Below are 55,044 nucleotides of genomic sequence, written 5' to 3' on the forward strand. Positions count from 1 at the left end.
GGTCCGATCGATCATTGCCCGTGGGTTCTCTGTGCCCCGTCAAAACCGTGTCGGACCTGCGTCCGGCCGATTCGTGGACCGGGGTCGCGTCCGTCCGGCGGCCGTGACGGTCGATGCGGGAAACGCTTTTTTCGCCGCGTAACCGAGTTCGTGCTATGGACCCGCTCGAGGGGGAAACGTCGTCGGTATCGATCGAGTACGAGCCGGTCAGCGTCAAGGACGTGCTCGTCGAGATGAAGGACACGGCGGAGCTGCTCATCGACCTCTCGTACTCGGCGGTCCTCCACCGCAACGCCGACCTCGCGCGGGAAGTGCTTCGCTTAGAAGAGCGGATGGACGTGCTCAAGCTCCGGGCGCGGATGAGCCTCATGATGGCCGTCCGCAAGCCGGCCGATGCGGAGGAGCTGGCACCCGTCCTCGGGATCGTCGCCGCCGCGGACGAGATCAGCGACGCGGCCGGCGACATCGCCAAGATCGTCTTGGAGGAGATGGGGCTGCCCGAGGCGATGCGCGCGGCGCTGCCCGAAGCGGCGGAGACGCTGGTTCGGGGCGTCGTCGATCCCGACTCCGTCTACGCGGATCGCACCCTCCAGGACATCGACCTCGAGTCCGAGACGGGCGTCCGCGTCATCGCCTTGCGCCGGGGAGACGAGTGGCTGCTCAACCCCGGTCCGAACACGACCGTCAAGAGCGATGACGTCGCGCTGCTGCGCGGTCCGGATCCGTCGATCGGCGACGTCTGCGAGGTGCTGACCGGTGACGTCTACGAGTCGCCGTCGGTCGACGACCCCGGAATCCCCGACTTAGAGCGGGCGGTCGACACCATCATCCACATGAAGAACCTCTCGGAGCTGGCGGTCGACCTGGCCTACAGCAGCGTGCTGTTCGACAGCGCCGAGTTAGCGGAGGAGGTGCGCAACCTCGAGGTCGAGGTCGACGCCATGCAGTCGCGGTTCGAGGCTTGGACGCTCCGAGCGGCCGCGGACGCGGACGACCCCGTCGTGTTGCGCGGGCTGATCCGACTGGGAACCAGTACGGAGGCCATCAGCGACGCGGCGATCAACATCAGCGAGGGCGTGCTCCGGGATATCGACGTCCACCCGGTCGTTCAGCTGGCGGTCCAGGAGAGCGACGAGATCATCACGCGGGTCGAAGTCGCGCCCGGAAGCGACCTCGACGGAATCGCGGTGACCGGCGGCGTTCCGGACGTCGAGTCGACCATGTCGGTGATCGCGATTCGACGGCCCGGCGAGGGCTGGCTGCTCGTGACCGACGCCGACGCCGAGCTACAGGGCGGGGACGTCCTCATCTCGAAGGGGACGCGGACGTCCGCGGCGGCGTTCGAGGAACTCGCGCAGGTCCAGCCCTGATCGGGCCGTCGACTCAGCCGGCGTACTCGAGCAGCACGGTCACGAGCTCGAGGTAGATGAGGGCCCCGAGGATGGCGATCACCGCGGCCAGCGCGAACGGGACGAGCGTCTCGCTCCCTTTTCGAATCGGCATCGTCCGGAGGAAGCCGATCATCGACCCGCCCTCCGTTCGCGGCGTTCACGTTGTGCGTGAGCGTCTCGGTGCGGTGGGAAACGGGCGTTTCGGTCCGTTCGTCGCCGGGATTCTCGAGGGGGTCGTGGGGCAGAGTCCATACAAATCGGCCCCACGGTCGGACACTTGAAGCTCAGTCAGACGCTCGACTGACGGTCTGACGCGTAGCTGACGCTGACCCGACGTCGGGTCCGTGGCGCGTCCGATCGTCCGCCGCTCGAAGTCGATCGACGTCACCGCTCGAGATCGACCGAGACGGACGTCTCCGCTCGAGTCCGTTGGAGCGCCCCCGAGGGCCGCGGCCATGCCCATACAGGGGCCTATTGCAAGGCCGCTCGAGCCCGTATAGGGGGACGAACCATGAACGCAGCGCTGAAGCCGCTCGACGAGCAGGTGATCGTGATCACCGGCGCGTCCTCGGGGATCGGACTGACGACCGCGCGGATGGCCGCCGACCGGGGCGCCAGCGTCGTCGTCGCCGCCCGGAGCGAAGACGCCCTCCGGCGGTTGACCGCGGAGATCCAGGCCGACGGCGGCGAGGCGACCTCCGTCGTCGCCGACGTCAGCGACCGCGAGGACGTCCGCGAGATCCGGCGGGTCGCCGAGGACACGTACGGCGGCTTCGACACCTGGGTCAACGGCGCGGCCGTCTCCATCTACGGCGAACTCGACGAGGTCCCGATCGAGGAGATGCGCGAGCAGTTCGACGTCAACGTCTGGGGGCTGCTCTACGGCTCGCTCGAGGCCGCCGACCACTTCAAATCCCGCGGGCGGGAGGGTTCGATCGTCAACGTCGGTAGCATCGTCTCCGAGCGCGCCGTCCTCCTACAGGGGAGCTACTCGGCCTCGAAACACGCCGTCAAGGGCTTCACCGAGACGTTCCGGATGGAACTCGAGCGCGAGGACGCGCCCGTCTCGGTGACGCTGATCAAGCCGAGCGCGATCGACACGCCGTTTCCCGACCACGCGAAGAATCACATGGACGAGGAAGCGACGCTGCCGGCGCCGGTCTACGCGCCGGAGACGGTCGCCCGGGCCATCCTCCACGCCGCGGAGAACCCCCAGCACGAGGTGACGGTCGGCGCCGGCGGCAAGGGGATGACCGTCCTCGGACAGCACGCCGCGCGCCTGCTGGACAAGATTATGGAGGTCGTCTTCTACCGCCAGCAGCGCACCGGCGATCCGCCCCGTCCCGACGCCCCGGACGGTCTCGAGGAGCCGACCGGCAGCCTCGATCAACGCGGCGGCTACGAGGGTCACGTCGCCGAGACGAGCCTCTACACGAGCCTCCGTCAGCGGCGGGAACTCCCCGGCTCGAGCGCGCTCGGGGCCGGGCTCGTCGCGGGGGCCGTCTACGCGGGGTACAGACTACTGCGCGACGGTCGCGACTCGAGCGGCGACGTCGCGGCGCCGGAGCCGGAATCGAAAGCGGATGCTGAGGAGCGTCGCCTCGAGATGCCGCGTCTCTGATCGTTCCGTCGATCCCGTTCTGCGGACGCGTCTCGAATCGCTCGAGCCGGACGCATATCGCTACGTCGTACGCGGTGTCACTGTGTCGGTACGACGACCTCCCGAGACGCCAGCGGCCGCAGCGACTCTGCAGTCGATACGCGTGTGCAGGCTCAACCGTTCACCGTCGGATACCCGAACGTCGGCCATGGTCGTCGTCACGCTCTTCGTCGTTAGTCTGCTGACCGGCGGACTGGGAATCTACGTCGGCGCGCGGCTGGTCGTCGGAGAAGAGGAACCCCTGCACGCGATCCTGACGGGACTGCTCGGGGCGGTCGTCTGGGTGGTCGGCGGCGTCCTCCTCGGCTGGATCCCCCTGCTCGGCCAACTGCTCGTGCTGGCGGTCTACGCGTGGATGGTCGACCGCCGGTATCCGGGCGGCTGGCGTAACGCCGTCTCGATCGCCCTCATCGCCTGGCTCGTCACCCTGGTCGTGCTGACCGTCCTCGCCTCCCTCGGGTTCGCGACCTACGAGGCGATCGGCGTCCCGTTCGCGTGACCGACCGTCGTTCTCGAGCCGATCACAGCGGTCCGACGTCCACGATCATCCACGCGAGACCGATCGCCGCGAGCGAGAGCGCGAGGTTGCCGGCCGCGTTGGCGACGGCGAGGCGCCGGTCGCCGCGCTCGTACAATCCGACGGTCTCGACCGAAAACGACGAAAAGGTCGTGAACGCGCCGCAGATCCCGGTCCCGACCAGTCGGAGCGTCGACTCGCTGGCGCCCGCGAAGAGGGCGAGCGCGAAGCCGAAACTCCCGAGCACGTTCACGGCCAGCGTGGGCCACGGAAACCGTTCGCTGGCTAGTCGTAGCGACACCCAGTGGCGGAGCACGGCACCGACCGCGCCGCCGACCCCCACGATCAGCGCCGGCTCGAGGGTCACGCCGTCTCACCGCCCGTTCCGGGTTCGAAGACCGCTCCGAGTCGACGCGCGACGGTTCGCCCCGCGAGGACGCCCGCGAAGCCGAACCCGTAGTTGCCGGCGACGATGGCGGCGAGGACGACGGGGTCGGCCGCCAGCGCGGTCTGGATCGCGAACGTGCTGTAGGTCGTCAGCGACGAGAGCAAGCCGGTGGAGAGAAAGAGTCGCGACCGCCGTCCCAGGAGTCCCGCGTACTCGGCTTCGTAGACGATGAACCCGAGCGCGGCACTGCCGAGGGCGTTGACCGCAAGTATCGCCCGAACGTCGGAGCCCAGCCCCATCGCCAAAAAGCGGAGGATCGCCCCGGCGAACGCTCCGACGGCGATCAACGCGAGCGTCTCGAGGCGAACGAGCGGGTGAGTGGCTGTCATGGGGTGGGTGATCGCGACGTGCGATCGGCAGATCGTTCGGATCGATCGGCTGCAGCGGGGTTCTCGCGGGATCGGCATCAGAATTTCGAAACGACCCCTCGAGCGCTCGGGTCGGCGGCGCGTCGCTCCCGCCGTCGACGGAAGGAAAAGAGCCAAGGTTAGACTGGCTCTAGACCGAGCCATGGCCACCGACGGCGCCGAGAGCGGGCAACGGGGCTTTACGCGTGCGGCGGTAGTCAACGTCCTCGGGAACGCGGTGAAGATCGTCGTCGAAGGAGCCGCGGGGTGGCTCTTCGGTAGCGTCGCCCTGCTGGCCGACGCGGCCCACTCGATCGCCGATCTGATCGCGAGCCTCGTCGTGCTCATTTGGGGTCGCAGTTCCTACGACGAACCCGACGACACCCATCCGCACGGCCACGACCGGATCGAACCCCTGACGGCGCTGTTCGTTGGGGCCATTATCGCCCTCCTCGGGCTGAACCTGCTCTACGAGTCCGCACAGGGAATCCTCCACGGCGTCGAGGTCGAGTTCAGCCCGCTCCTGCTCGGGGCGCTCGCGTTCTCGATCGCGGATATGTACCTCGTCTACCGCTACACGACGGTGATCAACGAGGCGCTGAACTCGACCGCACTCAAGGCCCTGGCGGTCGACTGCCTCAACGACATCTACACCTCCTTCGCCGCCGTCGTGGGCGTCGTCGGCGTCCTGCTGGGCCAGCCGCTGCTCGATCCGATCGCCGGCGGCTTCGTCAGCCTACTGGTCGTCTACCAGGGCGTCGAGATCGGCCGCGAGAACGTCGACTACCTCATCGGCGCCGCGGCGAGCCCGGAGCAACGGGCGGAGATCGTCGACGCCCTCCGCAGCCACCCCGACGTTCAGGGCGTCCACGACCTGACCGTCTTCTACGACGGCACCGTTCTCGAGGTTGAGGTCCACGTCGAGGTCGACGGCGACATGCCCTTCCGGCAGGCCCACGACGTCGAGTCGGAGCTGGTCGACCGAGTGCGCGACCTCGAGGACGTCGGGGACGCCCACGTCCACCTCGATCCGTCGGGAATCGGGGAGTGGAAGGAGCGACTCGACGAGCACTGATCGGTCAATCGCAGCCGCTGCAACGATTTATCCACCGATCGCACCGCTAAGTGTGATCGGGTGTGCACTGACGCTCAGTGGCGACTATCGTTTCAGAACCGTCCCGCGGCGGAGTCGGCCGCGTCCGAATCGATCGCGTCTCGATCGTTCGGTTTCGTCTCGGTCGGTTCCCGATCGGTGGGGTCCGTCTCCGTCGCTGACTGCTGTCCACGTCTCCCGCCGACGACGGGAGCCCCTTCGGCGTCGGCTGCCCGCTGCGAGCCGCCGGCCGCCGCCGGCCGCCGCCGGATCCGAATCGGTTCGACGCCGATTCGGGGGCTCGGCGGCTCGCTCGTCGCCGGCCCGCGACAGCGTCACGGCGAAGACGCTCCCGTCGGGCCCGGTCTCCGCGAGATCGACGTGCCCGCCGTACCGCGTCGCCAGAATCCGAACGAGGTACAATCCCAGCCCGTGGTTGTCGGATCGCCGGTCGAACAGCGTTTCGCGAACGGGCGTCGGAATACCGGGCCCGTTGTCCGCGATCCGGACGGTAACGGTTTCGTCCGTCGTCGCGACCGTCACCTCGACGCGAGGGGGCTCGCTGTCGTTGTGTTCGACGGCGTTCTCGAGGAGGTTCGCGAAGATCCATCCGATCCCCTCGTTCCCCTCGACGCGCACGTCGGCCGGAACCAACGCCTCGACCTCGACGTCGTCGAACCGCCGTTCCAGGTCCGTCACCTCGTCGGCCAGGACGTTCTCGAGCGTGACGACGGTGCCGCCCGCCGACGGCTGCGTCGCGTTCAACATCGCGCGGATATCGTCGATCACGTCGGTCAGTTCCTCGCTCTCGCGGTCGATCGCCTCGAGGGACGCGCGCGTCGAATCGTCGGCGTCCTCGAGGAGGAGCGTCGCGTGACCGCCGATGATCTGGGTACTGTTGAGCACCTCGTGGCGCAGCAGATCGCTGAGATACGTGAGGAGTTCGCGGTCCTCCTCGCGTTGCTCGGCGCGGGCCACCGCGGCCGTCGCCTCGACTTCCCGCTGGATCGCTCGCGCTTCGACGTAGCCGACGAGGAAGCCGGTCCCGGCCCCCGCGTTCAGCGAGAACTGCGCCCAGGCGACGTTGCCGACGAGACCGTTCCAGGGGAAAAACGCCATGACGAAGACGTTGACGGCCAGAAAGCCGATCCCGCCGCCGAAGCACCACTGAAGGACTCGTCCGTATCGATCGGCACCGATACCGCTCCGAGCGAGCCGGACGCCGGCCCAGACGAGCGCGAGCGCGGGGAGGCAGACGGTGACGAACCCGACGACGACGGCTGTCAGGGTGAGCAGCGAACGGAACCAGAGACACCACGCGACGAACACGCCGGCAGACAGGAGTCCGAGGCCGCTGACCGTCCAGGGGAACACCCGCGCCGGCCGTTCGCCCCGTCGGCGCCTCGTCGCGCCGCTCATGATCCCCTCACCGACGAACCACCCGCGGGCCGTGACGGCATCTGCGCTAACCAACTCAGGCCGATGTAATGTCTGTAACGGCTCGGTGGTCGGTCCGTTCGCGGGGACGGGGGCCAGCTTTTATCTCGGACGCTGACGGGCTATCAGTATGACCACGGAGATCGGTACGGTACACGAGGTGACGGCTGGCGACTGTGCGGACTGTTACTATATCGACACGGGAATGTACGATACCCCGGAGTACGGCGCCGTCTACATCGTCGACGACGATCGGCCCGCCGTCGTCGAGACCGGGCTCGGAACGAACCACGAACTGATCCTCGAGGCGCTTGCCGAACTCGGCATCGACCGCGAGGAACTCGCGGCCATCGCGGTGACCCACATCCACCTCGATCACGCCGGCGGCGCGGGCTACCTCGCCGAGGCGTGTCCGAACGCGGACGTCTACGTCCCGTCGCCGGGCGCGGGGCTGCTCGTCGATCCGACGCGGCTGGTCGAGGGGACGAAAGCCGCCGTCGGCGACCAGTGGGAGTTCTACGTCGAACCGAAGCCGATCGTCAAGGACCGAATCGTCGAGCTCGAGGACGGCGACGTCGTCGACCTCGGGACCCACGAACTACGCGTCCACGAGGCGCCGGGCCACGCCTTCCACCAGGTCGTTTTCGAGGACCCCGCGAACGACGCCGTCTTCACGGGTGACGCCGCGGGTATCTGGGTCCCCGAGACCGAGGAAATCCGGGAGACCTCGCCGCCCTCGGACTTCCACCTGGAGCAGTGCCTCGAGGACGTCGAGACCCTGAAAGCGATCGATCCGGACGTCCTCCTCTACACCCATTTCGGCCCCCGAGAGGTCGGCGACGACGCCGCGGACGCGCTCGAGGCGTACGCGACCGTCCTCGAGGAGTGGGTCGCGACCGTCGCGGAGAAACGCGCGGAACTCGAAGACGACGCGGCCGTGATCGATTATTTCGCCGGCTCCGAGGAGATGGCCGACGTCTGGGGGGAGCGCAAGGCCGGCGCCGAGGCCGCGATGAACGCGCGCGGCGTCCTCGGCTACCTCGACGAACGCGACTGAACGGACTCGCGTCCGTCGACGGCCGCGGAGCGACCCAACCCGCCGCGAGTTTCCGCTGCAGTCGGTCGATCGGACCGTACAGGCACTCTCAGCCCGATTTGGAGGCCGAAGCGTGCCCAGAGGCAACTGATCACAGTTTTACCACGTTTTATCGCGCGGGAGGTACTGTCACGCGTATATGGACTGGCGGGACGCGGAACGAGAGTACGAGGACGAGACGATCCGGGAGACGACGCTCGGACGGATGTTCGAACGCTCGGCCGAGCGAAACGCGAATCGACCGGCCCAGCGGTACAAGGGCGGCATCTACGATCGATCACTGACCGATTCGGTGATCCGGTCCGCGACTCCCGGCGAGTTTCGTCCGCTCTCCTACGCCGAGATGCGCGATATCGTGCGCAAGCTCTCGGCGGGCTTTCACGACCTCGGTGTCGACGCCGGCGACCGCGTGGGCCTGTTCGCGAACACCCGGATGGAGTGGGCCCAGTGTGACTTCGCCCTGCTCAGCGCGGGCGCCGCCGTCACGACCGTCTACACGAGTTCCTCGCCGAGACAGGTCGAGTACTTACTCGACGACCCAGACGCCGACGCCGTCGTCGTCGAGAACGCGGCCCTCCTCGAGCGGGTCCTCGAAGTCGAGGACGAACTCGACCTCGAGTTCGTCGTCTCGATCGACGAGCTCGACGGCTACGACGACCGCGACGACATCTACACCTTAGACGAGGTCTACGACCGCGGCGCGGAGACGTTCGACCTCGAGGCCTACGAGAAGCGACTCGACGCGGTCGAACTGGACGATCTGGCGAGTCTGATCTACACCAGCGGGACCACGGGCCAGCCCAAGGGCGTCCAGCTCACCCACTGGAACTTCCGGTCGAACGTCAACGCGATCCGCAAGCGGTTCGCGCGCCGACCGGACCGGGACGACGACGTACCGACGTTAGACGAGGAGTCCCTGGCGATGTCGTACCTGCCGCTGGCCCACGTCTTCGAGCGGACGGCGGGTCACTTCGTGCTGTTCGCCAGCGGCTCCTGTATCGCCTACGCGGAGAGTCCGGACACGCTCCAGGAAGACTTCAGCGCCGTCGGGCCGACGACGGCCACGAGCGTCCCCCGCGTCTACGAGAAGATCTACGACGGCATCCGCGAGCAGGCCAGCGAGTCCGGCGCGAAACGGAAGATCTTCGAGTGGGCGACCGACGTCGGCGTCGCGTACCAGCGGGCCGACTCGCCCGGGCCGATTCTCCGGGCCAAGCAGGCGCTCGCCGACAAACTCGTTTTTTCGACGGTCCGCGAGGCGCTCGGCGGTGAGATCGATCTGCTGATCAGCGGCGGCGGCAGCCTCTCGCCGGAGCTCTGCCAGCTCTACCACGCCATGGGGTTGCCCATCTTCGAGGGGTACGGACTGACCGAGACCGCGCCGGTCGTCTCGACGAACCCGCCGGACGCCACGAAGATCGGCACCATCGGGCCGGCGCTGTCCAACGTCGATCTGCGAGTCGACGAGACCGTCGCCGACCAGGAGGCGTTCGACGGTGACCCCGGCGAGGTCGGCGAACTCCTCGTTGCGGGGCCGAACGTCACCGAGGGCTACTGGAACAAGCCCGGCGCGACCCAGGGCGCGTTCACGGAGGACGACGACGGCGAGCGGTGGTTCCGCACCGGCGACATCGTCCACCTCCGGCCCGACGGCTACCTCGAGTTCCGCGATCGACTCAAGCAGCTCATCGTCCTCTCGACGGGGAAGAACGTCGCGCCTGGGCCGATCGAGGACGCCTTCGCGGCCAGCGAGGTCGTCGAGCAGGCGATGGTCGTCGGCGACGGCGAGAAGTTCATCGGCGCTCTGCTGGTCCCCAACACGGCCCACGTCCGTGAGTGGGCCGACGAGGAGGGGATCGACCTGCCCGACGACCCCGAAGCGATGTGCGACGACGAGCGCGTCCGCGAGCACGTCCAGGAGGAAGTCGACCGCGTCAATCAGCAGTTCGAGAAACACGAGACGATCAAGCGGTTCGAACTCGTTCCCCAGGAGTTCACCGAGGAAAACGACATGCTGACGCCGACGATGAAGAAGAAACGGCGAGTCATCCTCGAGCGGTTCGAGGACCGCGTCGACCGGATCTACGCGGACGACTGATCGGCCGTGCCGCATCGAAGTTCGTCGACGTCGACCGCCTCGTCGGATCGACGTCAACGACCGATATCCGACGGCGTCGCGCGGTTCTCACAGGAGTTAACCGCATGGAACGACTCGAGTCGACACGAATGGACGTGCCAGCGACATCCCGACTGCTCACGGACCGACAGTCGCGACTATGACGGCGGCAGAAGGCGGTAATCTACTGGTACTGATCGCCACGATCGTCGGTCTCGGCGTCATCTCGCAACTGCTGTCCGCCCGGTTTCGGGTCCCGAGCGTCCTCTTTCTCATCATCTCCGGTGTCGCCATCGGTCCGGAGGGGCTCGGCCTGTTGACGCTCGACTCCTTTGGCGAAAGCGGGCTCTCGACGATCGTCGGGCTGAGCGTCGCTATCATCGTGTTCGAGGGCGCGTTTCACCTCAAGGCAACCAAGATCAAGGAGGCACCGTCGGCCGTCCTGCGGCTGACCACGGTCGGCGCGGCGATCGCCTTCCTCGGCACCGCCGCCGCGGTTCGGTTCTTCCTCGAGGCCAACTGGGACATCGCGCTGTTAATCGGCGCGCTGCTGATTGCGACGGGGCCGACGGTGATCACGCCGATTTTGAAAGTGGTTCCCGTCCGCGACCGAGTCGCCGCCACCCTCGAGACCGAGGGGATCGTCAACGACGTGACGGCGGCGATCCTCGCGGTTGTGCTGTTCAAGGCGATGACCGTCCGGGAACTGACCGCCGACATCTACCTACAGTTGTTCGCCGAACGACTCGGAACGGGACTGCTCGTCGGCGTCGTCGTCGCCGCGATCGTCTGGGCGGTGCTCCAGTACGTCGACATCTCGCCGGACGACGCGCCGCGGAACGCGCGGCTGCTGACACTGGCGGGCGCGATCGTCGCCTTCGGCACGGCCGACTACGTGTTCGCGGAGGCCGGCGTCGCAGCGGCCGCGACGGCGGGACTGATCCTCGGCAACGCCAACCTCCCCTACGAGGAGGAGATCGAGGCGTTCAAGGGCGACGTGACGCTGCTCGTCCTCTCGTTCGTCTTCATCACGCTCGCGGCCCTGCTCGAGTTCGACCAGCTGTTCGCGCTCGGACTCGGCGGTGTGGCCGTCGTCGTGGCCGTCATGCTCGTCCTGCGGCCGCTGCTGGTCTTCCTCTCGACGCGCGGCGACCGATTCACCTTCGAGGAGACGGTGTTCATGAGCGCCGTCGGCCCGCGCGGGATCATTCCGGCGTCGGTCGCGACGCTGTTCGCCATCCGATTGCAGACCGAGGCGCCGCCGACGAACGCGGCCGGTGCGGACCTGCTCGTCGGCACGGTCTTCCTCGTCATCCTCGTGACGGTCGTCCTCGAGGGCGGATTCGCCAGACAGATCGCGGAGAAACTCGACGTAATTCCAATGCGTGTACTCATCATCGGCGGCGGCCGCGTCGGTCGCTCGCTGGCAGAACGACTCGAAGCGCGCGGCGAAAACGTGGTCATCATCGAGGCGGATCTCGCTACCCTCGAGGCTCTTCGCAACGAGGGGTTCACCGCCCGTCGGGGTGACGGGACCGACGTCGACATGTTACGCGAGGCGGGCGCCGAGAACGCCAAGACCGTCGTCGCGGCGACCGGCGACGACGACGCGAACCTGCTCGTGGCACAGCTCGCGAAGTCGAACTTCGACGTCGAGAACGTGATCGCCCGGGCGAACAACCCGTCGAACGCGTCGGCGTTCGAGGACCTGGGCGTCCAGACCATCTCGGCGGCCGAGTCGACCGCGTGGGCGATCGACAACCAGATAGAGCGGCCGGCGCTCTCGAACTGGATGTCCGAACTCGGCCGCTCCGGCGACGTCCAGGAGATCGAGATCACCGACGACGCCCTCGTCGGCGAGCGGATCGTCGACATCGGCGACGACCTCCCCAACGGCGTCCTCATCGCGCTCGTGAGCCGGAACGGCACCAGCGAGGTGCCCACGCCCGACGTCGAACTGCAGCGGGGCGATCACATCACGCTCATCGGTCGCAACGAGGCGGTAAGCGAGGCGATCGAGCGGTACGGCAAGCCGGTGTAGACGGCCGTCCGGCGATCGTCAGCCGGCGTCCGGTACGCGAACCGAGACGGTCAGAGCACGACCGTCACGACGCCGAAGAGGATGAGCACGCCCGTGATATCGCAGACGTTCGTGACGATGGGGATCGTCGTGTCGTCGGGGTCGTAGCCGAATCGATAGGACAGGTACACCGAGACCGTACTGACGAGGACGACCCAGACCGCCAGCAGCATTCCGCTGACGATCGTGATCACCAGCAGCGTTCCGAGTCCGAGGTTCCCGCCGAGGACGTTGCCGATCCCCCACGCGGCGAACCCCAGCATGACGAAGACGGTCGCCGCCAGCCCGATCACGGCGCCGACGTTCGCCCGGATGTCGGGGTTGGTCGGCGAAAACTCGAGCGTCCCGAGGTGTAACTGGGTCGACAGCCGCGCGCACATGATCGATCCCAGGTTGCCCGCCGTGCCGATCATCACCGGGACGAGGACGAGCAGCGACGGATACGACAGCAACTGCTCCTCGAACGACTCGAGGACGGTCCCCGAGACCATCTGCAGGATCGACAGCGCGAGCAATAGCGGAACGAGCGTCGAGACGATTCCGCTGACGGTCCACTCGCGAGGAAGGTTCTCCTGCGGGAGTTCCTCCGTCGGCTCGTCGCCGCGACGGACGTCGCCGCCGGCGCTCACAGCACCACCCCCGCGACCCAGATGCCGATCAGCAGGAAGGCGACGCCGAAGACGTCGCCGACGGTCGTCACGACCGGGCCGATGACGTTGTCCGGATCGAGACCGCGGCGGTACCCCTTGAAGATCACCGTCAGCAACACCCCCAGCATCGCGAACGCGGAGAGCAGGGCGGCGACGATCAGGACGACGAGCAACTCGAGGAGGTTCGCCTCCCGACCCAGCACGAGCGACACGCCCCAGCTCAACACCGCAATGAACACGGAGACGATCATCCCGTTGCAAAAGGAGGCGACGATGGCGTTTCGCAGGCGATCGTTCCACTCGAAGTGGGGATCGATCAGCCCCTGATGGAGACCGCTCGAGAGGCGCGCGCCCAGCGAGCCGTAGACGCCGCCCCGCGTCGCGAGGAAGGCCGGCAGCAACAGCAGGATTCCGGGGACGCTCTCGATCCCCTCGCGCATGGTCTCGGTGCCCAGCAGCGTCCCGGAGAACAGTCCCGCGACGAGGCTGACGAGGATGACCGGTAGCGCCTGCCTATAGACGTCGATGGCCGAGTCGTGGCCCAGCATCTGTCTGAAGGTCTGTGGCCGCTGCATTAAGCGTTGGTCTCTCCGACGGTCGCGCCCTGTCCCATTCGTGGGTTGTCACGGAATCACGGGCGACTCGAGAAACAGAGCGGCGTCGCGTCGGTGAGGGTTGACGAATCAGTTCCACTCGCCACGTCGCTCGCCAGCGCGCTATGACAGTCGTCGATACTCTGATTTCGGTATTCAGAACGACGGCTGAAGTTGAACCCGCTCGATTCGGTAACTACGTCTGCGTACTGTTCGATGTTCTCTATTACATGACACTCAGATTACGCCGTCACCATAACTGCTTATGGAGCGAGAAGATGTCTCTCCTCTATGACCGATTCGAGTAACGACGAGTTCGACCCAACAGCACCAGACCAACGGGAGATTGGCCGCGAAATGGTTGACGACAGTACGGGACTCGGTTCGGTGATGGCCCACGCCTATCGCGGAGAGATAGATCGAGTAGGGACGTGGCGGCAGCGCCTCGATGAGTCAACGACGTGGGCGGTGACGCTGATGGCAGCAATCTTGACGTGGGCGTTTTCGAGTACCGATAACCCACACTATATCTTGCTGATCGGGATCGTTGTCGTCACCATCTTTCTGGGCATCGAAGCACGGCGGTACCGGGACTACGATGTCTTTCGCTCTCGTGCTCGAGTCATCCAAGAGAACCTGTTCGCAAACGCCCTCGACCCGTCCCAAGGGACTGAAAGTCACGACTGGCGGGCGGAACTGAGCAGGGACTATCGTAGGCCGACGTTGAAAGTCTCGTTATATGAAGCACTCGCAAACCGGCTCCAGCGTGTGTACCTTGCTCTGCTCAGTGTCCTATTGGTCGCATGGGTCTTCAGGATTACAGCGTTCGCGCCGCGCCAAGACTGGCTGACAACCGCTGGAATCGCCCGTATCCCCGGGATTGCTGTGGTTGTCGTTGTGGGTGTGTTCTACGTCGTACTGCTGGGCGTCACCTTCTGGCCCCGCGAGCGCCATGCCAAGGGTGAATTCCGTGAAGGGGACTCGGACGACTGGAAAGAGACAGACCGATAAATCCGTTATCTGTATCGGTCACCAAGTTTTCGTGATTACCTCTTGTAGGAATGCTCCAAACGGTGGGTGGACACGATGCGATTCAGTCGCCGGACAGGTGCTTCCCACGAGCGATGACATACATAAGTGCGCTCCCCGCATCGACGGCGAGGATAAATTCCCGATCACTGCCAGTATCGCAGCTGGACCCTGAGCACCGAGCAAGAATACAAGAGTGAACGAGACGAGACTGACGAGCGCGAACGCACCGATGAGTTTGCCGAGCGGGACTGCTTCGTATCGAATCCAAGACTATCGTCGCAACGGCCCGGCGGCGTGAGGGAGTGCTCGCCATCCATTGTCCGCTTCGATGTCCGAGTGTTTGCGCGTTGTACTGCTGGGCGTCCAAGCAGACCATATTCCGTATCAGGAATGTTCCCACTCCCTCGGTGGTGGACCGGGGTATAGAGGGCTGTAGTCCCTACTAGTAGTGATGTCCGAATCAGAAGTGACCCGCTGGGAGTACGAGACGCTTCGCCCACCGCGCGATGAGACGCAAAAAGAAGCAGAGGATCCGAAAGCAGAGTTGAATCAACTCGGTGCAGAGGGCTGGGAGTTTGTGGAGACGATCGACTACGAGGGAGGCGGCACCAAGTACCTCGTTTTCAAGCGGCCTGCCCAATCGGGTGATTCAGTATGACTGACGAGACCGACATCAGTACGGCCAATACGATGCGTGAGCGCTCAGGCGAAAGTCGGATTAAACTCTGGTTGCTGCTGCGCGCGAACCGCTTTCTCGTCTCCAGCATCCTGACCAGTGCCGTGTTTGTCGCATTCGTCATCGCCGTCGCTGCCCTCGATCCACCGTTTTCACGGCAAATCGAGTCCGGCGACATGATCGACACGATGTTCTCGACGATGATCACGGTCATTGTGACTGGGACGACACTTGTCGTCACGATCGGTCAACTCGTCCTCTCCCAAGAGAACGGCCCGCTCGGCGATCAACGCGAGCGTATGTCCAGTTCGATGGATGTCCGGGACTTTACTGAAGAATTAATCGGATCTCCGAGTCCTGCCGATCCATCCGAATTCCTCCGGCAGATCATCGGAATCACGGCACAACGGACGACGGCTCTTCGAGAGTCTATTGACAAGAATGATAACGAGAACCTCCGAGAAGAGGTCGATGAATTCGCTGAAAGCGTCACTGGGAACGCTGACACGGTGCGTGACCAGCTTGAAGGTGCACAGTTCGGCTCGTTCGATGTGTTATTTGCTGCACTAAATTTCAATTATAGCTGGAAGATATTCCAAGTTGAACGTCTCGCGAACGAACACGAAGAGAGCCTCAATGAGGAAGAGCGCGGTTTGCTTGACGACCTCAAAACAGCGCTGTCTCTGTTTGGTCCGGCGCGCGAACACGTCAAGACGCTGTACTTCCAGTGGGCACTCATCGACTTGTCTCAGATGATTCTCTATGCTGCAGTCCCAGCATTGGCCGTTGCGGGTATCATGGTCGCAATCGTCGATGCGGGGACGTTCCCAGGAAGCACACTCGGTCTCGATCACATCATCCTCATCGTGGGCGGTGCGTTTGCGGTGACGCTCGTTCCATTCATGCTGTTCGTCTCGTACGTCCTTCGCATCGTCACCATAGCGAAACGGACACTTGCCATCGAGCCGCTGATCCTCCGCGAATCACAACGCTAAGATCCGACGCAGAACTCAAACCTCAGACACGGTTGGATGTGGACGCTTCGTGTGATACTGAGATTAGTCACTCTCAGAACGGGCGTCGATTGCTCGCGTCCCGCCACAGTTCCAATACTGTCCTCCGCGAGGAGATCGACACAGGCGCTGTTGAATGCCTTTGGAAAATTCCCCAACCCCATTGAGCCTCTAAGATCGAAAATATAGCCCCGAAACGATTCGTCGCCCTAATCCACTGGAATGACCGATGGACACTCTGTATTCAGCACCCAATTCTTGGTATTTAGAAGACAGATTGGCGTCCCTACTGGTAACGCTTTCACCTGTACTGAACGCGAGTTTCACGACCACCTCTGCATAACAAAACCGCGCTACTAGCTACTGATAATGGCTGCACTCGTTCACCCCGCCGCTTTATCGGATCGACTGAGTGGCTGCCGGCATGCTCCCTCCCCGCCGGTCGTCGTTCCGGACGACCGTCACCGCCCTCCATCCCGGGACGACCGTCCGCTATCACTACCGCACCGGCGACTCGCTGGCGACCGTCGTCGAATACACCGACCGGGTCGTCACCTTCGTCGGACCGGACTGCGACGGCCGGTTCACCCACGACCAGATCGATCGCCTGCTCGAGGACGACCGCCTCGAGGTCGTCCTCGACGACGAGACGCACCTGCCGGACGACGAGCCGGAACTGCTGCGATCGGACTGAGGGGAATGGCTGTCATTTAGTCGACAGTAATACGATTCCGTTATTCAAATCGGGTTCCGAAACTGAATCGGTTGATTCGGGAAGTACAGCCGCGTACGAACCAGCGCAATTCCTTTCGGAGAGGCCGGGAAATCTGTCCGAGCGTACGTCGAGCAAAAGAAGACGGATCAACACTGTCTCTGACTTTTGAGTGGTTCCCAGATACGTCTCTTGGAGACGTATGTATACTCCCAAAATAGTTGAGTAGGTGTGTATTTATCTGATATCGTCTGGCTAGCCATACCAAATACGCTGATTGTCGACGCGGTGCCGTAGTGCGATACGAGAACCACCATGGGGAACTGTACGTTTGACACAGAAACGATTCCTCGATATTTAGCGATATCTCGAGAGGTATTGACCCGGGAGCGTCCCACAACAATGACCAACGACAATTCAAATCGCTTTGACCTCGGTCGGCGACCCGTTCTCAGTGGACTCGCCGGTGCACTGGCGACGGGCGCTGTCGGAACCGCAGCGGCGTCCGGAGACGACCATCACGCTGGAGCCGACGACACGGCACAGGACGAGTCAGCAGACCAACCACCCGAAGCAGTCCCCAACGAATTCGAGAACGACATCGAGATCCTCAACTACGCTCTCACCCTCGAGTACTTGGAAGCGGTGTTCTACACCCGCGGTCTCCGTAATATCGACGAATCAGCCCTCGAACAACAGTTCGAGGGGTGGGGTCCGATTCAGGATCAGGTCGTCAATCGACTCCGCGTCGTTCGAGATCACGAGATAACGCACGCGGAAGTCCTCGGGCAGACCGTGGAGTCGTTGGGTGGCGAACCGGCCCAGAGTCCGGAGTTCGACTTCGGGACGGCCGTTCAGGACCCGGCAGAGTTCATCGCCACTGCTGCCTTGCTCGAGGACATCGGCGTCTCGGCGTACGCCGGTGCTGCGCCGTATATCGATACGTTCGAACTCGTTCCGCCGGCGCTCAGCATCCACAGCGTCGAAGCCCGACACGCCTCGTTCCTCCGGGAACTCAACGGTGAGATCGGATTCCCCGAGGCGTTCGACGATCCGCGCTCCCGCTCGGAGGTCCTGGAGCTGGCGAGCGGTTTCATCGTCGAATAGGACACGAACCGCTGACGACCGTAGCAATTCTTTGTCGGTTCCAAACTGCTCGTTCTCTCAGTCGTACCGATCACTACTGCTAGCTACGCCGGAACGGCTGTGAGCGGGCTGAGAACGATCTCGCATTCACTCCGACTCGCCGGGAAGGATGTCGCCCAGCGAGCCGCCCAGCGCCATCGCGGTGAAGACGACCGACACCTGACAGAGGTTGACCCAGGGCTCGTCCCACGCGATTCGCCCCCAGAGCGTCATCAGGACGGCCGCGGTCGCGAAGGCGATTCCACACACCCAGACGGGGCGGCGCGGAATCACGCCGAAGTAGGGGTTGTGGATCTGGATCTCTCGGAAGTCGGCGACGTAGAGGATGCCGACGACCAGCGCGACCGCCAGTGCCACGTTCACGGCGAAAAGCGGCGGGTGCGCGGCGAGGAACCGGCCGATCTCGAAGACGCCGTCCTCGACGAGCATCGGCATACCGATGACGACGCTGCCGACGAACGCCTCGGCCTTGTCCTTGCGGGTGAACCGCGTGATCACCCTGCCGACCATCGCGTTGTGCGAGAGCCGGTTGACGAGCCGTCGCGTCCGACGCACTTCCGTCCGCTCGTCGACCGTGTCGACCGTCTCCTCTAAGGCCTCGAGTTGCTCGTACAGATCGTCCAACGTCGGGTCGTCCGACTGACCCTCCGATGCAGACATACGCGGTCTCTCACACTACCGGGGCTAAAGCACGTCGGACGCGTCCGCTCGGACCGCCGCTCGCAACGGAAGCGTCGCTCGCGATGGAGGCGATGAGAAGGCACGCGTCCCGGGTATCGCGACCGCTCGAGGCCGTCCGGCCAGGAATTGGTCCCCCGTCTCGTATCGGTTTCTGTCCTCACTGTATACACAATCCATGTACGGGTGTAACAGGAACCGATACCATTTTGCACCCGCGGAAGGTACTCCCACTCATATGAAACACGTCCAGGGACCGCTGTGTACGATCGACGTCGGGGAGCGGACGATGCGGACCGAGGAGATCGACGACCTCCTCGAGTCGTTCTTGGGCGGCCGCGCACTCGGGACGAAACTCGCACACGATCGAATCCCGTTCGACGTCGACCCGCTTGGGGCCGACAACCGCCTGTTCTTCGCGACCGGGCCGCTCCAGCACTCGACGATGAGCTTCACGGGCCGGATGTCGGCGACGGGCGTCTCGCCGCTGACCGACGGGTTGCTCTCCTCGAACGCCGGCGGCTTCCTCTCGCGAAACTTCACCGGAACGGGCTACAGCGCCGTCGAGGTCACCGGCGCAAGCGACGACCTCGTCATCGTCCACGTCACCGACGAGGGCGTGGAGTTCGAGGACGTGCCCGACCTCGAGCAGGCGACGGTGCCGGAGACCTGCGAGTACATCGAGGCCGAACACGACCTCGAGTCCGAGCACACGGTCGTCGTCGGTCCCGCGGGCGAGAACGGCGTCCGCTTCGCCTCGATGATGACCTCGAAGGAGCGCGCGTTCGGCCGCGGCGGCCTCGGTGCGGTCCTCGGCTCGAAGAACGTCAAGGCGATCACCTTCGACGGCGACTCGACCAACGAGGTCGAGATTCCGCCGGTCCAGATGGAGATCCACGGCGAGGCCGCTCAGGCCGACCACCCGATGAAGGAGTCGGGGACGACCTCCGTCACCGAGTACGCGAACATGGTCGAAGCGCTGCCGACCCGGTACTTCTCGGAGCTCTCGTTCGAGGGCGCCGAAGGGATCGGCGGCGACGCGGTCGCCGAGAAGAAGTACAAGAAAGGCACCTGTTCGGCCTGCGCCTTCGCCTGCAAACTGCCGACGCGGGACGAGGAGAGTGGCCTCGAGACCGAAGGCCCCGAGTACGAGACCGTCATGGCCTTCGGCTCCAACTCGGGTATCGACGACGTTGTCGACGTGATGAAGTCGAACAAGCTCTGTGACGAGTACGGACTCGATACGATCTCCGCCGGCGACGCCGTCGCAGCCTACCTCGCCAGCGAGGACGAGTTCGGAAACGCCGATCTCATCCACGAGACGGTCGAGAAGATCGCCTACCGCGAGGGCGTCGGCGACACGCTCGCGGAGGGCATCGACGAGTTCCACGACGAACTCGGCGTCGAGAACTGGACCGTCAAGGGGATGGAGTTCCCCGCCCACGACGGCCGCACCCTGAACGGCCAGGGGCTGTCCTTCGCCACCTCCAACCGCGGCGCCGACCACATGTACGCCGAGTTCTACCCCTACGAGTACCCGTTGGTCGACGCCGACGACGCCTTCGACAAGTCGGGTCTGGAGGGTAAGCCGCCGAAGGTCATCGAACTCGAGAACATCAACGCCATCAAGGACAGCGCCGTCCTCTGTAAGTTCTCGCGGGACTTCATCACCGAGGAGCGCTTCGAGACGCTGCTGGACACCGACTACGAGGACCTGCTCGAGCTGGGCGGCACCGTCGTCTCCCTCGAGCGCCACTTCAACAACCAGCGCGGCTTCGACCGGAGCGACGACACCCTCCCCTACGAGATCCCGGACTTCGAGGCGGGCCTCGAGGAGTACTACGACGAGCGCGGCTGGGAGGCCGACGGGACGGTGCCCGCCGAGCGCTTCGAGGGCACCGACTTCGGTGCGACGCCGGCCGACGACTGACCGGTCTCCGGAGTCCGCGACGGCGACGATCCGTATCTTTCGTTCGCAATTGTGCTTCTGTCAGCGACCACGTCTTCGTCTCGAGAGCGCTCGCTCGAGCGGGTGCAGCCTCACGAGGCGAAAAACGGCGGAGAGGGAGGATGATCCCACGGACACGAACAGAGTGAGAGGCAATCGAGTGTCTCCGCGGGACAGTCATTGCTTCGCCCGCGGCGAGATGACCGTTCGTCTGTACCTGTCCGGCTGTTTTAAGTGCCGGCGGCGAACCGCTAGCGAGCGTCGCGGCCGTCGTCTCCGTCTCGTCGTTCCACCCGGTCTCGAGACTCGTCTGTGGCGTCGGTCTCGTCCCAGCTGTCTTCGTCGACCGACAGCCGGTCGTCCCCGCGGGAGGGCAGTGGCGCGTCGTCGGCCCGCGAGGGGTGAATGTTGAAGTTGTTCCCCTTGTAGGGATCGTCGTCCGGTTCGTAGGAGAGTTCGCTGCGCTCGAAGAGGTAGATGAAGAAGCCGAAGAGCGGGATGCAGAACGTGATCGCCGCCCACTTCTTCGGGGGCTCGAGGCCGACCCGACCGGCGTCCCAGTAGGTGACAGCCGTGAGCCCGAGGTGCCAGGCGAGGGGAATCCCCACGATCACCGCCAGCAAGGGCGCGCTCATACTCGTCTCGTCGTTCCGGAGCTATCTAAATACCCGGTCGTATGATGGGTTCTCGTCGTTCGCCTTCGGTACTCGAGGCATCGATCATTCGCGACACCGATCGTCTCGATGGTGCGGCCTCGAGCGTGCTGGTGGTGGTGCGTGCTCGTAGCGGTGTCGTCGCTTCGGTCTCGAGGGATTTGATGACGATTCTGTCTCGAGGGTACTGATTCCGCGAGAGAGTCGGTCTCTCTGCTACCGTGACGATGGGGATTGCCACACCCTCCCCAACCGATTCGCTCGCTCCCATTGGTCGCTCACTCATCCCTCGCACGCAGTCACCGGCGCGCCTTCGCAGTGCTCAGGCGCACCGTTAGCGTGCGCCACCGCACGTGATTACTCTCGATACTCGTCGTTCGAGAGGGGTGCGAAGAAATACAGGATTCAGGTGAGTCGGATCAGTTCACGTCGAACTCGATCGCCGCACCTTGCCCGAAGCCGACGCAGAGCGTCGCCAGTCCGAGGCCGCCGCCGCGCTTCTGAAGTTCGTTGATCAGCGTGACTGGCAGGCGCGCGCCCGAGGCCCCAAGCGGGTGACCGATCGCGATGGCGCCGCCGTTGACGTTGAAGATCTCGGGATCGATGCCGAGTTCGTCGCGGGAGTACAGCGACTGGCTGGCGAAGGCCTCATTGAGTTCCACGAGGTCGTACTCGTCGATGTCGCGGCCGTTGCGCTCGAGCAGGCCCTTCGTCGCCGGGACCGGGCCGATCCCCATGACGGTGGGGTCGACGCCGGCGACGTTGTTCTGGCCGACCTCGGCGAGGATCTCGAGGTCGTGTTCCTCGGCGAAGGCCTCGCTCGTGATCAGCAGGGCGGAGGCGCCGTCGGAGATCTGGGAGGCGTTGCCGGGCGTGACGGTGCCGTCGTCCTTGAAGACGGTCGGCAGCTCGGCGAGCTTTTCTTTCGTCGTGCCCGGACGGATGCCCTCGTCCTCGCTGACGGTGCCGTCCTCGGTCTCGATCGGAACGATCTCGTCGTCGAAGCGGCCCGACTCGGTCGCTTCGGCGGCGTTTTGCTGGCTGCGGGCGGCGTACTCGTCCTGTTCCTCGCGGGAGATGCCGTACTCCTCGGCGACCTTCTCGGCGGTCATCCCCATCTGGAGGTCGCCGAGATCGTACAGTTCGGCCAGTTTCGGGTTGATGTGTTCGAAGCCGCCGCCCATCGGGACGCGGCTCATGCTCTCGACGCCGCCGGCGATGATGGCGTCGCGGTTGCCGGCCGCGATAGCGTCGGAGGCGGAGATGACCGACTGCATCGAGGAGGCACACCAGCGGTTGATCGTCGTCGCCGGAACTGACTCCCCGAGTTCCGACAGGAGGGCGATGACGCGGGCGAGGTTGTTGTCCTGCTCGCCGCGTTGCTGAGCACAGCCCCACATCAGGTCGTCGATCTCGTCGCCGGAGAGCCCGGTTTCGGCCAGAATCTCGTCGATCAGCGGCACCGAGAGGGCCTCGCTGCGGACGTCCGCGAACACGCCGTCCTCTTTCCCCTGCGGGGTCCGTACTGCCTCGACCACGACTGGCGTCTGTGACATGTACTACCGAACGTCCCTCACGGACTTAAATCCGCTCGAACTTCCGTACACGTTCGAACCGTTTACGCGCCGCTCGAGGCTCATAGCCCGGTTTTCCGTTGAAGCGGTTTCTTCCGATCGGTCCCGACTCTCGCTTCGACGGGGCGCCGCGGAACCGTCCGCCCCGTCCCTTCGCGTCCGTTCGATCGGCGGACTCCGGTTCGTCCGGACCGCGATAGCCCCGCCGACTCGAGGTCACCCTTCCGAACGCTTATCTCGGATTGCTGGTAATACGCGGCCATGGACGAGGACGGACTGGACGCCTCCCGGTTCGCGGCCGACGACGAATCGCCCTCCCGAGCGGACACCGACCCCGAATCCGACGCGAGTGCCGACGACGCGGACGGCGACGGACCGATGCCGAACGTTCCGGACCCCGATCCCCAGGAGAACGACGTCCCGGAGGACGTCCAGAAGTACGCCCGCTTCACGAAGATGAACGGCGCGCAGTACGACCGGGTCAACGAGTTCCTCCGGGATCGGACCTACGTCACCGCCCGCGAGTGGGCCATCGCCCGCCTCTGTTCCGACTTCCGGACTGAGACCGGCGTGGAGATGACGAAGATCGGCGAGAACCTCCCCGAACTCGTGCCGTTCATGACCGACACCTACACCCCGCAGGCGGTCAATCAGGCCCGCGCCTCCTTCGAGGAGAAGGTCCGCAAGGCGGGCGCGACCTTCCTCTACGGCGCGATGTGCGACTTCTTCACCGCCGAGGAGCTCGACGACGTCATGTACGAGTCGACCGAGGTCGCCAAGTTCCTGCTCGAGGTCGAAGGCGTCGACCTCTCCGTCGAGGAGGAACTCGAGGCCGAGGAACGCATCTCGAGCGTGATGCGCGAGGTTCGCGAGGCGAGCGAGGAGTTGCGAGAGCGAGAGGACGAGGAGTGACCCCGCCGTTCACGCTCCGCCTTCCGTGATAATGGAGCGCCTGTCGGTTGTTATTCGAAAGCAAACGGCTTATATTTACCAGTAAGACGCCCGTTCTCGTGACATGTCTCGATGACCGTAACACCCGAGATTCGACTCGTCTCCCGACCGAGCGTCGGACAGATTCCGGCTAGTATCGCGTCGTAACCATCGAGTGCATCCGTTGGCTGAGCGGCCGCGAGTAGTCTCACCACTACGACAGTTCCGCGTACACCAATTGTTAGTATTACTATGTGACGTCACCATTATTCTGGGTAGAGAATTCAATACAATTAGACATTGTACGGCAACACCAACCTGGATGGTTACGAATACTACTGACGCAGCGAACCGAGCGGACGACAACAACGGAAACCGATCAGCCGAGAAGACGACGGGTGCGAGCGTGACCAGACGTCGGGCGCTTCAGATGGGCGGGGCCGTCGGCGCGGGCAGTCTGCTCGGCGTCGTCGGGCTCGGAGCCGATACGGCAGCGGCGGATTGCGACCGACCGGACAACATTGTTCACCTCGATTACGACGACTACGATAGCTGGGACGAGGTCTACCGGATGTCGAACGGTGATCCCGACAATCTCACGCTCGTCTCGAGCCCGACGGCGTCCGGAGAGAGCGCACTACAGTTGCGCATCCGCGAGGGCGACCACTGGGGCCTGAGCACGCACTACGACTTCGACGACGGACTGTTCGAACTCAACGGACGCGTCAATTTCGCGCTGAACACCGATTGGGCGATGACCGGGCGCGATGCGCCGACGAACTGTCGCCTCTGGAACTGCGCGATCGCGAGGGGTGAAGGCAGCGCCGGCGGCGGTAGCCCCGACGGCACCAACGGCTGGAGCAATCGCATGTACGTGACCACCAAAGACAGCGATCCGGAGGGACCGTTCCACCTCCTCTCGAACACCTACCACATGGGTACCGACGGCGTCGGAGACCACGATTATCTCGTCGACGGCGAGGAACACGCGGTCGGGTCGCCGGAAATCAAACCCGGCGTGTGGTACGAGTTCGAATACTACGTGCGCGTGAACACGATCACCCAGGGCGAGGCGAACCGCGACGGGGTCGTCCGCTACCGGCTCGACGACGACCTCATTTTCGAGCGCAAGGACCTTCAGTTCACGGAGGACCTCGACGACAACATTATCGACACGACCGGCCCCGTCGGGCACTACGGCGGACGGTACACCGCTCCGCAAAACCTCTATGCCTACTACGACGACCACTCGATGGCGCTGAACGGTAAACTCGAGTTCGGGTTCGGTGGGTGCTGAAACGGCGGCGAGGGTCCCGTCGGACCTGACAGCCCCGACGACCCGCCCCTACCAGTTTCGCACGTCGGCTTCCTCGAGAAACAGCGACGGATCGTCGTGCGAGAAACTGACCCAGTTTCCGGGTTCGTCGTCGGTCGTTGCCCCGGCCGCTTCGGCCGGCGTCACGTGAACGAACACCTCTTTCGACGCGAGCGCCGCCTCGAACATCGACCGGGTAGCCTCGTCCTCGAGGTCGTACCGCAGCGGGACGAACACGGAGGTTTCGGTGTCCTCGTCGCGCTCGACGACGAGCGCGATCCGCGCCTCGTCGTCCGATTCGGGCGGGCGGTAGTAGACGTCGGCCGCGGAGACGGTCACGTCTCCGCGTGCGATCAGGGACTCGACGAGAGCGTACTCCTCGCCGGAGACGCCGACGTCGAGGCCGGCCCGGTCCTCGCGGTCGACCGGGGCGACGACCTCGGGTTCCAACACGACGGCGTCCCAGCCGTTGTCCCGGAACTCCTCGGCGATGGCCGCCGCGTCCTCGAGGAGTTCCGTCCACCGCGAGGCGTCGTCGGTCGTCATCGATCTCCCTCCGTCCGCGCGTGCGCTCGAGTCACCATACTCGAGTCGGTCGACAGCGAGGGAAAAAACGTTGTCTCCTGTCACTCGCTCGCCTCGACCGACTCGACGGTGACGGTCGATGCGTCACCGACCAGCGCGTCCTCGACGGCCGCGCGGACGACGGAGGGATCCGGCGGGCCACCTGCGTCCGCGACGGAGCCGACCGTGTCGGGGTCGAACGGGACCTCGAGCGCGCCGTAGACCGACTCGAGGACGGTCGCGAGCCGGCCTCGGTTCGCGACGAGGACGATTCCGGCGACGACGGCGGCGTCTTGGCGGACGCGCTGGGCGATGCCGACGACCTTGCGGTGACGCTCGGTACCACCTTCTTCGCCGTCGCCGGCCGCCAGCGACAGTGAGTGCGTTCCGGGACAGAAGGAGTCGTCGGGCTCGCCGCGGACGGGTTCGAGACCGCCCGCGAGCGATCGGAGCGCGTCCTCGACGGCCGCCGTCGCGCGTTCGTACCGATCGTCGGTCCCGCGCCGGAAGTCCGCGACCGGCTCCGCGCGGGCGAAGGCGAGCGTCGTCTCGCCGTCATAGGCGACCGCCCGGCCGCCGACGTCGCGCTCGACCGGTGGGAACCCGCGTGCTCGAGCCCGCTCGCGGGCGCGGTCGTACCCCTCGAGGCGCCGGTCCCGGCGGCCGAAGGCGATCTGTCGGTGGGGCGTCCAGACTCGAACCGCGGGCTCGCCGTCGGCGGCCGTCGAGAGGAGCCGTCGGCTGGCCTCGCGGTCGGTCTCGATCGTCGCCGCGCGGCCGCGGAGCACTCGCATCGTGTGTCGCGTTGGGATTGGACCCGACGGACCTAAACGGTCCCGCCGCGCAGACGGCGACTACGATGGCCGTGACGCTTCCCGCGGAACTACTGAGCCAGTACCAGCGCTTCTCGCTGTACAACTCGCCGTATCCCGCCCACGACGAGGGGTGTGCCGTCGATCTCTACCCCGGCACGCTCCGCGACGGACGGACGAGCGCCGCCCCGAGCCCGGTCTCGGGGACCGTCCGCGAGACCCGCGACGTGAAAGCGCCGCCGAAGCCCTACGCGCCGGAGCACGATCACCTGATTCTGATCGACTGCGACGGACCGGGCGACCTCGAGGGACTGACGGCTCGAATCCTCCACGTCCAGCCCACCGTCGAGGCCGGCGATCGGGTCGAGCGCGGCGACTCGCTGGGCGAACTCGTCCGCGCGGGGTTTTTCGCCCCATGGGTCGACAACCACCTCCACGTCGGCTTGCGTCGGCCCGACCAGAACCCCCACCGGGCGTCGGGATCGATCCCGCTCGAAGTCGGCGTCGAACTCCGTCCGCTCGAGTGGGACGGCACCGGAACCGTCGTTGCAACCGGCGCGACGTACGCCGTCCTCGACGCGCCCGCCCATCCCGACCCGGGCGAGGCGTTCGTCGGGGTTCGGGCCGATGACGGGGGTGGGCCGAACGGGGTCGATCGAAAGACGCAGGGCGTCTTTCGTGACGACGAGAGAGCGGAGCTCTCTCGAACCACGAGGCGGTCCTCGTCGGAGCGACGCTCCGACGGTGGCGTGCTCGACGGCGGCCTGCCACACTACGACGGCGGTGGGCTGCTGGCTTCGGAAACGGACGGAGAGCGCGTCGTCTCGCTGAACGGCGACCGCCTCGGCGTCGCCCGCGGCCGGACGATCACCTGGGACGACGTGGTCGTCACGGTCAACGATGAGCCCATCACCGGTCTCTCGCTCTTTTGCGCTCGAGACGCTGACTTCGGCGCGAAGCTGATCTGTCCCGATCGGCCGCTCGAGATCGGCCAGCGGGTTCGGGTGCGAGTTCGCCCTTCGCTCGAGCGCGAGTGATCGACGAGGGCGTCGAGTCGAACGGGGTCGGAACGCTACGGCTCAAGGAGGGCGAGAACGTAACCGAGCACACCTCTCATCGTGGCAACGTGGAATCGCCACACCCTCCCCAGCCGATTCGTTCGCTCGCGGGTCGTTCCTCCCCGCTCGCTCACTCATCCCTCGCACGACGTTGAACGACGCCTCACTGACCGTTCGGCGGCGTTCGGCGTGCGCCACTGCCGTTGGTCGACTCACGGAACCGTAGCGTCCACTGCTAGTTCTGTAACTGCTCGCCGTCGACGACGCGGCCGACGAACAGCGGCGTCTCGGTCGGCCGGTCGCGGACGTAGAAGAGGAACGGCCGATCGACGGTCATCTTGACGCGGTCCGCGACGGCGGTGTCCTCCATGACGACGGCCGTCGCGGCCGCCGCTTCGGTCCCCTCCTCGTCGACCTCGACGAAGCTCTGGTGGATGATGTCGTCGACGTACAGGTCGCTGTCGTCGTCCTCGACCATGCCGCTGAAGTCCGCATCGTTGTCGAAGGCACGTTCCATCCCCAATTCCCGCATGGTCTCGACGAGGCTGAACTTCGACTCGATGCCGAACTTCGGGAGCGCGAGGTCGACCTTTGGCTGCGACGTCTCCTCGAGCATGATCGCCAGCTCGTCGACGCCGAACGACGCCTCGAAGGACTCGAACTCGCCCTCGGCTGGGAGGACGACGATCATGCTCGTGTCGCCGTTGGCGTAGGGGAGCTCCACGAGCTGGTGGCCGTCGATCTCGGCGTAGCGCAGTTCCTGCGATTGGTGCATCAGGTCGACCTCGGTCTCGCTGCCGTCGAGGCTCGTGAACGTCGCTGGCTCCGTCTCGGCGGGATCGAAGTCGTGCTCCCAGGCGGCCAGGAAGTAGACGGCGTTCGTGAGGACGAGCCGGGTCCACTCATCGATCGAGCCCTCCGGCAGGAGGTCTTCGATCCGATCGTTCGTTCGCTCCTCGACCCAGGCGTTGATCTCCTCCCGGGCCGCCTCGGGGCTCCCCGAGAAGTCGGCGAGGTGGTCGCCGGCCTCGTAGTAGGCCTCGAGTAACTGGACGTAGGCGTCGTCGAAGTCGTGTCCCTCGTCGCGCCAGACGGCGTTGGCGCTCGAGAGCTGGAATCCGAGGTCGTCTTCGTCGCCCTCGCTCCCGTCTCCCTCGCCGCCCTCGTCGGCCCACGCTGGCGTCTCGACGTCCCGACCGTCTTCGTTTCGTTGCTCGAACTCACCCTCGAGGGCGCCGAAGGCGGCGTGGAGGGCCTCGCCCTCGAGGTCGTAGCGCAGAGCGTCGGCCATCTCCGCGGCGGTCTCGCCGCGAGCCCCCGCGTAGGTCATCGCCAGCGCGACCGAGATGCTGTACGGCGAGAAAAACAGGTTCTCGCCGGGCGTCTCCTCGCGAAGCCGTGCGAGGACGTCAAAGGAGACGGCGACGTTTCCGCGGATCTGTTCGGCGAGGCGGTCGGACTCGAGGTCGGGATCAGTGGTGAGATCCAGTCGGGGAAAGTCGGGGACGTCGTAGTCGTCGAAGAGCGCGCCGTCTTCGGCACCGTTCGCGGGCTCGTCGCCGTTTTCGGGATCCTCCGCGTCGCTCACGTCACCGAGACAGCCCGCGGCGCCGGCGAGGAGGGCGCCGGTCAGGGCCAGCACGCGTCGCCTGTCAGCGGTCATACCCGGATAGGCTACCCCGGACGATAAACGCCTTCTGTTAGCTGAAGTATCCCTTTGAGCGTGATCGATATCACGCCGTCCGCCGGCGGTCTCGGTGGGACTCCTTCGCTCGCCGGTAGGCGTCGTCCTCGCGGACCCGTTCCCAGTACCGCTCGAAGGCGAGCGCGGCGGCGCGTTTCTCCCGGTCGGCCCAGCGCTGCGGTCGGCGCTCCTCGCCGTCCTCGTCGTACTTCCGTCCGCCGGGGTACTTCGCGTAGCGCATCGCACGGGTATACCCCATTTGGAGGTACTTTCGGGCCATGTCCATCCCCGGGAAGTCGTCGTCAGCCCGATAGCGTTCGTACCGTTCGTAGATCGCCGTCGCGGATTCGCGAGCGGCCGCCTCGTCGGCGTAGGACCACAGCGGTAGCAGTTCGCTCTTGTAGGGCTCGACCTTGAAAACGCCTTCCTCGCCGCGACCGATCTCGTACTCCGCGGGTCGCTCTCGAAAGTCGATGTCGTATTCGGGTTCGTCAGTCATCGGGATCAGTTCGCTTGCCGTCGAGCGACGCCGTCTTGGCGCTCGTTTTTAAGCCGCGGCCGCCGTCTGTAACCGCTACGCTTGCGAACCGGGCGAACGGTCGGCGGCGGCGCAGCGAGAAACGCAGCGGTAAAGAGCGTCGCTCCGGGAACAGATTGCATGCCCGACGACATGCGGACGGTGATGGAGCAGTTCGACGACCTCGAGGAGGTGCTGCAGTACTTCATCGACGAACACCAGGAGTTCCTCTCGTGGATCGGGACGCGCGTCGACAACGTCGGCGACGGGACGATGACGCTCTCGCTCCCCTACGACGAGAAACTGAGCAACACGCGGCCGGATACCGAACCGGGCGAGCGAACCGACATTCACGGCGGCATCGCCGCGACGCTGATCGACACGGCGGGCGGTCTCGTGCTCCGAACGAAACTGGACGAGCCGTTCGGGGCCCGAATCGCGACGATCAATCTGAACGTCAACTATCTCCGGCCCGCGACGGGCGACCTGTCGGCGACGGCGGACGTGATCAGGGTCGGCCGTAGCGTCGGCGTCAGCGAGATCACCGTCGAGAGCACGACCCTCGACGGCGAAACGAAAGAGGTCGCGACCGGGCAGGGAGCCTACCGAATCTTCCGATCGGAGACCGAGTGAGGACTGTCCGCGCCCGAAACGGAGCCGTCCGACTCACACTCGAGGTCCGAACCAGGGCCGGCATCGCGACGGGATCCTCAAGCGGTCGAGACCATCCAGTACCGGACGCCGAGATAGAGCATGACGATCCCGAACGTCACCGCGAACAGTATCGCGCCGTCCATGGCCGCGTAGATCAGCGCGACCGCGTTCAGCAGGATCCCCAACACGTACATCGATCGGAGCCGGCGGGCGTTCATGCGCTCTCACCCGCTCGCGTCGTGACAGCGCGCTCGAGTCGGTCGGCCCGAGCGAGTCGAACGTCTCTCATACCGTGCCGTTAGGACGGAACGTTGAAAACGCTCTCCTTCGACTTCCGCCTCGAGCAGAGAGTCTCTCGGGACGCCGGCTCAGGTATTCGCGAACTCGAGGTCGTCCATCTCGCGGACCTCGCCGAACAGCCAGTCGGCGTGGTCGATGGCGTACTCCTTGTGTTCGTCCTCGATGGCGCCGATGCAGTCTTCGACCATGATCGGTCGGAAGTCCCGCACGCCGGCGCTACCGCCGGTGTGGAGCACGCAGACGTTCGCGAGCGTGCCGCAGATGACGAGGTCGTCGATCCCGCGGGCGTTCAGCCACCCCTCGAGTTCGGTCTCGTGGAAGGCGTCGTAGGTGTGTTTCTCGACGACGTGGTCGGCGTCCTCGACGGGCAGTTCGTCGACGATTTCGGCCTCCCAGGAGCCCTCGAGGACGTGTTCGCCCCACTGGTCGAACTCGTCGTAGTAGTGGGCGTCCTCGAACTGCTCGGGCGGGTGGACGTCCCGCGTGAAGATCACCTGCGCACCGGCCTCGCGGGCCCGTTCGACGAGGTCGGCGATCGGCTCGATCACCGTCTCGCTGCCGGGCGCGTACAGCGAGCCGTCGGGGTGACAGAAGCCGTTTTGCATGTCGACGACCACGACCGCCGTGTTGTCTGGCTCGAGGTGCATATGTAAACCTACGGATGGCTTCGTAAAAACGTTCGCGGCGACGAGGGGCGCCCTCGAGCCTCGAACCGTCCCAATCAGCGGGCTTTTTGCGCTCGCCGCCGTACGGCCTGCCATCCGCTCGCAATGAGGACCCCTCCGACGCGAGTCGCCGCCGCGCTCGCCGTGGTCGCGGTGCTCGCACTAGTCGCAGTCGCGGCCGGCGCCCCGCCGCTGTTCGCGGACGAATCGCCTGACGGCGCCGACCGAGCCGACGATCCGACCACCGCGGGGACCGTTGGCTACGTCGAGGGCTACTGGTACGACGACGAGCTCCCGGTCGACGAGGGGGACGACGCCGTCGTCGAGGACGACGAACTCGAGGCGGTCGTCTACCGATCGATGGCCCGCGTCGAGAAGATCCGCGGGCTGACCTTCGAGGACGACGTTCCGGTCGAGGTGATCTCCCGCGAGGAGTTCCGCTCTCAGGACAGCGCGTTCGTCGACTCGAACGAGAGCCAGCAGCGCGTCCGGAACGTCACCTACGAGGCGCTATTCATGGTCGACGCCGAGACCAACGCGACGACGGAGCTCCAGTCGATCTACGGCGGCAGCGTCGAGGGCTACTACGAGCCCTCGACCGACCGTATCGTCATCGTCTCGAACACGCCTGACCGACTCGAGCTCGACGAGATCGTGCTCGGCCACGAGCTGACCCACGCCCTCCAGGACCAGCAGTTCGATCTGTCGAACTACGAGCGCGCGACGATCGATCAGGAGGCGGCGGAGAACGGGCTCATCGAGGGCGACGCGGTCAGCGTCGAGACCGAGTACGAGCGACGCTGCGGGACGGACTGGGAGTGTCTCCCCGACGACGACTCCGACGGCGAAGCTCCGAGCAACTGGGGGCTCTACCTGACGCTGTATCAACCCTACAGCGACGGTCCGGCCTACGTCGACCACGTACGCGAGTCCGGCGACGGCTGGTCGGCGGTTAACGACCGCTACGAGGATCCGCCGACGAGTTCGTCGACGGTGATCCACCGCGAGGACCGCGACCCGGTCGACGTCTCGGTCGCCGATCGCTCGAACGAGTCGTGGCAGCCCCTCGAGGTCGGTGGCGAGGTCGCCACGGAGACGGTCGGTGAGGGGGCGATGGTCGCGATGTTCGCCAACGGCGCCTTCGAGCCGGGTCAGTCGTCGGTGCTCTCTCGCGAGGCCGTGCTCGGCGACGACCCGACGACGTTCGACTACAATCAGTCGTACACGGACGGCTGGGCCGGCGACGAACTGGTCACCTACGCCAGCGCGGACGCCGACGGAAACGCGAGCGCCGACACCGGCTACGTCTGGGAGACCGAGTGGCGATCGGCCGATCACGCCCGCGAGTTTGCCGGCGCCTACGTCGAACTGCTCGAGAACCACGGCGCCGACCCCGTTGAGGATCGACAGGATACCTACGCGATCGACGACGAGGGCTACCCCGGCGCATACTTCCTCGAGCGCGACGGCGAGACGGTGCGGATCGTCCACGCCCCGTCGGTCGCCGCACTCGACGGGCTCTCGGCGGGCGCCGCGCCGACGGGCGAGGATACGATCGAGCGAGTCGACGGAACCGACTCCGCCGAGGAGGAAGACGAGGATACAGCGGAAGCGGACGATTCGCTGCCCGGCTTCGCCGTCCCCGGAACGGGCGCCGCCGTCGCGATCGCACTGCTGGCGGCGCGAGCGCGGGCTCGGCGACTCGGAGCCGAGCGCGAGGCGGGATCGGATTCGTCGCCGCGGACGGCGCCGGTCACCGACGCGTCCCCACCTTCGACGCCGGCCGAACCCGACGCCGGACTCGAGTGGGCCGACGGCGGCCGTTCCGCCCGCGGTCGGGCCTGAACGACGAGCCTTTGTCCCTGCCCTCGAAACCGGCCTTCGATGCAACGGAGCCGCCTCGCGGTGCTCGCGCTCGTCGGTCTGGTGCTCCTCTCGGGGTGTACGGTCCCCGGTTCGCCCGACCGGTTCGACACGAGCCGGGAACCGGGGTACGTCGGCGACTACGCCCACGACGACACCTTCGCGTTCGATGACGAGGAGACGCTCACCGAGTCGCAACTCGAGGCGGTCAAGTATCGAGCGATGGCCCGAATCGAGGTCGTTCGCGGACTGAAGTTCGAGCGCGACGTCGATCTCGAGGTGATCTCGCGATCGGAGTATCGAGACCGGCGGGGCGATCCGAGTTCGGCGTCGGCGTTCACGAACGAACTGTGGCGCGGGGCGTTCGTCGTCGACGGCGAGACCGACGTCAACGAGGAGATGGACGCCCTCTACGGCACCAGCGTTCAGGGCTACTACGTGAACGACCGGATCGTCGTCGTCGCCGACGACACCGACGAGATTCGCATCAATCGCGAGACGCTGGTCCACGAACTGGTTCACGCTCTTCAGGATCAGCGCTTCGGCCTCGATCGCGACGGCGAGACGATCGACGAGCGGCGGGCCGAACTCGGCCTGATCGAGGGCGAAGCCAACTACGTCCCCCACCGCTACGCCGAGCGCTGCGGCGACGAGTGGCAGTGTCTCCCCGTCACGCCGGCGCCGGCCGAGGTCGGCGCCGATCGGCCGTTCAACGTCGGCCTCTTCCTCTCGATCTACGCGCCGTACGCGGAGGGGCCGTCGTTCGTCGACCACCTCCGCGAGCGCGGCGACTGGGCCGCGGTCGACGACGCCCACGACGACTATCCCGCCAGCACCAGCCAGGTGATCCACCCCGACCGCTATCCGGACGATCGGCCGGTCGATGTCGACGTCCCGGATCGCTCGAGCGACGAGTGGGAGCCGATCACCACCGGCAGCGAGATTCGAACCGAGACGGTCGGCGAGGCGACCCTCTTCGGCGCGCTGTGGGCCAACGACGTCGTCGAGCGCTCGATCACGGAGGGGGCGACCGAGCTCTCACCGTACAACTACTCGCATCCCGCGACCGACGGCTGGGCCGGCGACACCTTCACCGCCTACCGCGACGCCGACGGTGAGCGGACCGGCCACGTCTGGCGCCTCGCCTGGGAGAGCGAGGCCGACACTCAGGAGTTCGCCGACGCGTACCGCACCCTCCTCGAGTCCCGCGGCGCGGAGTCGGTCGACGCCGGGACGGATACGTACCGGATTCCCGACGGCGACCCCTTCGAGGGGGCCTACCGCGTGACCGTCACTGACGACGTCGTCACGATCGTCGGTGCGCCGACGGTCGACGACCTCGAGGGCGTCCACGCGCCGAGAGTGAACGCGTCGGCTGCGGTGGCCCCGCTGACCGGACCGACCGCGGTGACTGCACCAGCCGCGCCGAACGGACCGACCGCAACGGCCGCGCCGCCCGTCCCGTTGCGTGCGGGAACCGCGACGGCATCGACACCGGCGACGGCGGCGACGGCGTCCGCAGACGAGTAGCTTTTTTACTTCCCCGGGGAACCCTCGGATATGTCAAATCCGTTCGGTACCGTCCCGGCAGAGGCCGTTCTCGAGGGGCGCGCCACCGACGCCTACTTCGAGCGCACCCGCGCCACGCTCGAGCACGCGGGGAAGAACCCGCACGTCGTGGCCGAGGTGACCGCCGACCAGTTTCCCACCGGGTCCTTCGACGTCTTCACCGGCGTGAAAGACGTCGCCACGCTGTTCGAGGGCCGGAACGTCGACGTCGACGCCCTGCCCGACGGGCAGCTGTTCGACGGCGGGCCAGTCTTGCGAATCGAGGGCCCCTACCTCGAGTTCGCCGAACTCGAGACCTCTCTCCTGGGATTCCTCTCGCAGCCGAGCGGCTTCGCGACGGCCGCTCTCGAGGCGCGGCTGGCGGCGCCCGACTCGCTGGTGCTCTCCTTCGGCGCACGCCACGTCCACCCGTCGATCACGGCGACGGTCGAACGCGCCGCCCTGCTCGCGGGGCTGGACGGCTTCTCCCACGTCGCCGCGGGCGAGATCTTAGAGCGCGAACCCGGCGGGACGATGCCCCACGCGCTGATGTTCTGCTTCGGCGAGGGCAACCAGGACGAGGCCTGGACGGCCTTCGACGAGGCCGTCGGCGAGGACGTTCCGCGGATCGCACTGGTCGACACCTTCTGGGACGAGAAGAGCGAGAGCCTGCTGGCCGCCGAGACGCTGGGCGAGGACCTGGACGGCGTTCGCATCGACACAACGAGTTCCCGACGGGGCGACTTCCGGCACATCATCCGCGAAGTCCGCTGGGAACTCGACGCGCGGGGCCGCGAGGACGTCGACATCTTCTGTAGTGGCGGGCTCACCCCCGAGACCATCCGTCCCCTCCGCGACATCGCCGACGGCTTCGGCGTCGGCAGCCACATCACCGGCGCCGACTCGGTCGACTTCAGTCTCGACATCGTCGAGACGGAGGGCGAGCCGATCTCCAAGCGCGGCAAGCTCTCCGGCGTGAAGGAAGTGTACCGAACGCCCGACGGCGGCCACCACGTCGCGCTGGCCGACCGCGAGGGACCCGACGACGGCGAGGCGCTGCTCGAGCCGCTCGTCCGGGGCGGCGAAATCGTTCGGGAGTTCGACCTCGACGAGGCGAGCGACCGTTGTCTGGCCGACGCCGACGCGGTCGGCTTCGACTCGAGCGAGTAGCGGTCGTCGGTCAGGCCGCCTCCGTCGCCTCGAGGTCGGCGAGGACCTCGAGTCGGCGCTCGGTCGACGGATGCGTCGCGAACAGCCACCGCTGGAGTCGACCGGCGCGGTCGCCCCTCGGGGCGGAACCAACGGTCGCCGCTGCCGTCGCGTCGGCTTCCGGACGATCCAGCGGGAGAATCGACAGCGACGAGATGCTCGAGGCCGCCCGGAGGTCTTCGGCTGGCGTCTCGGCGATCCCGTCCTCGAGGGTTCGTAACGCGCTGGCCAGCGCCGCCGGCGATCCCGTCGCCGTTGCCGCGGTGCGGTCCGCGGCCAGCTCCCGTCCCCGAGAGAAGACGGCGACGGCGGGCGTCGCGAGCGCGAGCGTGACGACCGAAATCCCGCCGAACAGGAACCAGAGGAGTCGCTGCGGCGCTGCCGCGATCCCCATGAGCGTGTAGCCGACGAACTTTCCGGGCGAGCGCCGCAGGAACGCGGCCGGCGATTCGGTCTCGTCGGGGCGGGCGAAGGCCAGTCGGCCCGCCTTCGATTTGAGCGTCCGCGCGAGGACGATCGGCGTCGCGGCGGCGGTCATCACCATCGCGTCGCGGTTCGCGACGTGGGCCAGTTCGTGGGCGACGACCGCCTCGAGTTCCGCGTCCTCGAGCGCGTCGATGGTCCCGCGCGAGAGGACGAGGTGGACGTTCTCGGGACGGAAGCCGACGACGAGGGCCTCGGGCGCCGACCGATCGGAGACGGCGATCGTCGGGGCCGGAACGTCGAGTTGCGCCGCGGCTCTGGTCACGGCCGCGTCCAGCGTCGGGTACGCGTCCGACGGGACCGGTCTCGCGTCGGCGTGGACCGCGACGGTGCTGATCTGGCCGAGTTGGACGGCGACGAAGACCGCGAGCAGTCCGAGCGCGACCACTCCTGCGACGATCGACGGGAGCGCGAACAGCGACACGATGGCCGAGACGATCCGCCAGATAACGGCCAGGAAGGCGACTGTCAGAGCCGCGAGGACGAGCGTTGTCGCGATCATCCGGAGACCGAGCGACAGTCGGGGAGGGACTTCACTCACTGTTTCTCATTCCGGAATAAACACTCCTCGTACATAATGTCGCTGGGTGGACGTGTTCCGACCGGCGATACGAACTCCCGGTCGCGGTAAGTCGGCGCTCGGGTCCGCGACTGGCTGGAACCGGGGGAGGGGAGACGGACGATCGATGCACCTCTGTAGGGGCCGAAGCGACGCAACGGCGGGGGACCGGTCCGCCCTCAGTTCAGGTCTGCACCGTCGAACCGCCAGTAGCCGATCGCCAGCGGGACGACGATCCAGGTCAGCAGGACGACGGCGGCGAACCAGTCGCTCAGATAGAACGGGAGCTCGCCGCTCACGCGGTTCGAGAGGAGGAGGGTGTCCGGGTTCTCGAACGCCGCGTCCGGGACGTCTTCGACGATGTTCTCCATCCCGATGATCCCCCAGATGAACTGGTCGGCGAGTTCGCTCGAGACCTGCCGGTAGGCGTCGAGGGGATTCAGCCGGAGCAGGAAGAAGTACCACTCGGGGGCCTCGAGTCCCGGCATGCTCCCCTCGAGGAGGTAGTGAACGCCGGCGACGAGCGGATGCCAGATCAGGGAGAACACGACGTAGCTCCCGATCGCACCGCCCATCGCCTGCATCCGCGAGGAGGCCATCGCGGAGACGCCGACGGCGATGGCGGCAAACGCCAATCCGAGCAGGATCGTCAGTGCCGAGTAGCCGAGGTAGGTCCCCAGCGGGACGGAATCGAACATCGCCACCGCCATGCCGACGGTCAGCACGACCGTCAGGAGCGTCGCGACGAAGACGACGCCGAGTCGGCTGACGAACTTACCGACGAAGACGTCCCATCGACTGTGCGAGAGGCCGAACAGCACCCGCAGACTGCCCGACTGGCGCTCGCCGACGATCGCCATGTAGCCGACGATCAGCGAGACGATCGGGATGAACAACAGCCCGCCGATATTGGTGACGGTGACGATCAACTGGGTCGGCTCGACCTCCGAGAGGTCCTGGGTCGACGCGCTGACCGCGACCAGCGCCATGAGGAAGAGGAAGACGCCCATCACCGCCCAGACCAGCTTGGAGCGGATGGCGTCCTCGAAGTCCTTGCGGGCGATCAGCGTCGAACTCATCGGTCCACCCCCGTTTCCGCGTCGACGGTCGCACGATCAGACCCGCTCGAGTCGATGCGTGCGCCACCGTCGGTTGTCGGGTGGCTGGCCCGTCCCGACCCGTCGGACGACTCTCCCGTCCGGACCGAGTCCGCGTCCGTCCCGGTAAACGCCGTAAAGAGGTCCTCAAGCGTCGGCTCCTCGACGTCGAAGTCGACGATCGTCGCCCCGGAGTCGACGAGGCGATGGATCGCCAGCGCCTTCGCGGCCGGATCGGCGTAGGTGACCCGAAGCCGCCCGTCCTGGCGGACCGTCACGTCGGTGATGCCGTCGATTTCGCCGAGATCGACGACCGGCTCCTCCGCGACGTCGACGACGAGACTCGAGCTGACGCCGGAGCGCTCGCGCAGGCCTGCAATGGTGTCGTCGGTGACGAGGTCGCCGTCGTCCAAGATGCCGACCCGATCACAGACGGCCGACACCTGACCGAGGATGTGACTCGAGAAGAAGACGGTCGTCCCGTCGGCGGCCTCCTCGCGGATGATCTCCTGGAACGTCCGAATGCCGTGGGGATCGAGGCCGCTCGAGGGCTCGTCCAAGATCAGCAGGTCGGGATCGCCGACCAGCGCCATCGCCATCGCCAGCCGCTGGGCCATCCCCTTCGAGTAGTCGCCGACCGGGCGCTCGGCGTCCGCGCGGTCGAGGCCGACGCGGTCGAGCAGCGCCTCGGGCGACTCGCTGCCGCCTTTGGACGCGAGGGCGAACTCGAGGTGGCGATACCCCGAGGAGCGTTCCCAGAGGTCGAACCCGTCGGGGAGGATGCCGACCCGGTCGCGGACGGCGTCGGTTTCGTCCTGCGCGTCGTGGCCGAGCACCGTCGCCGAACCGTCGGTCGGTCGGATGAAGTCGAGCAGGAGGTCGATCGTCGTCGTTTTGCCGGCGCCGTTGGGACCGAGGAAGCCGAACACCTCGCCCTCGTCGACGGACAACTCGAGCCCCTCGAGGGCCGCTTCGTCACCGTAGCGCTTCGTCAGGTTCCTCGTCTCGATGGCCGCCATGGTTACCACTCCACCTCCGATTTTGCGGCGGCGGACGGATGACCGGCCGCGGGCGCGGTACGCGCGCGCTCGGCGAGCGAGCGTGCGGGAGCGGTTCGAAACGTCGTCGACGCCGGACTGCCGGCCGTTCCGGGCGCGGCGTGGGCGGCGCGATAGTGCGGATCGCTCATTGCGTTTCGAGCGTCGGCCGGAACGATCCTATAAGACGGTTCACAGTTGTCGGCCCCTCAGCCGTGCCGAACGTTTATATAGGACGAGCGGTCGAACCGCTCAGCGGGCCAGTCCGTCCTGCAGGTCCTCGAGGGCCGCGCGGCTGGACGAGCCGAGCAGGACGCGGCTGAACTGGCCGACGAGCCAGGCGAAGCCGTTGCAGATCGCCAGCGAGAGCAGCAACGCGAGGAGTCCGACGGCCGAGACCGCGAGCGCTTCGGGGAGGGACGTCACCTCCCACTCGGTGATCGTGACGGCGAACTCGGCCCCGATCAGGAGGTCGTTCCACGGCAGTTGCAGCGACGGCGTGAGCTGGATCGGCTCGCCCTCGTTGACGAAGCCGACGTGGACGTTCGGGTTGTGGTAGTACAGCGGCGTCAGCAGGAGCGTTATCGCGGTCGTGAACAACATGACCAGCATGGAAAACGCCGCGGTCCCGATGGCGAACTTCGCGACGAGAAAGCCCATCGCCTTGTACGTCTCGCGGCCGAGCAGGAGCGAGCGGAACCCGTCCGTCGCGTCCTCGTCGTCGAGGAACGGGTACTCCGGCGAGTCGATTTCGACCGAGAGCAGGTAGCGAGCGCTCGCGCGCTCGAAGGCCGCGAAGACGTGGCTGGCCAGAAGCACTGCCAGTAGAATCGGCGCGCCGACGAGGATCACCAGCAAGCCGACGCCCAGAGAAACCCCCGTGACCAGAAAGACGAAATAGAGGAGTCCGAGCGGGAACGCCAGCAGCAGATACAGCAGGTTCAGATAGGTCTGGGGACGAAACGGGCTCGTTATCGCCGTCTGGACCGCCCGCCGGGCGGTCCCGGGAGGGGAGCGACCGGATCGGTGACTCACGACCGATTCTTTTCGGCCGTCTAACATAAATCTTGGCGGAGGCCGATCGACGCGGCGAGCGCGGCCGTCGACGCGCTTTTCCGTCGCGTTCCGCAGGCACCGCTCGGTTGCCTCGAGGGTCGCGCGAACCGGTTACGGATCCGAACGATTATTTTCCTGTCGAACGCGATTCGAGACAGACGTGTCGTTTCGACAACCGAACAGCCACGGCGAGTCCGCACTCGAGTCAGCCGGCCGTCCGTCCCGGTCGCTCACAACCGAGTCGCGCCCGGGAGCGGGTCGTCGTGGCGCTCGAGGGGACTGCCGATGACGGCCGGCGTCGATCCCGAGACCGAGGAGTTGCTCACCCTCCTCGAGGACGAGTACGCGCGGACGATCATCGTCGAAACGTACCGCGAGGCCCGGTCGGCCGACGCCCTGAGCGACGCCTGCGACGCCGACCCCTCGACCGTCTACCGACGCATCGATCGCCTCCAGGAACGGGGGCTCTTGCAGGACCAGCAACGGCTCGATCCGAACGGCCACCACTACAAGGTCTACGTCGCCAGCCTCGAGCACGTCGGGATCGACGTCACCGAGGACGGGTTCGACGTCACGGTCGAGTACGCCGAGGAAGACGCCGCCGACACCTTCACACGGCTCTACGAGGAGTTTTCGGGATGATCGGAACTACCAGCGCGACGACCGGCGGGCTCGAGGCGATCCGCGGAGCGACTGCGTCCGTCGCATTCAGGAGGCCCACGTCCGGAAGAGTCGTGTCGCCGCTGGGCGATTCCCCTGCACTCGAGTCGTCGCCGACGCCGGATCCGGTTCAGGTCTCGGTCGACAGCGTCGGCGGATCGACGCCCGTCGTGCTCGCTGCCATCGTGACCTTCTTCGTGGCGACCGTCCTCGCCGTGCTCGTCACTTACCGGTTCGTCGAGGGCTACCGCCGGACGAAGGCACGGCCGATCCTGTGGCTCGCCGTCGGCATGTTCCTGCTCGCACCGAGCCCGATGTTCCTCCGCCTGCTCGCGGGCAACGTCGCGGCGATTCCCCTCTCGGCGCAGTTGCTGTTGACGACGCTGTCGGAACTGTGCGGCCTGCTCGTCATCCTCTATGCCGTCTACACCACCTGAAAATGACACTCGAATCCATCACCGCGGTCGCGTCCGCCCTCACGGCAGTCGTCGGACTGTTCGTCGCCTATCTCGCGTATCGCGGCTACCGGCGCAACGACAGTCGGACGATGCGCGCGCTCGCGTTCGGCATCGTCTGTATCGCCGTCGTTCCCTACGTGATCCTCTATCTCGCCGATCCGTCCCTCGGACTCACCGACGCCCAGGGCCTGCTCGCGATCACCCTCTCTCACACCGTCGGACTGGCCGCCATCTACCGGACGTTCGACCGCGGATCGTCCGACGCGTGATCGGTGGTTGCTCCGGCGTCTCCACTCGAGAGCTGATGTCTCGAAAATCCGCGTGTCGATTGGCGACGCGTATCGCTTCCCCGTCTGCGTCCGACTCCCCTGTGATCGAGCCTACAGTTCCTCGATGCTCCCGTCGGCTTCGCGCTCGCGGAAGACCTGGCCCTCGAACAGCGTGACGACGACGTCGTCGTCCTGCCAGGCCGTCGGCGGCAGCCCCGCCTTTCGACAAGTGCGATCGAGGTACTCGCGGGCGCTCCACTGGTTCTCGACCGGCACCGTCGGGTAGAGCCAGCCGCCCTCGCCGCCGCCGTCGATGGAGATCCCGTGGGTCCCCAGTTCGAGATCCGCCAGGGGATCGTCCGTCAGGAGAACGTTCCTGACGGCACAGACCGAGACGGTGAGATTCGGCAGCTCGGAGGGGGTCACCTCGGAGCCACAGGAGTCCTCGCTGGCGGCCTCGATCGCCGAATCGACGATCACGTGACCGAGCTGTTCCCCGGATCGGTAGCCGCCGGCGCAGCCGCGAAGGCTCCCCCGGCCGCGCGTTGACTCGAGCCGAACGAACGCGCCGGTTCGCTCGTAGAAGGCCTCGCGCATGCTGCCCGGTTGTTCTCGTTGCCCGTGTTGTACGAAAGATTCGACGGCTTCGCGCGCGAGTTCGACCGCGCGTGCACCGTCTTCGTAGGAGAGTTCGACGCCCTGTCGCTGGGACATACAGATGTACATGGGAATAGTCGTCCTAAAACGCTTCCATTCGTTACGGTGTTCTTTTTGTACGTCGACCGGGGGACTTATTCGGCCGACGCGCCTACCTCGAGTGGGAGAGAGAGCCCGGCCGCCGCGATGGCCCCGCCGGCAACGGCGCGGCCACCTACCGTTGGCCACCTCTCCGAGGTGCCCAACGTACCTAACGTGGCCCATCTCTTCGAGATGCGCCACGCTCGCGAGGAAAGTCCCCCCACCTGTTCGGGCAGGTGACCGGACGCAAGTCCGGAGCGGGAGACCGCTGGCTCTGGAACAGAAACGACACGTCTCGGCCCGACCGATGATGCCTGCGAACCCGACCGAGAGGAAGGGGAGCTAACCGGCAGAGGGAAGCGTGGTTCGAATCCACGGATCGCGCCGACGGCGCGATCGACCGTACAGAGACGGCCGAGGACCGATGGAACGGCGAACCCTCACCGGTGCAAGTCCGCGCCGTGGTAGCCCGAACGCCCCGCGGTTTCCGCGGACGGCGCGGACGCTCAGCCGAATGCCGGATCGAACAGAAGGGGGCTTACTCCTCTCACCCGTTTTCACGTCCTCGAGTGGCGACGCGATACCAGCGTCGTTTTCGTTCACAGTTCGACGCGGCACTCACGTCAGGTAGTCCAATGAGCCGGGAACGGGTTTTCGAAGCAGGCTCGTAGAAGAGAACGGATTCTCGTCTTCGCACGGTCGCCGACGTCGGGTGCTGAAAACGCTCGGTCGACGAACCGGTGTCGCTTTCGTTCTCTTAACAGCCCTGGTTCTCGCCTCCGTTTTTCTTTCTTTTCTTCTTCTTTCCGTTCTCGTCATCGCCGGTGCCCTCGTTAGTCGCACGCGCTTCGGTCAGTTGCACGTTCTCGTTCACCTGATAGTTCAGCTGCTCCGCCACCGCGTCGCCGCGGTCCGTGGCGTACGCGACCGCGCCGAACTGCTCGTTGACGTTCAGCTGCTCGACGAACTGTAACTGGTCGATGTCGACCTCGGCGACTTGCTGGGAACGCTCGCCGTCCCCGGTCTCGTAGGCGACCGCCCACGACTCGTCGCCGTTCGTGTCCGTCCCGTTCACTACCGCACTCGCGCTGCGATGAGACTTGTCGATGTTCAGCGCCTCCGCCGACGCGACCTGCGCGTTGAAGTTCCCCTGGTAACTCTCTTGACGGGCCGTCGCCTGACTGTCGTCGACCCCGACGGCGATAGCCGCGTTCTGCAGGTTGATGTTCTCCTGCCCGACGCTCTGTACCTGCGTGACGTCGGCCGACGCCGTCTGCGCGTTCGACTGATCCGCTCCGGCTTTCGAGCGGGTCAGCTTCTCCTCCGAAACCGAGCCGACCATGTCGGCGCTGGCGGTGGCTTCGTCGAGGGATTTCGAATCGAAGTCGATCGCGGCGGCGTCGGCGACCTGTTCGTTCAGGTTACCCTGCGAACTCACCTGGCACGCCTCCGCGACGCTCCCGCTGCCGGCGGCGATCGCGATGGCGACGCCCTGTTCGCTGACGTTCAGCTGCGAGACCGTCTGGGATTGCTCGACCGATGCGTCGGCCTCCTGGCGGTCGCCGTCGCCGATGTTCGCCGCGACGGCGTCGGCGTGCTGGTAGTTCTCGTTCGTCTGCGAACTGCGCTGGTACGCCCGCGATCGGCTCCCGTTCTCTGCGATCGCGACCGCGGTGTTCTGGCTGTTGTAGTTGTACTGGTCGACCTCCTGGCTCTGATCGATCGTCGCCTCGGCCGACTGCTCGCTCTGATAGGCGTCCTCGCCGACGACCAAGCCGGTGAACTCCCGACACTCGGCCTCCTCGGCGAAGACGACGTACGCCTGGCCGACGCCGGTGAACGTCCAGTCGGTCGTCTTCTCCTCAACGGTTACCGATTCGGCGCTCCCGGCCTGGGTGTTGGTGTTGTTCTGGTCGGCCTGCTGTGCCGCCGTCGCCTCGCCGCCGTCGATCGCGATGCTGACGGCGTTGCCCTGCTGGGTGACGTTGAGTTGGGAGACGTCCTGGTACTGGATGACCTGCGCGGCTGAGTCCTGCGACGCCGCGGCGATCTCGTCCTCGTGCTCTTCGACCCACGAGTCGAGATCGGCTTCGGACGAGTCGGCTCCGAAGACCAGATACACGCTGTCACCGTCGACGTCGCGCTTTCCGTCCGAGTCCGCGTGCGAACGGCCAGTACCCGTTACGAGGGCGCCGGCACCGAATCCGGTCGCTGCGATTCCTTTGAGATAGCCTCTTCGCTTCAGTCCGTCCTGGTTTTCGTGATTGTCAGCCATGACGCAGTTCGGCAGATGATAATTCCGTATTCTGTTATTGACCGACACACTGCAATAATTAGCTCTCTACCACATTGTTTCAAAACTGAAACGGTACGGCGTGAGCCGTTGTATACGCCGCTCGGTGGCTGTTCAGGGATGCGGCTCGAGCAGCGGACGGTCAAACGCGGGCGACCCTCGAGTCAGTCTATGAGGACAGCGTCGCTCCGCGGTGGGGTTTCAGCGAGCGCGGTCGCTCCGACCGCCCGAACGAAACCGAAAAAAGCGATCAGTCACGCGTCGACGTGGCCGATTCAGGGAGCCGGATCGACGGTGACCGTCCGTGAGTCGAAGCCGTTCTCGCACTCGATTCGCACCGGAAACACGTCTGTCGTCTGGACGGGGTAGGTCCTGTAGCCGAGCGTGACCGTGGTGCTCCGACCCGATGCGAGGGATACGTACTGGTTGTCGACCTCCGTCGGATCGTGACCGACGATACACCGCGCGTACCCCTGTAGTCGCAGGCGCCCGTGGTTCGTAATTCGTGCCGTCACGTTGAGCCACTGCCCGCCCTGAACCGGTTCGTTCGTTCTGATGATCTGTACCGTTGGTCGCGTGTGTCGACCCGCCGCAGTCGACGCACCGCCGACGCCGGTGACCGCCGCGACGAGGGTGCCCGTCCCCCTCAGGATCTCTCTTCGTTCCATGACACACCGTGATCTTCGCTATCGCTCATCATAGTGTCATTCGGCGTCGATTCGACACTCCCCGTACGATTTCACCCCTTGAACGACCGCGACAGAACGCGTACCGATCGGATCGACCGACCGCTCACCGTCCGTCGGGTTGACTGTTCGGTGAAACGACCGCTCGCTTTCCGTGGTGGTGCGTTCGGGCGATACTCGTGCGGTTTCGGCCCGTACACTCACCGTTTCGGAATCGGGATCGCGGGCCGGTCTTCGTTCTAACTACTTTCCCGCGGAACCATACGCATAGATTCAATCGGGCTCGAGTGGGACGCCCGAGAGATGGAACACGAACTCAAGGAGACGGACGCCGAACCCGTCGCAGTCGTGAACTTCCTGACCCAGTCGCCGGTTCGGATCGCCATCCTGGATCGACTCGACGAGACCGACCGGCTGAGCAAGACCGAACTGCGCGACGAGTTCGACGTCTCGCGGGTGACGGTCCAGCGGAACCTCGACGCACTCGAGGACCGAGACCTGATCCGCAGTCACGTCCACGAGTACGAGATCCGTCCGCTGGGCGAACTCGTCGCCGACGAGCTCGACGCGACGATCGACACTATCGCCTTCGCCGAACGAATTCGACCGTTTCTCCGCTGGTTTCCCGAGACGGCACTCGAGTTCGACGTCCGAGCGCTCGCCGACGCCACGGTCGTCGTCTCGGACTCGACGGACCCGTACGCCCCGGTGAACCGCCACATCGAGGCGATAGAGCGGGCGGATCGCTTCCGGTGTCTGCTTCCGGCGATCGGGTTACCGGCGCTGACGGTCGCCCACGAGCGCGTCGTCGAGCACGATCAGCGCCAGGAAATCATCTGCAGTCCAGCCCTCGAGTCGACGGTGCGATCGGAACCGGAGTATCGGGACCTGGTCGCCGATATCACGTCCCACGACGACTGCACGATGCGCGTCGCGGACAGCGAACTCACCTACTATCTCGGCCTCTTCGAGGAGGTCGTCCAGATCGGCGTCGAGGACGACGACGGCATCCCTCGAGCGCTGGTCGAAACCGAGGCGTCCGAGATTCGGACGTGGGCGACCCGGACGTACGATTGCTATCGCGAGCGATCGGAGCCGACCTCTCTCTGAGACGACCGTCGGTTCGACTCGAGGTACTCAGTATTGGGAAGAGAAACGCCTCGACGGAGCCTCACGCAAGCCAGACGGGACCGGAGATTCCGCTGGAAACCGGCGGCGAAGCCGCTACTGGTGTATGAGCGTCCTGACGGAGTCCAACGCGAGCCGGGCGGGACCGAAGGTCCCGCTGGAAACCGGCGGCGAAGCCGCCAGTGACGCTAGCGAGCGTTGGGCACGTCAGGACCGAACGCAAAAGCGAGTGCTGAACAACGTGAAGCACTCGCGATAAGTGAGCGTCCTGACGGAGATTTGAACTCCGGTCCCTGGCTCCGCAAGCCAAGAGGATAGTCCACTACCCTATCAGGACTCATCTCTTAGTAACCGGGTGACCATTAAAGCACTTTCGAAAGCGACCGGCTCCCGCACGACAATTTCACGCACGACCTGCTTGTAAACGGCCGTCTCTCGAGATCGGACAACGATAGCCCGGCGCCCCGTCGACCACGCTGACGTTTATATTCGATCAGGCGCCCAGCGAGAGCCATGATCCGCCGCTCGAGTCTCGTCGACACACGGTCCGAGGCCGCCGTGTCGGACCGACCGAAATCGCTCGATCGAATCGGTAGCACCGCCGTACTCGTCGGCCGTCGACCCGCGCCGGGACGCCGAATGAACAACGCTTATGCGCGGCCTACCCATGCACGAACATAGAATGAGCGACATCGAGGGCGTGTACGAAGACCTCGAGGCCGACGTTTCTCTCGAGGAGTTTCGCGAGGCCGTCGAGGCGAAAGTCGAGCAGATGGGCGGACTCGCGGACGAGGAGACGGCGGCGATGCTCGTCGCTCACGAGATCGGCGAGAGCGAGGTCGGCGGCATCGCCGACATCGAACCCGGCATGGAGGAGGCGAAGTTCGTCGCCAAAGTGCTCTCGATCGGCGACGTACGGACGTTCGAACGCGACGGCGAGGACGAGGACGGCCGCGTCGTCAACGTCGAGGTCGCCGATGAGACTGGCTCCGTCCGGGCCGCCTTCTGGGACGAGCACGCCGAGGCCGCCACCGAGGAACTCGAGGAGGGCCAGGTACTGCGAATCAAGGGGCGTCCCAAGGAGGGCTTTTCCGGCGTCGAGGTCAGCGTCGACGACGTCGAACCGGATCCGGACACGGAGATCGACGTCCAAGTTTCGGACACTCACACCGTCGAGGCCCTCTCGCTCGGTCTCTCGAACGTCAACCTCGTCGGGCTGGTCTTAGACACCGACAGCGTCCGCACCTTCGACCGCGACGACGGCTCCGAGGGGAAGGTGTCGAACCTCGTCCTCGGCGACGAGACCGGCCGCATCCGCGTCACGCTGTGGGACGAGCAGGCCGACCTCGCGACCGAGTTCGACCCCGGCGAGACCGTCGAGGTGATCGACGGCTACGTCAAGGAACGCGACGGCAACCTCGAGCTCCACGTCGGCAACCGCGGCGCCGTCGAGGAAGTCGACGAGGAGGTCGAGTACGTCCCCGAGAGCACGCCCATCGAGGACCTCGAGATCGGCCAGACGGTCGACATCGCGGGCGTCGTCCGCTCTGCGGACCCCAAGCGGACCTTCGACCGCGACGACGGCTCCGAGGGCCAGGTCCGGAACATTCGCGTCCAGGACGCGACCGGCGACATCCGCGTCGCGATGTGGGGCGAGAAGGCCGATCTCGACGTCGGGCCGGGCGACGAGGTCGCACTCGGCGACGTCGAGATCCAGGACGGCTGGCAGGACGACCTCGAGGCCTCCGCGGGCTGGCAGTCGACGATCACGGTTCTCGAGTCCGACTCCGGCAGTTCCGGCGGCGAGAGCGCTGCGGACGATGCGAGCAACGAGAACGCCGGTCTCTCGGCGTTCGGTGGCGATGCCGACGGCCCAGCCGAGGAGGAAAGCGAAACAAGCGCCGCCTCGAGCGACGACGCCCGTGGCACCACCGGTGCCAACGCCGACGCCGAAACCGACGAGCCGACCGACGGCGAGGAACTCGAGTTCACCGGCGTCGTCGTGCAGGCCGGCGACCCGGTCGTACTGGACGATGGCGAGTCGACGATGAGCGTCGCGACCGACGCCGACGTCGGCCTCGGCGAGGAGGTCACCGCCCGCGGGATCGTCCGGGACGGTCGCCTCGAGGCAAACGACGTGTTCTGACGGCGCGAGCAACCTCATCGGACGTCTAGGAAAAGCGTTAAGGGACTTTGCTCCGCCTAGCATGGTATGAACGTCGAACTCCCGTTCGCCCCGGTGGACACGATCATCCGGCGGAACGCGGGCGATCTACGGGTGAGTGCCGACGCGTCGAAGGAACTCGCAACGCGGATTCAGGAACACGGAAGCGAGCTCGCAATCGACGCCGCCGAGCAAGCGACCCGAGACGGGCGCAAGACGCTGATGGCCCAGGACTTCGGCGTCGAGACGGTCGTCGATAAGGACGACCTCGAGCTGCCGGTCGCGCCCGTCGACCGTATCGCCAGACTCGAAATCGACGACCGATATCGCGTCTCGATGGACGCCCGGGTGGCGCTGGCAGACATTCTCGAGGACTACGCGGACAACGTCGCTCGAGCGGCCGCGACCCTCGCGCGCCACGCCGACCGCCGGACGATCACCGAAGACGACATCGAGACGTACTTCTCGCTGTTCGAGTGAGATGCAGTTTGGCTACAGCGAGACTTGTCTCGCACACGATCCCGGTTCGCGCCACCCGGAGTCGCCGGACCGGCTCCGCGCGATACGGGAGCGACTGAAGAAGAAACACGGCGTCGAGTACGTCGAGGCAGACCCCTGCGATCTCGACCGGCTGGCGGCCGTCCACGAGCGGGAGTACCTCGAGTCCGTCCGGGAGTTCTGCGCCGACGGCGGCGGCAACTGGGACCCCGACACGAGCGCGGTCGAGGAGACCTGGGACGCGGTCTGCCAGAGCGCCGGGCTCGCCTGCTGGGCCGTCGAGGCCGCCCTCGAGGGAGCGACGGGGCGGCGGACGCCGTTCTCGATCGGCCGGCCGCCGGGCCACCACGCCGTCTACGACGACGCCATGGGGTTTTGCTTCGTCAACAACGTCGCGGTCGCCGCCCAGTACGCGCTGGACGCGTACGACGTCGATCGGGTCGCGATCGTCGACTGGGACGTCCACCACGGCAACGGGACCCAGGACATCTTCTACGATCGCGACGACGTCTTCTTCGTCTCGATCCACGAACAGGGGCTCTATCCGGGCACCGGCGCCGTCGACGAGACCGGCGAGGGAGCGGGCGAGGGAACCACGATGAACATCCCGATGCCCGCCGGCACCGACGACCGCGAGTATCTCGCGGCGGTCGAGGGGCCGATCAGCCACGCGCTGACCGACTACGATCCCGATCTGCTCCTGATCAGCGCCGGCTTCGACGCCCATCGCCACGATCCGATCTCGCGCATTCGGCTCTCGACGGAGGCCTACGCCCTGATGACCGACCGATTCCGGACGCTGGCCGACGAGACCGACGCCGCCTTCGCCTTCATCCTCGAAGGCGGCTACGGACTGGACGTTCTCGCGGACAGCGTCGCCATCGTCCACGAGACCTTCGACGGACGCGAGCCGATCGAGCCCGACTCGGAGTTCGGCGAGAAGGCCGAGTCGGCGCTCGACGAGGTTCTCGAGGCGCACGGACTGGATATCGACCTCGGGGACTGAGTACTGACCTCGATTCGAAACGACGCACTCTCTGTCTCCCTTCTCGCGGCCGCGGTTCAGGGTCGCGGCTCGAAGTACCGCGCCAGCTCTCGGCCGAACTCCTCGCACAGCGTCGCGATCCCGTCGCCGACCAGCACCTCGTATTCGTCCTCGAGGGCTGTCTCGACGTGAGCGCCGAGCCCGACGTCGAAGAGCCGATCGCTCTCGAGGAATCCGCGAGCCGTGGTGAACTCGCGGGGCCGTTCGGTGACGTAGCGATCGCCGTCGATGAAGGGGCCGTAGGCGTCGGGATCGTCGGCGTATGCCTCGTAGAACCCGTCGGCGTGACTCCGGACGTGGATCGGCGGCCCGTCGTGGCGCTCGACGGCGGGCCGGTTCGCGACCGCGAGTTCGGCGAGGATCACCGCGGTGTCGTCGGCGACCGTCGTCGCCCGGAAGACGTCGAAGCCGCGGTCGTCGAGGCCGGTCGTGATCCCCTCGAGGGATTTCCGTAGCTGCGGGTAGAGCTGGTCTTCGACGAGGTCGGGTGCCTCGAACTGGACCGCGATCGGCGTGGTGCCCCGCCGCTCGAGGTGTGCGCGCAGGGCCGTCTCATCGAGCGGATCGGGATCGTCGGGCTCGAACACCTCGGTGCGGGGGGCTTCGAGAAACCTGCGAGCGTAATGCTGGAGGCGAGCGACGTTCTCGGCGGCACAGACGGCGGCGACGTTGCGCTCGGGATCGGTGGGATCGATGACGATCAGTGGATCGTCGAACGGGAGGTCGGCGTCGCCGACCTCCGCATTCCGAGACGCCTTCGCCGTCTCGTGCTCCCGGCCGTGGTCTTCGGGATCGAGTTCGACCGGCGGCTGCCACTCGGCCGCGGCCTCGAGCAACTCTCGGAAGCCGCCGTACTCGACGACGAGGAGTTCGGTGAGATAGCCGCTGAAACCGCGCGTTCGGAGGTCGCTCCCGTAGGCGCCGATCCCCTTGAGGAACTGCTTGGCGAGCCGGACGTCGGCGGTCAGCTCGTCGTCGAGTCGCGCCTGCAAGTAGCTGGTGTGGAAGGGCGTGCGGTCGACGGCCGAGCGAATTTCGATCGCCGACTCGAGGCGGAAACAGGGGACGACGTCGACGTCGAACCCCTCGACGGTCCCCTTGACGTAGGGGTGTTCGGCGTACTCTTCGTGGCCCTCGGGAAGCGTTTCGTGGCCGACCTCGAGGCCGTAGCGCTCTAAGGTCTCGCGGTCGAGTTCCGGCGGGAAGCGCACGAAGATGTCGATATCACGATCGCCGCTGATCCAGGTGTTTCGGGCGGTGGAGCCGACCTGCATCACGTCGGCCTCGGGAGAGCGCTCGGTCGCGGCGGCCTCGGCGCGCTCGATGAGGCGGTCGGCGACCGTCCGGAGGCGGTCGCGCTCCTCGGCGTCGGGCTCGATATGCTCACGGATCGCGGCGACGACCGACTCGACGTCGTCGCGGTCGTCGTCGATGCTCGAGCCGCGCTCGTCGACCGTCCCACTGGTCCCTCGCTCGTCGCTCTCGGCGTCCTCCTCGCTCATCAGGTAGGGCTACTCGAGCGGTGCGTGAAAGGGTGTCGAACCGCCGGAAGCGAAAACGAAAGCCCTATCAAATACACCCGGCTATCATGAGATGAGCCGAAGTAGCTCAGATGGTAGAGCACCTCGCTGTTACGGTGACACAGTGTTTCGCTGGTCGCCGCAGATACGAGGTTGTCCCAGGTTCGAGTCCTGGCTTCGGCGCTGTTTTCTCGATTTCAACTTACGAGGAGTTCTCTCCGAGCAAAAGCAGGAGAGAAAACAGCGGAACAAGACAGACTCGAACACGCGAGTCGCATGCGGCCGAACAAAGTAAGGCCGACCGTCTCGCACCTGTTCGAGTCCTGGCTCCGGCGCTCGCAAATTTCTTCGACATTTTCGAGTAGATCAGAACGCATAGCGTTCCGAGCGTACTGTTTTTCGAACACTACTCGCGAGGAGCGATAGCGTCACTCGACTCTGTACTTCGCAAACGCGAAAACACCGGATTCGAACGCGCAACTCGCAGTTCGGTCTCCGCGTCCTGTTGTTTATATCCGATCGAGCGGCCAGACCGTTCGTGTCGGATCGAACCACGTGTTACGAGAATCTCGAGCAGCCACAGAAGCGCGGCCACGCGACCGAAGCGATCGTTCGGGCGGCGTTCGCGGTGCGCGATATCCCCGTCCTCGTTCCCACCTCCGATAACGAACCGTACGATCTCGTCGTCGAAGTCGGGGGTCGGTTCCACCGCATACAGTGCAAGACGGCCTACCGAAAGAGCGAGGGGACGGTCGCGTTCGAGACGGTCGTCACGCGACGGCGTGGCGACGGCTACGATCGCGAGGACTACCACGGACGCGCGGAGTACTTCGCGGTCTACGATCCGATCAACGACAACCGGTATCTGATTCCTGTCTCGGACGCGGCGGACGGGAAGATGGAGATTCGGTTTCGGGAACCGAACAACGGGCAACGGGTCGGGATCAACTGGGCCGAAGATTACCTGCTCGAGGAGCGACTCGCCGATCTCCGGCGGCCCCGATAGCGATAGCGCTGGCTTCAGCCGTCCCGGAGCTGGCCGATCGAATCCAGCGGGACCAGCGAGTAGTCGACGCGATCGACGGCCTCGATCGCGCGGAGGGTGCCGACGAACGTCGACATCGCCTCGAGATCGCCCTCGAGGACGAACAGGTCGACGAAGTAGCCGGGTTCCGACCGCGATTCCGGGTCGCGATCTGTGTCGCACGACGGACAGCCACACCCCTCGCCGACGTGACCGTGGTCGGTCGAGGCGACGACGTCGTCGTACTCGTGGCGCAGTTCCGTCACGCGGCGTTCGACGCGCTGGCTGCCGAACTCGTAGAAGACGCTGACGACGCCGGCGAGGGGTCGGTCCTCGAGACGGTCGTCCTCGAACTCCGCGAGTAGCGTCCGCGCGCTCTCGCGGACGACCTCGCTGCGACCGGTGTAGTCGTGATCGGCGGCGTGGGTGTCGAGTCGATCGATCAGGTCTGCAGGCATCGAGACGCTGACGATGGGCATCGTCGATATGAAGATCGGATAGAGCCATAATAGTATTTGTTAGAATTGCTGTCTCAGTTACGCAATAGCTAATATTATTAATCCGGCAGGGCATATTCACAACCGACCCATGACCGACCGCATTCCCGTGACCGTCCTGAGCGGCCCGCTCGGTGCCGGCAAGACGACCGTTCTCAACCACGTACTGACCGCCGACCACGGCTTCGAGGCGGCCGTCGTCGTCAATGACATGGGCGACGTCAACGTCGACGCCGAACACGTCGCCCGGCAGACCGATCTGGGTGGCGACGAGGAAATCATCGAACTCTCGAACGGCTGTATCTGCTGTCGGCTGCGCGGGGACATGCTCGAGGAAGTCGGCCGACTGGCCGACCGCCTCGAGTTCGACTACCTGCTGGTCGAATCCTCGGGCATCTCGGAGCCGATTCCGGTCGCCCAGACGTTCGCGATGGGATTCGAGGACGCCGACTTCGATCCGACCGACACCTACGAACTCGATACGATGGTTACCGTCGTCAACGCTCACAGCATCTGGGAATCGTTCGACGCCGGGACCGCACTGACGGACCAGCAGCTCGAGGGCGACGCCGGCCGCGTGCCCGAGGAAGTACTGCTCGACCAGATCGAGTTCTGTGACGCCCTCTTGCTGAACAAGTGCGACCTCGTCCCCGACGACGCGCTCGCGGAAATCGAGGCCGTTCTCGAGCGCCTGCAGCCGCGAGCAGAGATCGTTCGGACCGCGTTCGGCGACGTCGATCCGACCGACATCCTCGACACCGACCGGTTCGACTTCGAGCGCGCGCAGGCGTCGGCGGGCTGGAAGCGCGAACTGCAGCACGACCACCACCACGACCCGCAGGCGGAACACGGCGTCACGTCGTTCGCGTACAAGCGCGATCGACCGTTCCACCCCGAACGCATCGCGGCGCTGCTCTCGGAGTTGCCCGCGGAACTCGTCCGTGCGAAGGGCTTCTTCTGGAGCGCCGGTCGCGAAGACGTCGCGATGGGGATCGACAAGGCCGGCACGTCCGTCCGGGCCGGTCCGACGGGACAGTGGTTGGCCACCCTTCCCGAAGAAGAGCGCGAGCAGTTCTTCGCCGCGCGGCCGGGCCTGAAAGACGACTGGGACGAAGAATGGGGCGACCGGGGAACGAGCCTCGTCTTTATCGGTCGCGACTTCGACGAGGAGCCCCTGATCGACCGCCTCGAGGACTGCCTGCTGACCGACGCCGAGATGGACGACGACTGGGACGCCTACCCCGATCCGTTCGGATCGGAAGACCGACGTGAACTCGCGCTCGCTGACGAGACATGAGCGTTCCCGTCACCGTCCTCTGTGGCGAACTCGGCGCCGGCAAGACGACCCTCCTGTCGGCCCTGCTGGAGTCGACCGACCGCGAGATCGCCGTGCTGGTCAACGACGTCGGCAGCGTCAACGTCGACGCCGATCTCGTCGAAGCGCGCACCGACTTGCGGACCGGCGAGGAGGTCGTCGCCCTCGAGAACGGCTGTATCTGCTGTAGCCTCGGCGGCGAACTCTCCCGGTCGGTCATCCAACTGTGGAAGGAACACGACTTCGAGTACCTCGTCGTCGAGGCCTCCGGCGTCGGCGAACCGGAGCCGATCGCCCGGCAGTTCGTCCGGGGCCCCGCGGGCGGCCCCTACGATCTCGACGCGGTCGTCACCGTGGTCGACGCCCGACGGTTCCACGATCGGTTCGCGGCCACCGGGGCGATCGACGACGCGGGCGTCGCGGCGGACGACCCGCCGGAACGGCAGGGTCCCGACGAGACCGGCAGCCGCCCGCTCGGGGACCTGCTGCTCGAGCAGGTCGAGTTCTGCGATCTGCTGGTCGTCAACAAGTGCGATCT

General features: G+C 65.8%; 56 protein-coding genes, 2 tRNA genes and 1 other RNA gene (2 of these 59 only partly in view). 32 read left to right on the forward strand and 27 right to left on the reverse strand.

Annotated elements, in window-relative coordinates:
* Positions 1-15: the beginning of a serine--tRNA ligase gene (gene serS, locus HTUR_RS01805; RefSeq protein ID WP_012941590.1), read on the reverse strand. The gene continues 1,365 nt to the left of window position 1, outside the view; the window shows 15 of its 1,380 coding nt (coding positions 1-15); its start codon is at positions 13-15; its stop codon lies off the left edge, out of view.
* A 140-nt stretch (positions 16-155) separates the two neighbouring features.
* Between serS and HTUR_RS01810 the strand changes: the two genes are divergently transcribed.
* Positions 156-1,370 carry a potassium channel family protein gene (locus HTUR_RS01810; protein ID WP_012941591.1) on the forward strand — a complete coding sequence of 405 codons (1,215 nt, stop codon included), beginning with the start codon at positions 156-158 and terminating at the stop codon, positions 1,368-1,370.
* A 13-nt stretch (positions 1,371-1,383) separates the two neighbouring features.
* Here the strand turns inward: HTUR_RS01810 and HTUR_RS27160 are convergent, their stop codons facing one another.
* The gene (locus HTUR_RS27160) at positions 1,384-1,524 is read right to left on the reverse strand and encodes a hypothetical protein (RefSeq protein WP_012941592.1); all 141 of its coding nucleotides are present in this window, start codon (positions 1,522-1,524) and stop codon (positions 1,384-1,386) included.
* Between the two features lie 378 nt (positions 1,525-1,902).
* Here HTUR_RS27160 and HTUR_RS01815 point away from each other — a divergent pair, with 378 nt between their 5' ends.
* Entirely contained in the window at positions 1,903-3,012 is a 1,110-nt protein-coding gene (locus tag HTUR_RS01815) for an SDR family oxidoreductase (protein ID WP_012941593.1), read from the forward strand.
* A 187-nt stretch (positions 3,013-3,199) separates the two neighbouring features.
* Positions 3,200-3,550: a hypothetical protein gene (locus tag HTUR_RS01820; protein WP_012941594.1), complete on the forward strand. Its 351-nt coding sequence runs from the start codon at positions 3,200-3,202 to the stop codon at positions 3,548-3,550.
* Between the two features lie 22 nt (positions 3,551-3,572).
* Here the strand turns inward: HTUR_RS01820 and crcB are convergent, their stop codons facing one another.
* Positions 3,573-3,935, reverse strand: coding sequence for a fluoride efflux transporter CrcB (crcB, locus tag HTUR_RS01825; RefSeq protein ID WP_012941595.1), 363 nt, complete (start codon positions 3,933-3,935; stop codon positions 3,573-3,575).
* On the reverse strand, positions 3,932-4,345 hold the full coding sequence (locus HTUR_RS01830; RefSeq protein WP_012941596.1) for a CrcB family protein: 414 nt from the start codon (positions 4,343-4,345) through the stop codon (positions 3,932-3,934). Before HTUR_RS01830 ends, crcB begins: the two co-directional genes overlap by 4 nt.
* Positions 4,346-4,526: 181 nt before the next feature.
* Between HTUR_RS01830 and HTUR_RS01835 the strand changes: the two genes are divergently transcribed.
* Complete coding sequence (locus tag HTUR_RS01835; protein WP_012941597.1) at positions 4,527-5,438, forward strand: cation diffusion facilitator family transporter; 912 nt, start codon at positions 4,527-4,529, stop codon at positions 5,436-5,438.
* Positions 5,439-5,522: 84 nt separating this feature from the next.
* Here HTUR_RS01835 and HTUR_RS01840 read toward each other — a convergent pair whose 3' ends face one another.
* Positions 5,523-6,875, reverse strand: coding sequence for a sensor histidine kinase (locus tag HTUR_RS01840; RefSeq protein ID WP_012941598.1), 1,353 nt, complete (start codon positions 6,873-6,875; stop codon positions 5,523-5,525).
* A 148-nt stretch (positions 6,876-7,023) separates the two neighbouring features.
* Here HTUR_RS01840 and HTUR_RS01845 point away from each other — a divergent pair, with 148 nt between their 5' ends.
* The 3 genes from HTUR_RS01845 (at position 7,024) to HTUR_RS01855 (ending at position 12,146) form a co-directional block, all read left to right on the forward strand.
* Positions 7,024-7,950, forward strand: a complete 927-nt coding sequence (locus HTUR_RS01845) for an MBL fold metallo-hydrolase (protein WP_012941599.1) — start codon at positions 7,024-7,026, stop codon at positions 7,948-7,950.
* Between the two features lie 178 nt (positions 7,951-8,128).
* A complete protein-coding gene (locus HTUR_RS01850) occupies positions 8,129-10,087 on the forward strand; it encodes an AMP-dependent synthetase/ligase (protein WP_012941600.1) in 1,959 nt (652 codons plus the stop codon).
* A 178-nt stretch (positions 10,088-10,265) separates the two neighbouring features.
* The gene (locus tag HTUR_RS01855) at positions 10,266-12,146 is read left to right on the forward strand and encodes a cation:proton antiporter domain-containing protein (RefSeq protein WP_012941601.1); all 1,881 of its coding nucleotides are present in this window, start codon (positions 10,266-10,268) and stop codon (positions 12,144-12,146) included.
* A 50-nt stretch (positions 12,147-12,196) separates the two neighbouring features.
* Here the strand turns inward: HTUR_RS01855 and HTUR_RS01860 are convergent, their stop codons facing one another.
* Entirely contained in the window at positions 12,197-12,814 is a 618-nt protein-coding gene (locus tag HTUR_RS01860) for a magnesium transporter (RefSeq protein ID WP_012941602.1), read from the reverse strand.
* On the reverse strand, positions 12,811-13,383 hold the full coding sequence (locus tag HTUR_RS01865; RefSeq protein WP_049941563.1) for a magnesium transporter: 573 nt from the start codon (positions 13,381-13,383) through the stop codon (positions 12,811-12,813). Before HTUR_RS01865 ends, HTUR_RS01860 begins: the two co-directional genes overlap by 4 nt.
* Positions 13,384-13,719: 336 nt before the next feature.
* Between HTUR_RS01865 and HTUR_RS01870 the strand changes: the two genes are divergently transcribed.
* From HTUR_RS01870 to HTUR_RS01890, 5 genes are all read left to right on the forward strand, one after another.
* On the forward strand, positions 13,720-14,439 hold the full coding sequence (locus HTUR_RS01870) for a DUF2270 domain-containing protein (RefSeq protein WP_012941604.1): 720 nt from the start codon (positions 13,720-13,722) through the stop codon (positions 14,437-14,439).
* A gap of 472 nt (positions 14,440-14,911) precedes the next feature.
* On the forward strand, positions 14,912-15,118 hold the full coding sequence (locus HTUR_RS01875) for a DUF4177 domain-containing protein (protein WP_012941605.1): 207 nt from the start codon (positions 14,912-14,914) through the stop codon (positions 15,116-15,118).
* Positions 15,115-16,131, forward strand: coding sequence for a hypothetical protein (locus tag HTUR_RS01880; RefSeq protein ID WP_012941606.1), 1,017 nt, complete (start codon positions 15,115-15,117; stop codon positions 16,129-16,131). The genes HTUR_RS01875 and HTUR_RS01880 overlap by 4 nt, the downstream gene beginning before the upstream one ends.
* Before the next feature lie 442 nt (positions 16,132-16,573).
* Positions 16,574-16,843 carry a hypothetical protein gene (locus HTUR_RS01885; protein WP_012941607.1) on the forward strand — a complete coding sequence of 90 codons (270 nt, stop codon included), beginning with the start codon at positions 16,574-16,576 and terminating at the stop codon, positions 16,841-16,843.
* A gap of 420 nt (positions 16,844-17,263) precedes the next feature.
* On the forward strand, positions 17,264-17,968 hold the full coding sequence (locus HTUR_RS01890) for a ferritin-like domain-containing protein (protein WP_012941608.1): 705 nt from the start codon (positions 17,264-17,266) through the stop codon (positions 17,966-17,968).
* 126 nt (positions 17,969-18,094) lie between these two features.
* On the opposite strand, the gene HTUR_RS01895 is transcribed toward HTUR_RS01890, so the two are convergent.
* Positions 18,095-18,667, reverse strand: a complete 573-nt coding sequence (locus HTUR_RS01895; RefSeq protein ID WP_012941609.1) for a DUF2391 family protein — start codon at positions 18,665-18,667, stop codon at positions 18,095-18,097.
* Between the two features lie 256 nt (positions 18,668-18,923).
* Between HTUR_RS01895 and HTUR_RS01900 the strand changes: the two genes are divergently transcribed.
* Positions 18,924-20,615: an aldehyde ferredoxin oxidoreductase family protein gene (locus HTUR_RS01900; protein WP_012941610.1), complete on the forward strand. Its 1,692-nt coding sequence runs from the start codon at positions 18,924-18,926 to the stop codon at positions 20,613-20,615.
* A gap of 269 nt (positions 20,616-20,884) precedes the next feature.
* On the opposite strand, the gene HTUR_RS01905 is transcribed toward HTUR_RS01900, so the two are convergent.
* Positions 20,885-21,268, reverse strand: coding sequence for a hypothetical protein (locus HTUR_RS01905; RefSeq protein ID WP_012941611.1), 384 nt, complete (start codon positions 21,266-21,268; stop codon positions 20,885-20,887).
* Between the two features lie 437 nt (positions 21,269-21,705).
* Positions 21,706-22,842, reverse strand: coding sequence for a thiolase family protein (locus tag HTUR_RS01910; RefSeq protein WP_012941612.1), 1,137 nt, complete (start codon positions 22,840-22,842; stop codon positions 21,706-21,708).
* Between the two features lie 279 nt (positions 22,843-23,121).
* Here HTUR_RS01910 and HTUR_RS01920 point away from each other — a divergent pair, with 279 nt between their 5' ends.
* Both HTUR_RS01920 and HTUR_RS01925 read left to right on the forward strand, forming a co-directional pair.
* On the forward strand, positions 23,122-23,772 hold the full coding sequence (locus HTUR_RS01920; protein WP_012941613.1) for a DUF5806 family protein: 651 nt from the start codon (positions 23,122-23,124) through the stop codon (positions 23,770-23,772).
* Between the two features lie 340 nt (positions 23,773-24,112).
* On the forward strand, positions 24,113-25,087 hold the full coding sequence (locus tag HTUR_RS01925; protein WP_012941614.1) for a hypothetical protein: 975 nt from the start codon (positions 24,113-24,115) through the stop codon (positions 25,085-25,087).
* 48 nt (positions 25,088-25,135) lie between these two features.
* Here the strand turns inward: HTUR_RS01925 and HTUR_RS01930 are convergent, their stop codons facing one another.
* Together HTUR_RS01930 and HTUR_RS01935 are read right to left on the reverse strand one after the other, a co-directional pair.
* Entirely contained in the window at positions 25,136-25,651 is a 516-nt protein-coding gene (locus HTUR_RS01930; protein WP_012941615.1) for a DUF7529 family protein, read from the reverse strand.
* An 80-nt stretch (positions 25,652-25,731) separates the two neighbouring features.
* Positions 25,732-26,463: a lipoyl protein ligase domain-containing protein gene (locus tag HTUR_RS01935; protein WP_012941616.1), complete on the reverse strand. Its 732-nt coding sequence runs from the start codon at positions 26,461-26,463 to the stop codon at positions 25,732-25,734.
* A gap of 65 nt (positions 26,464-26,528) precedes the next feature.
* Here HTUR_RS01935 and HTUR_RS01940 point away from each other — a divergent pair, with 65 nt between their 5' ends.
* Entirely contained in the window at positions 26,529-27,518 is a 990-nt protein-coding gene (locus HTUR_RS01940) for a hypothetical protein (RefSeq protein ID WP_012941617.1), read from the forward strand.
* Between the two features lie 256 nt (positions 27,519-27,774).
* Here HTUR_RS01940 and HTUR_RS01945 read toward each other — a convergent pair whose 3' ends face one another.
* Both HTUR_RS01945 and HTUR_RS01950 read right to left on the reverse strand, forming a co-directional pair.
* The gene (locus HTUR_RS01945) at positions 27,775-29,202 is read right to left on the reverse strand and encodes a serpin family protein (RefSeq protein WP_012941618.1); all 1,428 of its coding nucleotides are present in this window, start codon (positions 29,200-29,202) and stop codon (positions 27,775-27,777) included.
* Between the two features lie 70 nt (positions 29,203-29,272).
* Positions 29,273-29,722 carry a DUF4385 domain-containing protein gene (locus tag HTUR_RS01950; RefSeq protein ID WP_012941619.1) on the reverse strand — a complete coding sequence of 150 codons (450 nt, stop codon included), beginning with the start codon at positions 29,720-29,722 and terminating at the stop codon, positions 29,273-29,275.
* 159 nt (positions 29,723-29,881) lie between these two features.
* Here HTUR_RS01950 and HTUR_RS01955 point away from each other — a divergent pair, with 159 nt between their 5' ends.
* Positions 29,882-30,373: a PaaI family thioesterase gene (locus HTUR_RS01955; RefSeq protein ID WP_012941620.1), complete on the forward strand. Its 492-nt coding sequence runs from the start codon at positions 29,882-29,884 to the stop codon at positions 30,371-30,373.
* Between the two features lie 77 nt (positions 30,374-30,450).
* On the opposite strand, the gene HTUR_RS27165 is transcribed toward HTUR_RS01955, so the two are convergent.
* The gene (locus tag HTUR_RS27165) at positions 30,451-30,612 is read right to left on the reverse strand and encodes a hypothetical protein (RefSeq protein WP_012941621.1); all 162 of its coding nucleotides are present in this window, start codon (positions 30,610-30,612) and stop codon (positions 30,451-30,453) included.
* Between the two features lie 150 nt (positions 30,613-30,762).
* Positions 30,763-31,341: a cysteine hydrolase family protein gene (locus HTUR_RS01960; RefSeq protein ID WP_012941622.1), complete on the reverse strand. Its 579-nt coding sequence runs from the start codon at positions 31,339-31,341 to the stop codon at positions 30,763-30,765.
* A 123-nt stretch (positions 31,342-31,464) separates the two neighbouring features.
* On the opposite strand from HTUR_RS01960, the gene HTUR_RS01965 reads away from it, so the two are divergent.
* From HTUR_RS01965 to HTUR_RS01975, 3 genes are read left to right on the forward strand one after another with little or no spacing between them, the layout of a single operon-like run.
* On the forward strand, positions 31,465-33,204 hold the full coding sequence (locus tag HTUR_RS01965) for an Hvo_1808 family surface protein (protein ID WP_012941623.1): 1,740 nt from the start codon (positions 31,465-31,467) through the stop codon (positions 33,202-33,204).
* A 39-nt stretch (positions 33,205-33,243) separates the two neighbouring features.
* Entirely contained in the window at positions 33,244-34,752 is a 1,509-nt protein-coding gene (locus HTUR_RS01970; protein WP_012941624.1) for an Hvo_1808 family surface protein, read from the forward strand.
* A 30-nt stretch (positions 34,753-34,782) separates the two neighbouring features.
* Positions 34,783-35,940, forward strand: a complete 1,158-nt coding sequence (locus tag HTUR_RS01975; RefSeq protein WP_012941625.1) for a nicotinate phosphoribosyltransferase — start codon at positions 34,783-34,785, stop codon at positions 35,938-35,940.
* 10 nt (positions 35,941-35,950) lie between these two features.
* Here the strand turns inward: HTUR_RS01975 and HTUR_RS01980 are convergent, their stop codons facing one another.
* The 5 genes from HTUR_RS01980 to HTUR_RS01995 form a co-directional block, all read right to left on the reverse strand.
* A complete protein-coding gene (locus HTUR_RS01980; protein ID WP_049941565.1) occupies positions 35,951-36,964 on the reverse strand; it encodes a M48 family metalloprotease in 1,014 nt (337 codons plus the stop codon).
* 236 nt (positions 36,965-37,200) lie between these two features.
* Entirely contained in the window at positions 37,201-38,100 is a 900-nt protein-coding gene (locus HTUR_RS01985; protein WP_012941627.1) for an ABC transporter permease, read from the reverse strand.
* Positions 38,097-39,137 (reverse strand): ABC transporter ATP-binding protein, encoded by a 1,041-nt coding sequence (locus HTUR_RS01990; RefSeq protein WP_012941628.1) that lies wholly within the window; start codon positions 39,135-39,137, stop codon positions 38,097-38,099. Before HTUR_RS01990 ends, HTUR_RS01985 begins: the two co-directional genes overlap by 4 nt.
* 2 nt (positions 39,138-39,139) lie before the next feature.
* Complete coding sequence (locus tag HTUR_RS27170; protein WP_187291467.1) at positions 39,140-39,307, reverse strand: hypothetical protein; 168 nt, start codon at positions 39,305-39,307, stop codon at positions 39,140-39,142.
* Positions 39,308-39,407: 100 nt separating this feature from the next.
* Positions 39,408-40,190 (reverse strand): sensor domain-containing protein, encoded by a 783-nt coding sequence (locus tag HTUR_RS01995; RefSeq protein ID WP_049941818.1) that lies wholly within the window; start codon positions 40,188-40,190, stop codon positions 39,408-39,410.
* Positions 40,191-40,496: 306 nt separating this feature from the next.
* On the opposite strand from HTUR_RS01995, the gene HTUR_RS02000 reads away from it, so the two are divergent.
* Genes HTUR_RS02000 through HTUR_RS02010 form a run of 3 tightly spaced genes read left to right on the forward strand, consistent with a single transcriptional unit; the run spans position 40,497 to position 41,598 of the window.
* On the forward strand, positions 40,497-40,853 hold the full coding sequence (locus HTUR_RS02000) for a helix-turn-helix transcriptional regulator (protein ID WP_012941630.1): 357 nt from the start codon (positions 40,497-40,499) through the stop codon (positions 40,851-40,853).
* A complete protein-coding gene (locus HTUR_RS02005; protein ID WP_012941631.1) occupies positions 40,850-41,308 on the forward strand; it encodes a DUF7521 family protein in 459 nt (152 codons plus the stop codon). The genes HTUR_RS02000 and HTUR_RS02005 overlap by 4 nt, the downstream gene beginning before the upstream one ends.
* Positions 41,309-41,310: 2 nt before the next feature.
* Positions 41,311-41,598 (forward strand): DUF7521 family protein, encoded by a 288-nt coding sequence (locus HTUR_RS02010; RefSeq protein ID WP_012941632.1) that lies wholly within the window; start codon positions 41,311-41,313, stop codon positions 41,596-41,598.
* A 111-nt stretch (positions 41,599-41,709) separates the two neighbouring features.
* Here HTUR_RS02010 and HTUR_RS02015 read toward each other — a convergent pair whose 3' ends face one another.
* Positions 41,710-42,312, reverse strand: coding sequence for a TIGR00296 family protein (locus HTUR_RS02015; protein ID WP_049941819.1), 603 nt, complete (start codon positions 42,310-42,312; stop codon positions 41,710-41,712).
* A gap of 105 nt (positions 42,313-42,417) precedes the next feature.
* On the opposite strand from HTUR_RS02015, the gene rnpB reads away from it, so the two are divergent.
* An RNA gene (gene rnpB, locus HTUR_RS18630) (RNase P RNA component) lies at positions 42,418-42,889 on the forward strand.
* A gap of 204 nt (positions 42,890-43,093) precedes the next feature.
* On the opposite strand, the gene HTUR_RS02020 is transcribed toward rnpB, so the two are convergent.
* Complete coding sequence (locus HTUR_RS02020; RefSeq protein WP_012941634.1) at positions 43,094-44,611, reverse strand: hypothetical protein; 1,518 nt, start codon at positions 44,609-44,611, stop codon at positions 43,094-43,096.
* 293 nt (positions 44,612-44,904) lie between these two features.
* Positions 44,905-45,297 (reverse strand): hypothetical protein, encoded by a 393-nt coding sequence (locus HTUR_RS02025; RefSeq protein WP_012941635.1) that lies wholly within the window; start codon positions 45,295-45,297, stop codon positions 44,905-44,907.
* Between the two features lie 321 nt (positions 45,298-45,618).
* Here HTUR_RS02025 and HTUR_RS02035 point away from each other — a divergent pair, with 321 nt between their 5' ends.
* Positions 45,619-46,425, forward strand: coding sequence for a helix-turn-helix transcriptional regulator (locus tag HTUR_RS02035; RefSeq protein WP_012941636.1), 807 nt, complete (start codon positions 45,619-45,621; stop codon positions 46,423-46,425).
* 282 nt (positions 46,426-46,707) lie between these two features.
* On the opposite strand, the gene HTUR_RS02040 is transcribed toward HTUR_RS02035, so the two are convergent.
* Positions 46,708-46,780 (reverse strand) — tRNA-Arg (locus HTUR_RS02040).
* Between the two features lie 345 nt (positions 46,781-47,125).
* Between HTUR_RS02040 and HTUR_RS02045 the strand changes: the two genes are divergently transcribed.
* From HTUR_RS02045 to HTUR_RS02055, 3 genes are all read left to right on the forward strand, one after another.
* Positions 47,126-48,589 (forward strand): single-stranded DNA binding protein, encoded by a 1,464-nt coding sequence (locus HTUR_RS02045; RefSeq protein WP_012941638.1) that lies wholly within the window; start codon positions 47,126-47,128, stop codon positions 48,587-48,589.
* 66 nt (positions 48,590-48,655) lie between these two features.
* Positions 48,656-49,087 (forward strand): histone family protein, encoded by a 432-nt coding sequence (locus HTUR_RS02050; RefSeq protein WP_012941639.1) that lies wholly within the window; start codon positions 48,656-48,658, stop codon positions 49,085-49,087.
* 1 nt (position 49,088) lies between these two features.
* Positions 49,089-50,111 carry a histone deacetylase family protein gene (locus tag HTUR_RS02055; RefSeq protein ID WP_012941640.1) on the forward strand — a complete coding sequence of 341 codons (1,023 nt, stop codon included), beginning with the start codon at positions 49,089-49,091 and terminating at the stop codon, positions 50,109-50,111.
* Positions 50,112-50,167: 56 nt separating this feature from the next.
* Here the strand turns inward: HTUR_RS02055 and cca are convergent, their stop codons facing one another.
* Positions 50,168-51,652: a CCA tRNA nucleotidyltransferase gene (gene cca / locus HTUR_RS02060; protein WP_012941641.1), complete on the reverse strand. Its 1,485-nt coding sequence runs from the start codon at positions 51,650-51,652 to the stop codon at positions 50,168-50,170.
* A 95-nt stretch (positions 51,653-51,747) separates the two neighbouring features.
* Here cca and HTUR_RS02065 point away from each other — a divergent pair.
* Positions 51,748-51,853, forward strand: a tRNA-Asn gene (locus HTUR_RS02065).
* 355 nt (positions 51,854-52,208) lie between these two features.
* Entirely contained in the window at positions 52,209-52,676 is a 468-nt protein-coding gene (locus HTUR_RS02070; protein ID WP_012941642.1) for a group I intron-associated PD-(D/E)XK endonuclease, read from the forward strand.
* A gap of 14 nt (positions 52,677-52,690) precedes the next feature.
* Here HTUR_RS02070 and HTUR_RS02075 read toward each other — a convergent pair whose 3' ends face one another.
* Complete coding sequence (locus tag HTUR_RS02075; protein WP_012941643.1) at positions 52,691-53,173, reverse strand: CopG family ribbon-helix-helix protein; 483 nt, start codon at positions 53,171-53,173, stop codon at positions 52,691-52,693.
* A 109-nt stretch (positions 53,174-53,282) separates the two neighbouring features.
* Between HTUR_RS02075 and HTUR_RS02080 the strand changes: the two genes are divergently transcribed.
* Together HTUR_RS02080 and HTUR_RS02085 are read left to right on the forward strand one after the other, a co-directional pair.
* A complete protein-coding gene (locus tag HTUR_RS02080) occupies positions 53,283-54,488 on the forward strand; it encodes a GTP-binding protein (RefSeq protein WP_012941644.1) in 1,206 nt (401 codons plus the stop codon).
* Positions 54,485-55,044: the start of a CobW family GTP-binding protein gene (locus HTUR_RS02085; RefSeq protein ID WP_012941645.1), read on the forward strand. 769 nt of this gene lie beyond the right edge of the window; the window shows 560 of its 1,329 coding nt (coding positions 1-560); it begins with the start codon at positions 54,485-54,487; its stop codon lies off the right edge, out of view. Before HTUR_RS02080 ends, HTUR_RS02085 begins: the two co-directional genes overlap by 4 nt.

The organism is Haloterrigena turkmenica DSM 5511 (assembly GCF_000025325.1).
GTDB lineage: Archaea > Halobacteriota > Halobacteria > Halobacteriales > Natrialbaceae > Haloterrigena > Haloterrigena turkmenica.

Coding starts and splice junctions, on each gene's coding strand:
- HTUR_RS01810 (WP_012941591.1), top strand. CDS start 156: ATGGACCCGCTCGAGGGGGAAACGTCGTCGGTATCGATCGAGTACGAG.
- HTUR_RS27160 (WP_012941592.1), bottom strand. CDS start 1,524: ATGATCGGCTTCCTCCGGACGATGCCGATTCGAAAAGGGAGCGAGACG.
- HTUR_RS01815 (WP_012941593.1), top strand. CDS start 1,903: ATGAACGCAGCGCTGAAGCCGCTCGACGAGCAGGTGATCGTGATCACC.
- HTUR_RS01820 (WP_012941594.1), top strand. CDS start 3,200: ATGGTCGTCGTCACGCTCTTCGTCGTTAGTCTGCTGACCGGCGGACTG.
- HTUR_RS01830 (WP_012941596.1), bottom strand. CDS start 4,345: ATGACAGCCACTCACCCGCTCGTTCGCCTCGAGACGCTCGCGTTGATC.
- HTUR_RS01835 (WP_012941597.1), top strand. CDS start 4,527: ATGGCCACCGACGGCGCCGAGAGCGGGCAACGGGGCTTTACGCGTGCG.
- HTUR_RS01840 (WP_012941598.1), bottom strand. CDS start 6,875: ATGAGCGGCGCGACGAGGCGCCGACGGGGCGAACGGCCGGCGCGGGTG.
- HTUR_RS01845 (WP_012941599.1), top strand. CDS start 7,024: ATGACCACGGAGATCGGTACGGTACACGAGGTGACGGCTGGCGACTGT.
- HTUR_RS01850 (WP_012941600.1), top strand. CDS start 8,129: ATGGACTGGCGGGACGCGGAACGAGAGTACGAGGACGAGACGATCCGG.
- HTUR_RS01855 (WP_012941601.1), top strand. CDS start 10,266: ATGACGGCGGCAGAAGGCGGTAATCTACTGGTACTGATCGCCACGATC.
- HTUR_RS01865 (WP_049941563.1), bottom strand. CDS start 13,383: ATGCTGGGCCACGACTCGGCCATCGACGTCTATAGGCAGGCGCTACCG.
- HTUR_RS01870 (WP_012941604.1), top strand. CDS start 13,720: ATGACCGATTCGAGTAACGACGAGTTCGACCCAACAGCACCAGACCAA.
- HTUR_RS01875 (WP_012941605.1), top strand. CDS start 14,912: ATGTCCGAATCAGAAGTGACCCGCTGGGAGTACGAGACGCTTCGCCCA.
- HTUR_RS01880 (WP_012941606.1), top strand. CDS start 15,115: ATGACTGACGAGACCGACATCAGTACGGCCAATACGATGCGTGAGCGC.
- HTUR_RS01885 (WP_012941607.1), top strand. CDS start 16,574: ATGCTCCCTCCCCGCCGGTCGTCGTTCCGGACGACCGTCACCGCCCTC.
- HTUR_RS01890 (WP_012941608.1), top strand. CDS start 17,264: ATGACCAACGACAATTCAAATCGCTTTGACCTCGGTCGGCGACCCGTT.
- HTUR_RS01895 (WP_012941609.1), bottom strand. CDS start 18,667: ATGTCTGCATCGGAGGGTCAGTCGGACGACCCGACGTTGGACGATCTG.
- HTUR_RS01900 (WP_012941610.1), top strand. CDS start 18,924: ATGAAACACGTCCAGGGACCGCTGTGTACGATCGACGTCGGGGAGCGG.
- HTUR_RS01905 (WP_012941611.1), bottom strand. CDS start 21,268: ATGAGCGCGCCCTTGCTGGCGGTGATCGTGGGGATTCCCCTCGCCTGG.
- HTUR_RS01910 (WP_012941612.1), bottom strand. CDS start 22,842: ATGTCACAGACGCCAGTCGTGGTCGAGGCAGTACGGACCCCGCAGGGG.
- HTUR_RS01920 (WP_012941613.1), top strand. CDS start 23,122: ATGGACGAGGACGGACTGGACGCCTCCCGGTTCGCGGCCGACGACGAA.
- HTUR_RS01925 (WP_012941614.1), top strand. CDS start 24,113: ATGGTTACGAATACTACTGACGCAGCGAACCGAGCGGACGACAACAAC.
- HTUR_RS01930 (WP_012941615.1), bottom strand. CDS start 25,651: ATGACGACCGACGACGCCTCGCGGTGGACGGAACTCCTCGAGGACGCG.
- HTUR_RS01935 (WP_012941616.1), bottom strand. CDS start 26,463: ATGCGAGTGCTCCGCGGCCGCGCGGCGACGATCGAGACCGACCGCGAG.
- HTUR_RS01940 (WP_012941617.1), top strand. CDS start 26,529: ATGGCCGTGACGCTTCCCGCGGAACTACTGAGCCAGTACCAGCGCTTC.
- HTUR_RS01945 (WP_012941618.1), bottom strand. CDS start 29,202: ATGACCGCTGACAGGCGACGCGTGCTGGCCCTGACCGGCGCCCTCCTC.
- HTUR_RS01950 (WP_012941619.1), bottom strand. CDS start 29,722: ATGACTGACGAACCCGAATACGACATCGACTTTCGAGAGCGACCCGCG.
- HTUR_RS01955 (WP_012941620.1), top strand. CDS start 29,882: ATGCCCGACGACATGCGGACGGTGATGGAGCAGTTCGACGACCTCGAG.
- HTUR_RS27165 (WP_012941621.1), bottom strand. CDS start 30,612: ATGAACGCCCGCCGGCTCCGATCGATGTACGTGTTGGGGATCCTGCTG.
- HTUR_RS01960 (WP_012941622.1), bottom strand. CDS start 31,341: ATGCACCTCGAGCCAGACAACACGGCGGTCGTGGTCGTCGACATGCAA.
- HTUR_RS01965 (WP_012941623.1), top strand. CDS start 31,465: ATGAGGACCCCTCCGACGCGAGTCGCCGCCGCGCTCGCCGTGGTCGCG.
- HTUR_RS01970 (WP_012941624.1), top strand. CDS start 33,244: ATGCAACGGAGCCGCCTCGCGGTGCTCGCGCTCGTCGGTCTGGTGCTC.
- HTUR_RS01975 (WP_012941625.1), top strand. CDS start 34,783: ATGTCAAATCCGTTCGGTACCGTCCCGGCAGAGGCCGTTCTCGAGGGG.
- HTUR_RS01980 (WP_049941565.1), bottom strand. CDS start 36,964: ATGATCGCGACAACGCTCGTCCTCGCGGCTCTGACAGTCGCCTTCCTG.
- HTUR_RS01985 (WP_012941627.1), bottom strand. CDS start 38,100: ATGAGTTCGACGCTGATCGCCCGCAAGGACTTCGAGGACGCCATCCGC.
- HTUR_RS01990 (WP_012941628.1), bottom strand. CDS start 39,137: ATGGCGGCCATCGAGACGAGGAACCTGACGAAGCGCTACGGTGACGAA.
- HTUR_RS27170 (WP_187291467.1), bottom strand. CDS start 39,307: ATGAGCGATCCGCACTATCGCGCCGCCCACGCCGCGCCCGGAACGGCC.
- HTUR_RS02000 (WP_012941630.1), top strand. CDS start 40,497: ATGACGGCCGGCGTCGATCCCGAGACCGAGGAGTTGCTCACCCTCCTC.
- HTUR_RS02005 (WP_012941631.1), top strand. CDS start 40,850: ATGATCGGAACTACCAGCGCGACGACCGGCGGGCTCGAGGCGATCCGC.
- HTUR_RS02010 (WP_012941632.1), top strand. CDS start 41,311: ATGACACTCGAATCCATCACCGCGGTCGCGTCCGCCCTCACGGCAGTC.
- HTUR_RS02015 (WP_049941819.1), bottom strand. CDS start 42,312: ATGTCCCAGCGACAGGGCGTCGAACTCTCCTACGAAGACGGTGCACGC.
- HTUR_RS02020 (WP_012941634.1), bottom strand. CDS start 44,611: ATGGCTGACAATCACGAAAACCAGGACGGACTGAAGCGAAGAGGCTAT.
- HTUR_RS02025 (WP_012941635.1), bottom strand. CDS start 45,297: ATGGAACGAAGAGAGATCCTGAGGGGGACGGGCACCCTCGTCGCGGCG.
- HTUR_RS02035 (WP_012941636.1), top strand. CDS start 45,619: ATGGAACACGAACTCAAGGAGACGGACGCCGAACCCGTCGCAGTCGTG.
- HTUR_RS02045 (WP_012941638.1), top strand. CDS start 47,126: ATGAGCGACATCGAGGGCGTGTACGAAGACCTCGAGGCCGACGTTTCT.
- HTUR_RS02050 (WP_012941639.1), top strand. CDS start 48,656: ATGAACGTCGAACTCCCGTTCGCCCCGGTGGACACGATCATCCGGCGG.
- HTUR_RS02055 (WP_012941640.1), top strand. CDS start 49,089: ATGCAGTTTGGCTACAGCGAGACTTGTCTCGCACACGATCCCGGTTCG.
- cca (WP_012941641.1), bottom strand. CDS start 51,652: ATGAGCGAGGAGGACGCCGAGAGCGACGAGCGAGGGACCAGTGGGACG.
- HTUR_RS02075 (WP_012941643.1), bottom strand. CDS start 53,173: ATGCCCATCGTCAGCGTCTCGATGCCTGCAGACCTGATCGATCGACTC.
- HTUR_RS02080 (WP_012941644.1), top strand. CDS start 53,283: ATGACCGACCGCATTCCCGTGACCGTCCTGAGCGGCCCGCTCGGTGCC.